Source organism: Deinococcus metallilatus (assembly GCF_004758605.1).
Classification (GTDB): Bacteria; Deinococcota; Deinococci; order Deinococcales; family Deinococcaceae; genus Deinococcus; species Deinococcus metallilatus.
Genome location: NZ_CP038512.1, coordinates 2,350,001 through 2,407,671 on the forward strand (window position 1 = coordinate 2,350,001; position 57,671 = coordinate 2,407,671).

Genomic DNA, 57,671 nt, shown 5'->3' on the forward strand with positions numbered 1-57,671 from the left:
GCGCACGCGGGGCTGAGCGTGACCGACTTCGTGCGGGCCATGTGCGAAGCAAATCTCACGGTCGCCTTCCTGGGCTTCACGCCGGGATTCGCCTTCCTGACCGGGTTGCCGAAGCCACTCAGGATGCCCCGGCTGGACGCCCCCCGTGAACGGGTTCCGGCGGGGAGTGTGGCACTGGGAGGACCCTGGGCGGGCGTCTATCCGCGCGAGACACCCGGCGGGTGGCGCATCGTGGGGCGGACGGAGGCCGTGCTGTTCAACCTCCAGCGCCCCGAGCCGCTGCTGTGGCGGGCAGGCGACCGGGTGCGCTTCGAGGTGCAGCGGTGATCGAGGTGCGGCGCCCCGGCCTGCAAAGCACGGTGCAGGATACCGGGCGGCGGGCGAGGGCGCTGGGCGTGCCCGGGGGCGGCGCGGCGGACCTGACGGCGTTGCGGCTGGCGAATGCCCTGGTCGGCAACCCGCCCCGGGCGGCGGCACTGGAGATCACGTTGGCCGGGCCTACCCTGCTTTTTCAGGCGGACGCCCTCGTCGCCCTCTGCGGCGCCCCCTTCGAGGCCACGCTCGATGGTCAGCCCTTCCCCCTCTGGCGGGCGGTCCCCGTCCGGAAGGGCCAGGTCCTCCGCGTCGGGGGAACGGCGCGGGGGGCGCGGGCGGTGCTGGCCGTGCGCGGGGGGCTGAAGGGTCAGGCGGCGTTCGGGAGCCTCAGCACCGATCTGCGCTCGGGGTTCGGCGGCATGGAGGGGCGGGCTTTACGGGTCGGGGACCGCCTGACCTGGTCTTTCCTGCCGCCCGCCGCGCCGCCGCGCGCTTTCCTTTCCCCCGACCTCCAGACCCCCACCGGGCCGCAGGTCACCCTGCGCGTCCTCCTCACGCCGGAGGCCACGCCCGACCTGCTGGCGGTACTGACGCGCCCCTTCACGGTCAGCGGGCAGGCCGACCGGATGGGCGTGCGCCTGAGTGAAACGCTGCCGACCCGCCACGATCCCGGGCGCGTGAGCCTGCCCAACGTCCCCGGCGCGGTGCAACTGCCGCCGGACGGGCGCCCCATCCTGCTGCTGCCGGACGCGGGGACGCACGGCGGCTATCCCACGCCGCTGGTCGTGACGAGCGCCGACCTGCCCATCCTGGGGCAACTGCGCCCCGGCGACCGCGTGAGGTGGCAGGCCGTATCCGGCGAGGCGGCGCGGGCCGCGCTGGGGCAACAGGAAGGAAGGCTGCGGCAGGCGGAGGCCGCCCTGCGCTGGTGGTATGCCGGGCCGGGCAGCAGGGCACGCCTTCCTCACGACGGGCCGGGGCAAAGTGTGGAACAGTGGGCCTCAGCGGGCCGGGACCCCCGTCCCGGCCAAGGAGGAAGTCATGAACCTGCGGAACCTGATGCGTCCCCCCCGCCCGCCTGAAACCCCCGAGCAGGAACCGGGGGGGCTGCGGGCCGCCGCGCGGCGGGCGGCGGAGGCGGTGTGGCAGGCCCCCCGGGTGCAGGACGCGCGGGCAGGCTTGCGGGAACGGGCGCAGGCGTGGAGCGGCGCGGCCCGCACCCGGGCCGACCTGCACCTCGAACAGCTTCTGGAGCGCCGCTACGGGGAGCAGCCGCCCGAGGCGGTGACTGCGCTTCTCGCGCAGCGGCGCCGGGAACGGGAGGCCCGGGCCGAACAGTTCCGCGCGCGGCAGGCCCTCCTCGCGCGGGCCGAGGGGCCGGAGCAGCGGCGGGTGCTGACGCGCGTGGCGCAGGCGACACCCTGGGCAGGCGGACAGGAGGCGGAGGTGCGCTACACGGCGCTGCTGGACCAGCTCGCCCCGTCCGGTCAGGCCGACGCGGAGATGGCCGTTCACCGCGCAATCTGGACACTGGCGGAGCGGCAGGTGCTGGCCGTGTCCCCGCACGGCGTGATCACCGCCTGTCCCCTGCCGGACCCCGCACCGCCGCGCGTTCTGCCGGAGCGCGCAGGCGGGCCGTAACGTCTTCCTCCAGGGAGGCCTATCCTGCCTCCATGAGCCGCCGGATGGACCTGAACGCCGACCTCGGGGAAGGCAGCCCGCACGAGGCTGCCATCATGCCCCACGTTACCAGCGCGAACATCGCCTGCGGGGGCCATGTGGGCGACGCCGAAACCATGCGGGACAGCCTGCGCCTCGCTGCAAAATACGGCGTGGCGGCGGGTGCCCACCCCGGCTTCCCCGACCGCAAGGGCTTCGGCCGCCGCGAACTGCACTTCCCGCCCGACGAGGTGACGGCCTTCGTGCGCGAGCAGATCGAGGCGCTCAAGTCAGCGGCGACCCGCGAGGGCGTCCGGCTGCGGCACGTCAAGCCCCACGGGATGCTCTACAACATGGCCGTGAAAGACGCGGCGCTGGCCGGGGCCATTGCACGGGCCGCCGCCGCTTCCGGCCTCCCCCTCTACTTCGGCCTGGCGGGCGAGATGTCCGTGATGCTGCGCGAGGCGGAGGCGCTGGGCCTGGAGGCGGTGGGCGAGGGCTTCGCGGACCGGGGGTACGCGCCGGACGGTTCCCTCTGGCCGCGCGGACAGGCGGGCGCGCTCCTCCCCCACGCCGAAGCGGTCCGGCAGGGCGTCCGCCTCGCGCTGGAGGGGACGGTCACGGCGGTCTCTGGAGAAACCGTCCCCGTCCCTGCCCGGACCCTCTGCCTGCACGGCGACGGGGCCGAGGCCGCAGAACTGGCGCGGGACCTGCGGGCGGCCCTGGAGGAAGCAGGGATCAGGGTGGCGGCGCCAGGGTAAGCGCCTCTTCGGAAAGTGCCTGTGGAAAACGGGTTGAGGGAGGCGGAACTTGGTCGAGGGCAAGCTGGGCTTGCCACCCCCCTCCCAGCCTCCCCCGCAAGGGGGGAGGAGCGAAAAGCGCCGTGTTTACCGGTGTTGCTTCTTTTATCAGAGAGATACGTGCATCACTCAGCCGCCCCATCAGGAACCCCCACCAGTTGCTCAGAACCTCTCCGCCGAGCCGAACCGGGCTGGAGGCGACAGCCGCACCGTCCCCAATGCCCGGGCATAGGCAGCGCGCAGAGCCGGAACCTGGTGCTCCCAGGCGAGCTGCTCGCGCATCCGCTGCAACCCGGCATCCCCCATCGCCGCCCGCCGCTCAGGGTCGTCGAGCAGAGCCAGCAGTTCGTCGGCCAGCGCCCGCGCGTCGTTGGGCCGGGCGTACACCGAGGCTTCCCCGGCCGAGGCGCGGCCTTCCTTGAGGTCGAACTGCACGATGGGCTTGCCCAGGGCCATGTACTCCACGATCTTGTTCATCGAGGAAACATCGTTGAGCGGGTTGAGGGGGTCGGGGTTCACGCACACGTCGCAGGCGCTGAGACGCTCCAGCAACTCCTCGTCCGGCACACGCCCGGTGAACTCCACGTACGCGCCGATGCCCAGTTCCTCCGCCAGCGCGCGCAGGTCCGCCAGGCTGGAGCCGCCGCCGATCAGCATCACCTTCACGTCGCGCCGTCCCCGGTCCACCATGTGGCGCACGGCGTGCAGGAGGTAATCGACGCCCTCCTGCGGCCCCATCACGCCCAGGTAACCCACCAGATACCGGAAGCCTTCCCGGTGGCGCTCGCCGCCCGGACGCGGCCGGAAGCGTTCCAGGCTGGGGGCACTGCGGACCACGAACACCTGATCCGGCCGCTTGTGCCCGCGCGTCAGGGCGATCTTGCGGTAGGACTCGTTGGTGGAGATCACCACGTCGGCCAGGGCGTAGGTGAGCCGTTCGGCCAGGACCAGCGCGCGGTAGGGCAGGTCCCTGCGCCCGAACTTGGTGAGGTAGAGTTCGGGGTTCACGTCGTGCTGGTCGAACACGAAGCGGGTGCCGTACAGCAGCTTGAAGGGGGCGGTCACCAGGAAGATCAGGTCCGGCGGGTTGCAGGCGTGCAGCACGTCGAAACCGCGTTCGCGCCGCACCCGCCAGGCCAGGCGCGTCTCGTGCCACAGCGCGGCGAGGTACTCGCGCACGAAGCCCAGGCCCGCGTTGCTCTCGGGCGGCAGGGGGTGGCGGTACACCGCGATGTCCTCGATCATCTCGCGGCGGGCCTCATAGCCCTTGCCGGTGGGGCAGATCACCGAGACGAGGTAGCCCGCATCGCGCAGGGCGGTGGCCTCCATCCAGACCCGGCGGTCGAAGGGCACCGGGAGGTTTTCGACCACGATCAGGACGCCGCGCTTGAGGGCCTGGCCGGGGGGGGCGGCGCGGCTCCTCACCAGGCGACCCCGTGCAGGTGCAGGTGGGCGGGCGGGGCCTTCAGGCTCGCCACGTCGAACACCGGCACGCCGGGCTGGACCGTTTCGAGCATCCGCGTGAACTCGGGCAGATTCTGCGTGACCACGATGGCCTGGGCGTCGTGGATCAGGGCTTCGGGGTCGTCGGTCAGCAGGCGCGAGACGTGGGGCAGGCGGCGCTCGATGTACTCCTTGTTCGCGCCCAGCAGCTTGGCGGTCTGCACCGCCCGGTCGAGGATGCGGACCTCGCAGCCCTTGCCGATCAGCCGCTCGACCAGCTCGACCGCCGGACTCTCGCGCAGGTCGTCGGTGCCCGCCTTGAAGGCCAGGCCCAGCACTGTGACCCGCCGCGCGCCGGTCGCCAGCACCTGATCCACCACGCGCTCGATCTGGGCGCGGTTGCTCTGGGGCAGGGCGGAGAGCAGCGGCACCGGCACCTCCTCGCGGCGGGCCAGGTGCAGCAGGGCGCTCACGTCCTTGGGCAGGCAGGAGCCGCCGTAGGCGAAGCCGGGGCGCAGGTAGGCGGGCGAGACGTTGAGCTTGGTGTCCTGCACGATCAGCCCCATCACCTCACGGCCGTCCACGCCCATCGCCTTGGCGAGCAGGCCGATCTCGTTGGCGAAGGTGATCTTCAGCGCGTGGAAGGCGTTGGCGGTGTACTTGACCATCTCGGCCACGCGCGGGGCCACCACCAGCAGGGGCGCGGGCACGTCGGCGTACAGCTCGCGCAGCGCCGCCTCGGCCACCGGGTCGTCGCTGCCGACGATGGTGTAGGCGGGGGCGTCGAAGTCGCGGATGGAGCTGCCCTCGCGCAGGAACTCGGGGTTAAAGGCCACGTGGACCTCGGTCCCCTGGGCGGCCTCCCGCAGAATGCCCAGGCAGGTCTCGGTGGTGCCGGGCAGCGCGGTGGAGCGCAGCACGACCACGTGGGGCCGCCGGGTCTGGGCCAGCGCCTCCCCGATCTCCTGGCAGACGCGGTAGACGTACGAGAGGTCGAGCGCCCCGTTGGGCTGGCTGGGCGTGCCCACCGACACGATGCTGAGGTCGGCTTCCCGCACCGCGCCCAGCACGTCGGTGGTGGTCCGCAGCCGCCCCGACTGCACGCCCTGGAGCAGCAGGTCGTCCAGCCCCTCCTCCACGATGGGCGAGCGGCCCGAGGCGATCATCTCGCACTTCTGGGGGTTGACGTCCACCCCGATCAAGGTGTGACCGCGCTGGGCGAGGCAGGCGGCCGTGACCGCGCCGACGTATCCAAGACCGAAAACGGCAACTTTCATAGAACCTCCAGGGTGGTGTGCAGGGTGACGGGCAACGTGGCCGTGAGGGCCGCGCGGAACGAGGGGCTGGCCTGTTTGACGCCGTAGCGCGGGGAGTACCAGCCCAGCGGGGTCGCGCCGGAAGCCGGGTCGTACTCGCCGCGGCCCCAGCGCACCTGCACCTGGGGGTCGAACTTCACGCGCATCGCCCCGCCGGGCCAGATCACCCACCAGGCGTTCGACGCCTCGGGCTGGACCTCGCAGTCCGGGTGCAGGTGCAGGTGCAGGCGCAGATGGTGGCGGCCCTGGCCCTCCAGGTGATCGGTGACGTGCAGGACGCGGCCCTGGAGGTCCAGTTCGCGGCGGTGGCGCGGCGCCCCCGGCAGGCGCTCGTAGCCGTCATGGGAGGCGACCAGCAGACCGCCCGCCTCGCGGGGTTCCCAGGTCTGGGTGATGGCCCCGGCCTTCTGCGACCACGAGAAGGCGGCCGGGGTGCTCTGGTCCTGCAAGTCCACCTCCAGGGTGTTGTGCGCGGCGGTGGACCGGAAATACCCCCGCCACTCCGGGTCGGCGTGGGAGGTGTAGGCCCCGGGGTCCACCACCACCTCCTGGGAACCGACCGAGAGCGTGAAGGCCAGCGTGTCCGCGTGTCCGTGCTCGGCCAGCGTGAGGCCCCCCAGCGGCCCGGCGTCCGCCAGGACCCGCATCTCGCGCCCACGGCCCGCCCCGGACGTGAGCACGTACAGGCCCGCGTCGGGGTAGGCGAAGCTGCCGCTGGTGGCCTCGGGTTCGGCGCGCAGCGGGAGGCGCCCGTCCCCCAGCAGCAGGGTCGCCCCGAGCTGTCCGCCCTGCGGCTCCGGCACGGGCACCCCCAGCCAGTCGCGGCCCACGCGCAGCAGCCAGTCCACCCGGGGCACGCTGCGGGCTTCGAGCTGCACGCTCAGGCTCCCCTGCTCGTCCCCGTAGCGGGGCAGCAGGCCGCCCGCGCCGCGCAGCCGACCGACCACGCCGACCGCCCGCGCGACCCGCGCCAGATAGGCCGGGTCGAAGGCGTCGCCGCAGCGTTCGCCCAGCAGGGCCGGGAGCAGCAGCAGCTCGGTGGCCGCGAGGTGGACGCCGAAGTCCATCTGGCGATTCACGCCGCTCTCGAAAAATTGCAGGTGGGCCTGCCGGGTCAGGGCTTCCTTGGCGCCCCGCTGCCACCCGGCCGACTCGGGAAAGACCGGCCAGGTCACGCTGGCGACGTACTGTCCGGCCAGTTCGCCCAGCAGGTCACCCGTGGGCGGCGCGCCGCGCGAACAGGCCTCTTCGAGGAAGACCTGATGCTGGTACACGCTGGGCCACAGCGGGGAGGCCGGGCCGAACCAGGTCCGCCACTCGGGATGGGGCCGCAGCAGTTCGTAACACCAGGCCCAGGCCATCAGGCGGAGGCCCAGTTCGAGGCCGCTCGACCAGTTCACGCCCCGCAGCGGCGGGTTGGCCAGAATCCAGTCCGCGATGCGCGCCGCCGCGCCCGCCGCGTAGCGGTGCTGGCCGGTCAGGGCGTAGGCGATGGCGAGGACCGTCGTGTGGTGGTGGCGGCTTTTTTCCCAGATGGTCTTCACGTCCCCCACCACCGTGGGGTCGCGGTAGTCCAGGGTGGGGCCGAAGGCGTCGGGGTCGGCGCGCTGCCCGGTCACCTCGCAGCGGTGCCAGTCGGTAACGCCGCCGGGCGTCGGGTCGGACGGCGCGTGCGCGAAGGCGAAAAAGCGCCAGCGCCCCTGCAAGACCTCCTCGGCCTCGCTCAGCAGGGCGGCACGGGTCGCCTCGTCCACGGCGCGCGCCAGCCGCTCGCGCGTCAGCGGCAGCCCGTAGAAATGCTGATGGTGCAGGCGGTCAAACAAGGGGCTCTCCGGTTCCGGCCCCGCCCACTGACGCCTCTGCCCTGGCCTGCCCTCCCAACCGACCCACCACATCCCCTCCTCCAGGGACCTCTTCCCCACATCCTTGTGCCGCCCACGTGTCCGCACGGAGAACCGCACCATCACACCGGCCGCCACCACACCGCCAGCCGGGGCTTCACGCCGCCACCCGCGCCTGCACGGCCTGCAACCACAGCTCCAGGCACACGGCGGTCCAGGCGAGCTTCGCGCCGCCGGTCTGCGCGAGGGCGGCCGGGGCCAGCAGCGCCTCCAGCTCGCCCGGCGACAGCCAGGCCCGCAGCCGCGCCCCGGACGAGAGCAGCAGGTCGCGGGTCATGCTGCGCAGCGCCGGGTCGCTGGTCATCCACTCCCCCAACGGAAGGCGGAAACCGCTCTTGGGCCGTTCGAGCACCGCCTTCGGGAGCCGGTCCCCGAACGCCTGGCGCAGCGGCATCTTGCCGCGCAGGCGCTGGATCTTGACCCGGCCGGGCAGCGCCACCGCCCAGGGCGTGAGGCACAGGTCGAGCAGGGGCACCCGCTGCTCGATGGACGCCTGCATGGTCGTGTAATCCCCCCGGTGCAGCAGGTTGTTGGGCAGCCAGGCTTCCAGGTCGAGCACCTGCATCCGCTGAAGGTCCGACCAGCCGGGCGGGTAGGCGCTCAGGCGGTCCTCCACCCAGCCCAGCGCCCGCTCGGGGCGTGCCCCGGCCCCCACCAGCGCCCCGACCAGGGCGCGCGGCGCGTCGTCGTTGGCGAACCAGCGCATCCAGCGGGCGGCGCGGTCGGGTTCGCTGAGGGCGTCGGCGGCGATGCCCAGCCTTCCGCGCCGCCCCAGCCAGCGGTGGCCCAGCCGCATCGCCGGTCCCAGCGGCCGCGCAAACCCGTCCACCGCGTATTTGGGGTAGCCGCCGAACGCCTCGTCGCCGCCCTCGCCGGAGAGGACCACCTTCACGTCCTGCGCGGCCCGCAGCGAGAGCTTGAGCATGGCGATGTCGGCGGGTTCCGAGAAGGGACCGTTCAGCGAGCCCGACAGACGCGGGGCCAGCGCGGCGAAGTCTGCCGCGCCCAGCGTCACCGGATGCAGCCGCACGCCCAGCGCGTCGGCCACCAGTCGCGCGTAGGGCAGCTCGCTCGCCTCCGAGGAGGCCCCCTCGAAGCCCACCGCGTAGGCGTTCAGCGGCTCCCCGCCGCGCGAGGCCAGCGCCTGCGCGACCACACTGGAGTCCAGGCCGCCGCTCAGGAAGCAGCCCAGCGGCACGTCCGCCAGGGTGTGATGCTCGACCGAGTCCAGCACCCGCTCGCGGACCTCGCCGGGGGTCACGTTCCCCACGCCCTCCAGGCGGCGGCGCTCGACCTCCTCGGCGACGCTGCCGAAGCGCACGTGGATCACGGCGTCGGCCTGGGGCGCGACCACCAGGGCCGTGCCGGGTTCCACCCGTTTGACGTGCTCGTACAGGGTGTTCAGCCCCGAGGGATGCCGCGAGGTGAGAGTTTCGAGGACCGAACTCAGGTCGAGGTCGGTGGGTACCCCCGACAGCTCCAGCAGCGCCCCCACCTCCGAGGCGAAGTACACCGAGCCGTCGCGCCCGCGCGTCCAGAAGAGCGGCTTGATGCCGAAGGGGTCGCGGGCGATGACGGTGTTGCCGTCCCGCCGGTCGTGCAGGGCGAAGGCGAACATCCCCCGCAGCCGCGCGAAGCCTGCCACCCCCCAGGCCAGGTAGGCCGCCAGGATCACCTCGGTGTCCGAGCGGGTCGCGAACACCTGCCCGCGCGCCTCCAGCTCGCGGCGCAGTTCCAGGTGGTTGTAGATCTCGCCGTTGAAGACGATGGTGGTGAGGCCATGCACGTCGCTCATGGGCTGCCCGCCGCTCGTCAGGTCGATGATGCTCAGCCGCGCGTGGCCCAGATGGGCGCCGCCCACCCACGCGCTCGTCTGCGCGTCCGGCCCCCGGTGACAGAGGGTGTCCAGCCCCAGCGCCTCGGTCGGCGCGGGCCGTCTACGCACGCTCCCAATAATTCCGCACATTCCGCTCACCCCCCCTGCCCGGTATCAGGCCCGCAGCCTGAAAAAACACCTCGGCAAACTGCGCCGTCATTCCCGCGACCGAGAACTGCTCCTCGGCGCGCGCCCGGCCCGCCGTCCCGAAGGCCCGGCGGCGCTCGGGGTCCGTGGCGAGGGCGGCCAGCGCGTCCGTCATGCCTGCCTGGTCGCCGTCGGGCACCAGCAGGCCGGTGTGGCCGGGGAGAATCAGCTCGTTGGGGCCGTAGGCGATGTCGTAGGCCACGGCGGGCAGCCCGCACGCCATCGCCTCGGCCAGCACGTTGGCGAACCCCTCGGAGCGCGAACTCAGCACGAACACGTCCTGTTCGAGCAAGAAGGCCAGCGGCGACGCGACGTACCCCACCAGCCGCACCCGGTCCCCCAGCCCCAGCGCCACGATCTGCCGCTCCAGGGCCGCGCGCTCCGGCCCCTCGCCCGCGATCTCCAGCGTGAAGGGCGCGCCCCGGTCCCGCAGGGCGGCGGCGGCGTCCAGCAGGCGGTCGAAGCCCTTGGCGGGGACCAGGCGGCCCATCGCGGCCAGACGCGGCACCCGGTCCACCCGCGCCGCCACCCGTTCCGGCAGAGGCGTGGCATTGTGGATGACCCGGCCCCGCGCCGCCCGCGCCCCGCCGCGCACCAGCTCGTCGTGCAGGCCCCGGGTGGGCGCGACCCAGCGGTCGGCCTGCGCCACCACCCAGCGCCGCAGCAGCCGCTTCACGCGGCCCCGGTCGTCCAGGTTGTCCAGCGCATTTTCCTCGTTGGCGACGTGGCGAAAGCCCAGGCGGCGGCGGTTGAGGCTGCCCACCACCACCCCGGCGTACCACAGCCGGGTGTACACCACGTCGGGCCGGGCAGCCCGGATATGGGCGGCCAGACGCGGCCGGGCGCGGCGCAGGTTGGTCAGCGCGTGGCGGAGGCCCTGGTTCCCGGGAAGGTGCTCGGCCACTGCCAGATCGGTGTGGCGCAGTTCGGACAGGTGCAGGCGGCGGGCCAGGTCCTCGTCCGGACGGCTCGACAGCAGGGTGACCAGCTCGCACTCGATGCCGTGATCCGGCAGGCCGCGCAGCAGTTCGGCCATCTGCACCTCGGCCCCGCCGGGGGCCAGGGTGGGCAGGACGGCCATCAGACGCAGGGGACGGCCCATCAGTGCGCTCCTTTGCGCCGCAGGACGACGTAGGTGGTCGCCGCCAGCAGGGTGAGGTCCAGCCAGGGACTCCAGCGCCGCACGTATTGCAGGTCCATCTGCACGCGCCCCTGGAAGCTGGTGCCGCTGCGTCCCGACACCTGCCACCACCCGGTCATGCCAGGACGGCAGCTCAGGATCACGTCGGCATGCGGCCCGAGGTCCGGCCGCTCCCGCACCAGGTACGGCCGGGGACCCACCAGGCTCATGTCGCCCCGCAGCACGTTGAGGAGCTGCGGCAGCTCGTCCAGGCTGGTCCGGCGCAGAAAGCGGCCCACCCGCGTGACCCGTGGATCGTTGGGCAGCTTGTGGTAGGTGGCGTAGTAGGCGCGGGCCTCGGGGTCCTGGGCGAGCAGTTCGACCAGGCGTTCCTCGGCGTTCTCGTGCATCGTGCGGAATTTCCAGCAGCAGAAGGCTCCCCCGCGCCAGCCCATGCGCGGCGCGCCGTACAGCACCGGACCGCGCGAGTCGAGCGCCACCGCCGCCGCCACCAGCAGCAGCATCGGCGTCAGCAGCGGAAAGAGCAGGGTGACCACCAGCAGGTCGAAGAAGCGTTTCTGCCGCAGGTCGCCCGGCTCCAGGTGCCGGCGCCGCGCTTCGAGCACGCTGAAGCTGCCCAGGTGGTGCGACCCCGCCCAGCGGCTGTCGGAGGCGGGCTGGCTCACCATCACCAGCACCCGCCGAAACAGCGCCAGCGGCCCGTCGAGCAGCCGGTCGCGCACCGCGTAGGGAATGTTGGGCACCGCCAGGATGGCGAGGTTCGCCTGGCCGTCCGCCACCGGCCGGTAGCCCAGGCTCCAGTCGTTCCGGAGAGTCTCCATCACGAGTGCGGCCACCTCGCCGTCACCGATCACGGCCACCTCCACGCCCCAGACCTTCGCCCAGCGCAGGACCCAGCGCGCGCCGATCCGCGCCAGCAGCGCGGCCGGAATACTCAGGCCCAGGCCCAGCAGCAGCAGCAGGGCGGCCGCGAGCAGCCCCAGGTGAGCGGCCAGCGCGGCCCCCAGCAGGCTCGGGAAGGCCGCCACCGCCGAGATCATGGTCCGCCGCAACCGTTCGCTGGCATCCAGCCCGTACCCCGGGTAGCTGCGCATCACCAGCGCCGCCGCCAGCCAGGTGGCCGTAAACCCCAGTTGCCAGGGGGCCGTGTCGAGGTGAGTGACCGTCAGGCGAAACACCAGCCCGGACGTGACCCACACGGCCGCCCCCTCGGCCAGGGCGAGCACCACCCCGTTCATCAGGGCCCGCCGGTCGAGGTCCCCGGTGGTGGGCACCTTCACCCGGACGGCAGGTGCCTCGCCGGACGGGGCGCTGGCCTCCGCCGGGGCCTCGGGGGTCCGCAGAAGTTCTTCCGAGATGGCCGAATGCGTCACGCGCGTTTCCCCCTGGGACTGTGGGCGGGATGATTTGCCAGCGCCCTGCAAAGCGGGTACCTGGGACCTGCCAGTTGCCTGCTTCGAAGGTAGGGGTTTTTCAGGATGATCAACGGACGCTCAGGCCAGCCCCCGGTGTGATCCGCCGCAGCGGGCAGGCCAGCTCCAGAGCATGGGTGCGGCAGAGGGCTCCCCGGACGTGGGCCGCCAGGCACCGCTCGGAAAGAAAGGCTGCTGAAAGCCTTGCCCGAACCGGAAAGGGACGGGACAGGCCCGCCTCGCTCGCCCTCCAAGCCTGACGGTGACCGCACCGCCCCCTCTCCAGGGCAACCGCAACGTCCGGTTTTGGAAGTGCTCACCCCGGTTCACCCCTCAGTCAGCTTCGCTGACAGCTCCCCGGGGAGGGAGCCAGGGACTTGCCCTCCAGGAAGCCAATGTCATTGCCTCCCCTGGACGGGAGGTGGCCCGCAGGGCCGGACTCGCAGAGCGGCGAAGCAGAGGGCTTCAACCGGGATTGCGCAACCTCGGCGACTTTGCGGTTGGCCTGGCCCCCTCCCCGGCCACCAGCAAGCAGGCCAAGCGTCCGCCCCGCTCTGGGGATGGCGCTTGGCCTGCCGCTCCCGGAAGCGCGCGGCGGTCAGGGGGTCAGGAAGGCCGACCAGGTCACGTCGCCTTGGACTTTCTGATAGAGCCGGTCGTCCGTCCCGCGGGCGATGGCCGTCAGGCGCCCCGTGGCGTCCGGCACCGCGCCGATCACGGTGGTAAAGGACCCTCCGAAGTCGGTCCAGGGCTGCCAGGCGCTGTTCGGACTGGTCTGCTTGATGCTCATCACGCTGCCGCTGACGCTGCGGACGAACACTTCCAGGGTCCCGTCCGTGTTGCTCGCCACGACGGGGGACTGGGTGAACTGCACGTCGTAGAGTCGGCCCCAGCCTCCCCAGCCCCCCGAGAAGGTCTGCCAACGCTGGTACAGCTTGCCGTCGGTGCCGCGCACAAACACTTCCAGGCGGCCATCCTGGTCCCGTCCGGGGACGGGCTGCGCGTCGTTGCCGAACGCCCCGCCCAGTGACTTCCAGCTCCCCCAGCCGCCGTTGGGCGCGGTCTGGGCCACCGTGTAGATCGCGCCATCCGCCCCACGGGCGAAGAGGACCAGGCAGCCGAAGCGGTCCAGCATGGCGGCCGGGTTGGAGGCGAACTTGGGTCCCCAGACCCCCGCCCAGCCTCCCCAGCTCCCGTTCGGCGTGAGCTGCGTCTTGACGTAGATCTGGCCGTCGTTGCCGCGCACAAAGACGCTGAGCTTGCCGTCGGCTTGCCGGGCCGCAGCGGGCGTGGAGGAAACGACGCCCCCCAGACTCACCCAGTTGTTCCAGGCTCCCCCGCTGCTCACCTCGGTCGTGACCGCCACCGTGCCGTCGTTGCGGCGGACAAAGGCCGCCAGGCGACCGTCGGCCATGCTGGCCACCGTGGGCAGGGCCGCAAAGTTGCCCTTCAGATCGTCCCAGGCATTCCAGGAGGAACTGCCCGGTGCCGCCTGCACGGTCTTACGCAGGCTGCTGCTGCGGTCACCGACCACGAAGGTCGCCAGGCGGCCGTCCGGGAGACGGACGACCGAGCCGCCCTGGGTGGGGTCGATATGAAAGTACTGCCGCATCGACCAGTCGTAGTGGAAGTTCCCCGGCGCGATACAGTCCGTGCCCGTCTGCGGATAGCAGATGAAGGGATCGAAGGCCGCGTACGTCTTGAAGGTCGCCACCTTGTCGGCCGTCTGGTCCGAGGACAGGTTGTTCGGCTCGTCGTTGCTGTTGTAATCCCGGTGCTGGATCAGGACGTGCGGGGCCGTGTAGGTCTTGTCGGCCGCCTGACCGAAGAGGGCCGCGGCCGTGTGGTCGGCATGATCGCTCGCGCCGCTGTAAGAGATGGGATTGGTGTCCTGAATGTGGACGTACTTGGCCTCCGAGACGGTCAGCACGTTGTTCAGGACGTTGAGGACTTCCTGGCGGGTGAACGTGTTGGAATTGTCGAGGGCGGTGCCGACCTGTCCGTCGGGACCCTCCCAGAGCTTCCGCATCGTGACGCCGCTGCTGTTGCTCTCGCGCAGACGCAGGAACATCAGGCGAACTCTGGGGTTGGCCTGCAAGACCGACGTGCGGATTGCTTTTCCGGCAAAGGTGTAGATCTGCTCGGTCCAGGTGTTCGCCACCCCCGCCATCCGGGCATAGGCCGCCCGCTCGCCGCTCTCGCGGTCCCGCCAGTACTGCTGATAGTCGATGCCCACCTGCTGCGTCCCGTACTCGTTGTCCCCGGCCGTCAGAAACACCGTGACGACGCAGTGGTTCTGCCGGACGACGTTGCTGATGTCCGGGTTCATGAACAGCAGGTCGTCGTCCTCGTGCGCCACCACATACACGTCCTGCGCGTCGTTGCAGAGGTCGGGCGCAAAGCTGAGCGACTGGATCAGGGGGAGCGAGGTGATCTCGAAATTGGAGGTGGAGTCCGGCGGCATGTAGGGGGCCAGACTGTCCGTCGAGGTGCCCTTGGACGCATCGGCAGGCACACTGGAAGACGGATTGTTGCAGGACCCCAGCAGCAGGGCAACGGCAAGCGGCGCGGCGAGCAGGCGCAGTCGCGACATAGGCGAACGACCTCCGAGAGGAGAGAGAGCTGCCGGGTCCGGTCTCACCACTCGCTCTTCCGCCTCCACTGGTGACCGCGCGGAGGAGACGGCCTCATTGCTACCCGATGCCTTAGCTTACACTAACCGGGCTAATAGCAGGCTCACTTGAGTCCTTCATGAGTCGGGGGGACCGGTGGGCCAGTCCTGTTCTCAAAGGCAGAGTGAAGGCCCCAGTTTCACGCTTTCACCCGGCGTCAATGCTGGCCTGGCAGGACCGTATCCATAGTCGGGTAGGCCGCCCCCGAAGGTGAGCCTCTCCTGTCGCTCCCTCTCTCACAATGAGTAAAGACACCGGCCCCTCACGAAAAAAGCTGGGAGCTTCTCCCGCCTCTCCCCCATTGAGACGGACACAACGAAGGCAGAACACCATAGAGGCGAACCCCTGGCCCACCGGTCCAGTTGGGCGAGGGAAGCCCGGTCCAGACAGCGTGACCGGGCTTCTTCGCCAGAAAGCGAGGAGGTCACACTGAGCGCGCCCTCGCCCCGCCCGGAAACGAATGGGATGGCAGCTCTATGAGAGGCCGCTTCAGGCTCGCCTTTTCCATGATGAGCCCATCATAGACATCATCTGACTCAAACCCGGCAGGACATGTCTTCCGGTGGCCGGGCAGGTCAGGCATCTTCCCCGCGGGCCATCGCCTCCAGATGCGGCACCATCCGGCCGACCACCTGGTCCCACAGGAACGTCTGGCGCACCCGGTCGTAGGCGCTCCGGCCCAGCCGCTCGGCCAGCGCGGGATCACTGAGGAGCTGGAGCATGGCCGCCGCCAGCGCCTCCGGCGACTGCGGATCGACCAGCAGGCCGCTGCGGCCTTCCTCCACGATCTCGGGCGTGGAGCCGACATTCAGCGCGACGCAGGGCAGGCCGTGCCCCATCGCCTCGCAGAAGACGTGGCCCCACGGTTCGAAGGAGGGCATCACGAAGAGGCGGGCCTGGGCATAGAGGTCGGCCAGCACCTGACGGTCACGGACCCGCCCGATCCAGCGCACGCCGGGCTGGGGGGGCGCCTCGGGCAAGCGGGGACCCACGATCCAGAGTTCCGCCTCCGGCCACTGCGCGCGCACCTCCCGGAACGCCTGGAGCAGCTCCATGCCCCCCTTGCGTTTGAACTGGGTGCCGACGAACAGGGCCACGGGCGCGTCGTACCGCTTGTTCTCCAGGGACGGGGCCAGCAGATTGGTGCCCGCGCCGACGCGCACGACCCGCCGGGGATCACACCCGTAATCCTCGATCAGCGAACGGGCCGCGAAGTCGCTCCAGGGAAACAGCCGCGCCGCGCCCTGGTACACCTGCCGCTCCAGGCCGAGCCACTCGGCCATCGCCCTGCGGGAAAGGGGGTGATCGATGGGGTAATACTTGCGCGACATCTCGAACGTGGCGTCCAGGTACACGGCGTAGGGCTTGCGCCCCGGCCCGGTTCCCGGCGCGAATTGCAGATAGGTCTGGAGGATGACGTCGTAGTCCCCGCGCCGGTTGTCGAGATACTGCTGGGCCGCCTGCGTCCGCTTGCGGAACAGGTAGGGATTGAAATGCGCGTTGCGCCGCCAGTCGGTCAGGTTGAGCCGGAACTGCAACAGCTTGTTGAGCAGGTCGGTTCCCCGCGACAGGGTCGGGGAGGTCCGCCCCACCAGCCGCACCCGCTGATCGAGCGCCCGGTAGAGAGCCGCGTTGCGCGAGAACTCCGTCTGGTGGTCCGTGATGAATTCGAGATCAAGCCCCAGCACACGCAGGTCACTCACCCGCTCCCGGCCCACCTGGCCGACTCCAGCCCCATCCGCCAGCCTCTCACTCGTCATTCGGAGCAACCGGGCCAGCGAGCAGGAAAGGAGCGAAGACCAGCGACCAACCGAACGGATTCTCTACGGCCAGGACCGGCGGCCTTTCCAACCATGCGGCACTCCTCCTTGGCAGACTGACTCGGCAGACGGAGCAAAACTTCTCCAGCCCAGACTGTAGCGCAAGGCTGCCCCGCGCGGCGCCGCAGATGCCCGCCCGCGTTCCCCCGTTCCCCGGCGGTCCCTGGCCACCGGCGCGGCCTTCACTGGCAGCCGCCGCCCTTGTTCGCCTCGCACACGATCACCTTGCCCGCGATGGGCTGCGGCACGTTCACGCCGAATTCGTTGCCGACGATGGTCGTATCGGGATTGTGGTTGTCCGCGTAGATGCCCGAAGTGGAGTTGTTCGAGAACCGGTTTTCCTCCAACCGGGTCCGCGCGGCGTTGGTGTCGAGGAGCACCGCGATCACGGGGCCGTCGAAGGTGTTCTTCGAAACGGTCACGCCGTTGCTCGACACGATCAGGCCGCTGCGCGCCCAGGGCTCGGTCCCCCGCACGGTGTTGCCCCGGAAGATGGTCCCGTCGGCTTCGAGGCGGACGCCGCGGCGGGTGTTGTCGATCTCGTTGCCCTCGATCACGATGTCGCGCGAAGGCGGTCCCCCGGTGAACGTGTTCACGCGGATGGCGTCTTCCTCGTAGAAGGTCCCGGGGCGGTAGGTGCTCTCGATCTTGTTGCCCGCGATCCGGCCGCCCAGCACCGAGTGGAACAGGATGTACGAGGTGCCGTCCGCGACCCAGGGGTGACGGTTGCGGATGACGTTGTTCTCGACCACGGCGTGCGACACCGACGTGCCGTAGCCGGGACGCGGCATGATCTTGATGCCGTCCTTGCCGAAGGCGTCGACGGTGTTGCCCCGGTAGGTCGTGTTGTCGACGCCCTCGGTCTTGGTGGCGGTGTTGGAGATGTTCTTGAGGACGTTGCCCTCGGCCAGCCAGGTGTTGCCGCCCCAGCCGAAGATGCCCAGGCCCGGCGGCACCTTGGACTTCAGGCCGCTGGGGTCCCCGAAGCCGATCACGGTGTTCCGCAGGATCTTGACGTTGTTGCTGTTCCCGGTGCCGATCCCGGTGTCGTATGCCTGAGACACGGTGTTCGCCTCGATGGTCACGTCGTCGCTGTCGTCGGCGGTGATGCCCACGGTATGGGCGTTCTGGACATTGAGGCCCTGGATGTGGACGCCCCGGCTGTCCGAGACGTACAGGCCGTCGGCCCGCTGGTCGAAGGGGGCGAGCTGGTGATTGGGATTGCCGATGATGGTGAGGTCGCGGACGGTCAGGCCCTGGGTGTTCGTGAACGTGAGCACCCCCAGAGCGTCCCCGGCCTTGAAGTCGTCGCTGGCCCGGATGGTGGCCCCCGAGCCCGAGACGGTCTGGTTCTTCAGCCCGTCAAAGCGCACCGGACGCCGCACCAGATACGTGCCGGGCGGAAAGTAGATGTCCTTGCCACCCGCATTGCCGATCCGGGCGAGGGCCGCCGTATCGTCGGTCGTCCCGTCCCCCTTGGCCCCGGCCGTCTTCACGTTCAGCACGTTTCCGGCAGGCGTCTGGGGGGCGGCCGCCGCGCTCGCCACCGAGGCGGAGCGGACGGGGGGCTTGGCAGCCGCGAGCAGCTTGAGGTCGAAGCGGTCCACCACCGCGTTGCGGTCCTTGTCGGGGCTGCCGTCATAGGCATCGTTCACGAACACCACCTCCAGCCGCTGCCCGGGGCGCAGCTCGACCTTGGCAAAGGTCTGGGTCGCGTAGGCGCGGCTCTGCAAGGTAGCGGCAGCGACCCGTTTCCCGTCGAGGCGCAATTCCACCGTCGGCCAGCCCTGGTACGCCTGGCCCCGGGCACGAATCTGCACCGTGTAGGTGCCTGGCTTGAAGGACGCAGGGAGCACCTGGCGCACCGTCGCGCCGTTCACAGCCAGCATCACGGCACGCCCGTCGGTCGCGGCGCGGTCAGAGACGATCCAGACGCCCGCATCGTTCGCGGCTGCAGGCAGCGACTGGTCGTCCTGCCCCCGCGCGCGATCCGCCTCGAACTGCAACACGGTGGGGTTGGAGGCCGTCTTGGCGGCCAGGGCCAGGACGGCGCTGCACGTCACCATCCCCAGCAGGACGGCGGCGGGGCGAACACGGAGCGGACGGGAGCGCGGGGCGCGGGATTCGTCGGAGTATGGCATGGGTGTGAAGCCTCCAGAGTCAGACTCGGGCGCAACGCGGCAGCCGGACAGAGCGGGATGAGCAGACATCACCCGGCGTGACGACACTCCAGAGGAGTTTTGTCGATCTGAAGATGAGGAAAACGCAATAGCCGAATGCACAACTGTTGATCAGTACCCAATTTGCGCCGCGTTGCCATAGTGGGACGTGTTACGTTCGGTATACGCCTCACTGTTCCCCCAGTTCTGGAGCCTTTGAGGCCATCTGTCTTCGCCAGAGCGTGATTCCGGCAGCATTTATTTTCATTTGGACAAGGAGGAGAGCCGATGAGAGAAGCAAAACGGGGTTTAACAAGATGGTTCGGCAGTTTTTTTGCACTGACTATCGGCCTGATGGTGAGCGGTTGTAGCGCCACAGAGCCTATTGCAGACAACCCCAAGCCCCCCCCTCCGGCACCGGTTGCACCAGCTGCACCGGTTGCGGTGCGGATCATGCCGCTGGGGGACTCGATCACGGACGGGTACAACATCCCGGGGGGCTACCGCACCGGACTCTTCCAGAAACTCAGCGCCGCAGGCCTCCCCTTCGACTTCGTCGGCTCCCTCCTCAACGGCCCCGCCGCCCTCCCCGACCGCGACCACGAGGGCCACTCCGGCTGGCGCATCGACGAGCTCGCCGCCCAGGTCAACACCTGGCTCGACCAGCAGCAACCCGCCACCACCCTGCTGATGATCGGCACCAACGACATCATCCAGAACCGTGACCCCGCCAACGCCCCCAAACGCCTCGGCGCCCTGCTCGATCAGATGAGTGCCCGCCGTCCCGGGATGCTGATTCTGGTGGCGACGCTGCCGCCGCTGGCGGAGGCGGGGCAGAACCGCTGGGTGGGGCAGTACAACGCGGCCTTGCCGGAGGTGGTACGCAGCCGGGCGGCACAGGGGCAGAAGGTGACGCTGGTGGACGTGAATGCGGCGCTGAGTGTGGCGGATTTGGCCGATGGGGTACATCCCAACAGCACGGGCTACAGCAAGCTGGCCAATGTCTGGTACCAGGCCCTGCGCTCCACCCCGGGCGCCCTCTCCCCCTGATCCCTGCGGCATCCCGGCAGGCGCCGAGAAGGTTCTTCCATGAGCCGCTCGGCGCCTGCCCCTTCTCTGCCCGACCCACCATCAACCGCACAGTTCAAGCCGCCCCACCGGAAGGCAGGGCGGCTTGACAGGTATAGCCCGCGCTCAGAGCTTGAAGAGCGGAGAGGTGCTGAACGTCACGTCGAATGGGCCGCTGAGGTGCGTGGTGACAGGCGCCGTCACGTCCAAGCTCAGGGAGTGAAGGCCGACGTAGTAATCGTTTCCGGCGGTGAGGGTCAGGTTGTTGAAGGTGGCGGTCGTCGCCTTCTGGATCAGGATGCCGGAACCCGTGGAGACGTTCCCCTTCACTTCGACCTGATAGCTCCCGTTCGGGACAATGTTGTTCCAGGAGGCCGTCACGGAGGAGGCACTCTTGGCGGTGACGGTGACCTGGGGATTGGTCATGATCGAATTGATGAGCGAGGAAATATGGGTGGTCGAGGACCAGACCTGATCGGCAACGGCAAAGGTGACCTTGTAATCCCCGACCACCGGCACCACGGCCTTGCCCAGCACGTCGAATTCGAACCAGTGGCTCCCTGAGCCGTCTTTGTTCCAGAAGTACCCTTGTTTGTTGATCACGTAGGGCTGATCACTGTTCCAGCCCTTGGGGCCGGTGATCGTAAGGGTGACCGGCAGGTTCCCCGGCATCTGACCATCCGCCGTGCGGTAGCGCAGGAAGAGCGCGGTGTCGATGCCGTTTTCACGCACACCCGCGAACGCTTCCAGGCCGTAGGTTCTCAGGGCCTTGCTGCTCTTGGCCGTCACGCCGTCCACACTGGCGCTGATGGTAACCTCACCAAAAGCCTTGGCGGTCACGACCCCGTTGGCATCCACGGTCGCCACGGCGGGATCGCTGGAAGTCCAGGTCACCTTCTTGTCCGTCAGCACCGTGCCGTTCGCGGCCTTGACCACCGCCGTGAACGTCGCCGTGTCGTTCAGCTTGAGGTTGGCGCTACTCGGTTCCGTCAGGGTGATGGAGGAGGCCGTCGTGTTGTTGGGAGGGGTAACGCCGTTACAGGCGGCCAGCAGGAGCGAAGCGGTGGTCAGCAGGGCAAGGGTACGGGCGTTCTTCATAGGGAACCTCGGGGGGAGAAGAGGGCTTGGAAACCGGAGGGGGGCTGAAGCGAATCAAAGGATCAGGCCTCGCCTCTCGCTGGACATACTCTTGACCGTACTCTTTACCGTGACACTGAAGAGGTCGAGGGAACCGGCACTGCTCTGGGAAGAACCTCTCCGCTCTCCCTGCTTCACTCAACCTCCCGACTGCTGGCTCTAGAAAGTCAAAGGCGGTACCCGGCAGCGTAAGGATCGGCAAAAGGAGGAATGCACTCTGCCTCCTCGTTCTCAGCCCGGCCTCACGTATCTGAAGTCTAAGTGGCGTTCCAAGTGAGCGACGGTAGCTCAGTGCTGACGTGGTTTGTGCCCTCCCACCGCCCTTTCTGAACCATTCGGGCCAGGGGAAAGGAAAACCGCGCCCTCTTGTTGTCAGCAAAGTGAGCCGGAGCCAACCCGCTCTGCCCAGAATGAAAAATGGCCTCTCCACCAGAGGAGGGCCATTTTGGGAAGTGGGCAACGAGGGCGCGCGGGGCTGCCCATTCAGGACAGGTGGGGCCAGGCTTCAGAACTGGTAGTAGAGGAAGGTGCTGTCTGAGCCATTCATAAACACGTAGGCCAGCACCAGGCTGAGGGCGTACACGGGTGCCCAGCGCACCGTCTTGGGGAAGCGGATATCCCACGTCTCGGGCAGGGTATTGACGGCGACGAAGCACAGCAGGCACATCACCATCAGCGTCCGCGGGATGTCGCCCGTTCCGGTGCCGATGCCGACCATCTTGCCCAGCCACTCGGTGGCCATCGGCAGGCTCTCCGACCGGAAGAAGACCCAGCCCACGATGACGAGCAGGAAGGTGGACCAGCGCAGCAGGAGCGGGGGCCAGCGTTTGGTCCAGGGTTCCAGGGTGCGGTCGATCACCAGCAGCAGCCCCTGGTAGGCCCCCCAGATCACGAAGGTCCAGTTCGCGCCGTGCCACAGCCCCCCGAGGAGCATCACGATCATCAGGTTGACGTTGGTGCGAATGGGTCCCCGGCGGCTGCCGCCCAGCGGGATGTAGAGGTAGTCGCGCAGCCAGCTCGACAGGCTGATGTGCCAGCGCCGCCAGAAATCCCCGATGCCCAGCGCCCGGTACGGGGCGTTGAAGTTCTGGGGAATCCGGATGCCGAAGAGGTACCCCAGGCCCACCGCCATATCCGAGTACCCGCTGAAGTCGTAATAGAGCTGGAAGGTATACCCCAGCGCCGCGAACCACGCGCCCGCCATCGAGAGATCATGGTAGTTGGCCAGCATGGGGTCGACCAGCCCCGCGATGGTATCGGCCACCACCACCTTCTTGATCAGGCCGACGGCGAAGAACCCGATCCCCAGCGCCATCTCGTCCGTCTGCGGCGGCTTGTCGATGCGCTCCAGGTCGTCCTCGATCTGCCGGAAGCGCACGATGGGACCGGCCACGAGTTGCGAGAAGAGGCTGACGTAGGTGAGGTACTCGAACAGGTTGTTCGTGGCGCGGACCCGCCCGGCGGCCACGTCCACCACATAGGAAATCGTGTGGAAGGTATAGAAGCTGATCCCGATGGGCAAGATGATGTGGAGCAGCGGCGGCGCAAAGGCCGGGGCGACCGCGTGGACACTCTCGGCAAAGAAGTTGTAGTACTTGAAAAACCCCAGGAGCGACAGGTCCACCATGATCGTGCCGATCATCCAGGCGCGTTTGACCCGCTGTTCCCGTGCCCGCTGGATCATCAGCCCCGAGGTGAAGCTGACCAGGCTGGAAAACAGCATCAGGAAGCAGAAGCGCCAGTCCCAGTACCCGTAGAAGACGTATCCGCTAATGGTTAGCAGCAGGTAACGGGCCTTTTTGTCCCGCAGCCACCAGAACAGCACGAACACGACCGGCAGGAACGCGAACAGGAAGATGTCCGAATTAAAGACCATGGCCGTTTCCCTTCCCGCTGCGTGACAGGCGCGCAGGCAGCGCGGCCCGGGGCGTTCCCTGCGCGGCGCCGTCCTCACTCAGCAGTCGGCTGCTCAGCAGCGCCGCGCCCTGGTTGTCGATATGCGCGCAGTCGTACCAGTTCTGGGCGTTGCTGCCGAAGCGGTCCGGGCTGGCGTAATCACGGACCCTGACCCCGGTGCGGCGGCTGAGGTCTTGCAGGGCCGCCCGCGTCTGTTCGAGCAGGCGCGTGTAGCGGGTCTGGCTGGCCAGCAGGTCGGTGGTGGTGGGGTGCAGCGGGGAAATCCAGATCTCGATCTGCCCCCCATCCGCCTGGACCTCGCGCACCAGCGTCTCCAGGTCCTGCCAGCGTTGAGGGGACAGGCTGCGCATCGTCCCGAAGGTGCTGAGATACCCCGGAAGGCAGGCACTCACCTCCCGCGTCAGGTTGAAGGTTCCGGCCGCACGCGCCTGCTCGCGCCCGGGGTAATGCAGGTAGCCGTTGGCCGTGAACTCCATGAAGGGCACCCGGTTCTCGGAACGTGCCCGGGCCATCACCACCTTGGCGGCGTCGCGCAGGAAATTGAGCGTGAACATGTCCTTTATGCGGCTGACATTGGCCGAGAGCGTCACCAGCGGCGCTTCCTGCCCCGGGGACAGCATCCGGCGCAGGTCGGCGTTGTGCTTGAGGTTGGAAAAGAGCACGTTGTCGTCGTGGAGGGCCTCGACATCCAGGCCCAGCATGACCTGGCGGATCGGCGCGCCCTGCGCCCTGGCCCAGCGGTAGATCGCCAGGTAATCCTCGGCCTTGGCCGCATCCACCGTGAAGTTGAAATAGCGCAGGCCGGTCTTCTTGCTGAAGACCTGGGGGTCGAGTTTCATGCTGCGGCTGGAGCCGAGGATCAGGCCCTGGACCGGCGCCTGCCGCTCATAGGCCCGGAACAGGCTCATCTTCTGGCGGCGGGCATCCAGGGTGACCGTAGGAAAGCGGCCCCCGCCAAACTGCCCGTGGGGGTCGATATACCAGAGGACGCCGCCCAAAAGGACCGCAAAGACCAGAATCCAGCCGAGCACCACCTTCAGAAAATGCATGTCGGCTGCTCCCGTGACCCCAGCCCGGGGCCGCCCTCCAAAATGGCCTGCCGGGAATTCCGCGTCAGGGCGTCCTCCCTCCCTGCCCCACGGTCTGCACGGGGGCCTCTGAGCCGTGTCTGTCTGCCCTGCTGCACATTCATGTTCACCTCGGGGATGCCGTGACCACCTCAACCGGCGAGTCGCAGGTGGGCAGCAGGAAGGGGCCGCCTGAATGCTCCAGGTTCGGTGATCGTCGCGGAGGCCACGCCCTGAAACCCTGCACCCACGGCTCAGTCAGTATTCATCCGCAGCCACCTGAGCCACGGTTGCTCAAGGCAATGGAGAGGGCCCCCGCCCATCACCTCCGCTCCCCTGCCAGACACACGTTCACTGATCCCTTCCGGGCCGAGTCTTCCCACAAGTTCACGAATCTTGGCCGAGTCGAACGCTGACCGAAAATATTCGGCCCGAACAGAGTGGGGAAGAAAGAACGACCCCGATAGAAGAGGCCAGCAAAACATTCCGCCTCTTCCCCGCCGTATGGACGCTACACGGCAGAGACTGGCCAGAATCAAGAACAGTGGGAGCAATCCCTGAAGAACCAGTCTAAACAAGTCAATTTATGCCAAATAGGTATAAAGCATCCCGTCCCATAGCAAGGAACACTTCATTCCGTTTAGATATCAATAAGAAGACTCCGACTGTCATTACGGGGACAACTCGGGCAGGACTCCCAGAACAACACGGCCCGCATGATCTATGGAACCACTCATCGCCACAAGGTCTAGACAGAGTTTTCTCTTGATGAAGAGCATGCCGGGGCACATCTTTCAGTGCCGCATGTGGAAAAGTTCACGCCACACCCGAACTTCATGTTCTTCACAGTCCGCCCCCCTAAAGTCCTGAGCGGCCCAAGGCCCCAAGCGCGCTTCCCAGCTGCGCTGACCACATGTCATCAAATTCTGATGCACCCACCCTAGTGCATTCCCTCTGACAGTTTTATGACAACGTCAGAAGGAATGCAGGACTTTTTCACATCCGTAATGGGATGGGGCACATTTTAAGAGATGCGAGGTTTTTTATATACACTTGCTTAAGATACCGATAAGGTTCGCAGTGTGAAATCTCATCCGCGTGCTCTTTCCACCTCTGCCCTCCTCCTGACCGGCATGTTGCTGGCTGGCTGCGGTACCGGACAGCCGACCAAGACGGCGGATACCCAGCCGCTTCCAGGGGCGACCGCCACGCCCAGCCCCAGCCTGTCGCTGGAAGCCGAGACGGCCGAAACGGTCGTGCTGGCTGAAAGCGGCCTGCAACCGCAGGCTGTGGTCGAGCCGGGCGCGCCCACGGGGGGCAAGGTCATCAACGATTCCAACGCCAGCGGGGGCCAGGCCATCGCCCTGCTCTCCAACGGCAGCGCCGTGCGCTTCACGGTGCCTGCCGGAACGGCTGCCGGAAACTACACCGTCCGGCTGCGGGGCCGGGGGGAGAACTACAACGGCAATGCCATCGTGTCTGTGCGGCTCGGCAGCACCGAGAAGAGCCGCGTGGAACTCTCGACCGCCACCTATTCCACCTTTGACGCCAGCACCCTGGCCCTGAAAGCGGGCGACGTGCTCACGGTGGTGTTCATCAATGACGCCTACGGCGGCAGCGGCAAGGACCGCAACGCCATCGTCGATCACCTGATCCTCGATCCCGCGACGACCAGCACCGCCCCGGCGCCAACCCCCACTCCGACGCCTGGTGACACCCTCAAGGTCGAGGCCGAAACCGTGATGACCGGCGGTGCTGCGGCGCAGAACGACACTGCGGCCAGCGGCGGGAAGGTCGCGGCGATGACCTACAACGGCACCGGGGTCACCTGGACCGCCCCTGCCGCGGGCACCTACCGCCTCAGCCTGCAAGCGCGCGAGCAGGCTTACAACGGTGACGCCACCCTGGAAATTCGCCAGAACGGCACCGTGCTGGGCAGCAAGACCGTCGCCTCCAGCAGCCTCAGCGCCGTGGACGGCGGCAGCGTGACTCTCGCCAGCGGTGACAAGCTGGAAATCGTCTTCACCAACGACGCCTACGGCGGCTCGGCCACCACCGACCGCAACGCCTACCTCGACTACTTCACCCTGACCAAGACGGCGACTGCGGCACCCGCACCCACCCCCACGCCAACGCCTACCCCGACCCCGACGCCCACCCCCACGCCGACCCCGACTCCCACTCCGACGCCAATCCCCACGCCCACTCCCGCCCCGACCAATGCCATTGACGTGAAGACGCTCGGCGTCAAGGGCGACGGCGTGACCGACGACACGGCGGCCCTGAACGCAGCCGTGACCAAAGCTGGGGGCAAGAGCCTCTACTTCCCGACGGGGACGTATCTGGTCAGCCGTCCGGTGGTCTGGAGGGGGCTCGCCGGGCAGACCATCACCGGCAGCGGCGCGACCATCAAGGCGGCATCGGGCTGGCAGAGCAACGGTGACGACGGGATGCTGGTGGTGTACAACGCCTCGAACGTTACGGTCAGGGGGCTGAAGCTCCAGGGCAACTTCAGTTGGAACGTCGATCCCTGGTCCAAGCGGATGGATGGCCTGGCCTTTTTGGGCGGCTCCGGCATCACGGTGGACAGCGTCGAGACGCAGGATATCCAGTCGGTGGCGATCAACGCTGAGGACGTGACCGGCTACACGGTCAAGAACAGTAAGGTGAACCGTTACCTGGCCCACGGCATCGGCTGCGCCCGCTGCAAGAACGCGACCTTCACCGGGAACACGGTGGACGGCGGCGCGGACCCGAAGGCCACCAGCGCCAACGACACGGCTGGCATCAGCATGTTCGCCCAGAACGGGGACACCCTGCTCTTCGAGAACAACACCATCCTCAACTCCTGGGACACCGCCACCAAGACCGAGGGCGCGAGCAACGTGACCTACCGGGGCAACACGATTGACACCTTCGGCAAGGACGGCATCAAGATCATGTTCCTGCCCCCGGACCAGGGCGGCAGCGGGCAGACGGTGAAGAACGGCGTGATCGAGAACAACACCGTCCGCAACTTCAAGCACTGGAAGAGTGACGGCTCGGGCGGGCTGCTCCTGCAAGGCGTGGCCGGAGGCCGGGTGAGCGGGAACAACGTGTACGGCAACCCCAGCTCCGGCGGCACCGGGATCGTGCTGAGCAGCTACTCCACCAGCGTGCCGCAGACCGGCGGCGTGACGGTCGAGAACAACACCGTCAGCGACTACCCGACCGCCCTGCTGGTGGGCACCACCGACGCCACCATGGTGCGCGGGAACAAGTTCCTCAGCAGCAGCGGCCAGCGCAACATGCAGCGGTGCGTGAACATCGAGCGGGGGAACGGCACTGTGCTGGAGAACAACTCCTTCGAGGCCTTCAGCGACATCTGCGTGCTGACCTATGGCAGCACCGACAACGTGACCATGCAGGGCAACGCCTTCCGCAACGGGAAGGCCGGGGCGTGGCTGAACCCCTCCGACAGCACGGGCGTCAAGATTCTCAGCAACAACTTCGACACCGTGGCCGAGCCGCTGCCCTATCAGGGCACGGTGGCCCAGTGCTCGGGCAACACCGGCACCGGTGTCCGCAACGACTGCCGCTGACCTCCAGCGAACTCCGTCGAATCCCGGCCCTGGCGCCGGGGTTCGACGCTTTGTTTCAGAGCTTCAGGCGCCCTGGCCAGGCGGGGTCAGCCCCTCGATGATGCGGCGCAGCGCCTGACCCGCCGCGTGCCAGTTGAGGCGCCGGGTGTATTCCTGATACGCCGAACGGCACAGCGCCGCGTAGGCCGCCGGGTGACGCCACAGGTCGAGCAGTGCCTGGGCAATCTCGGCGGGGGGCGTGCCCGGGTCGAACAGCAGGCCGTTCACGCCGGGGGTGACAGCGCTGGGAATCCCGCCCACCCGCGTCCCCACCGAGGGCAGCGCGTACGCACTGGCCTCCGCGAACACGATGCCAAAGCATTCCGCCTGCGATGGCATCAGGAAAAAGTGGCTCTCCCGCAGCAGCGTGCTCAGCCGCTCTATGCCCTCCGGCGTGTTTTTGTTCAGGAAGCCGTGGAGCTTCACGAAGGCCGGGAGGGGACCGGGCGGCGTGACCCCGGCCACATGCAGTTCGCAGGGCACCCCCGCCTCCTGAAGGAGACGCGCCACCTCCAGCACCACCGGGCCGCCCTTGCGGTCCCACTCCACCCCGATAAACAGCAGCTTCACCGCCCCGTCCGCGAGCCGTTGGGCGATCAGCCCCTCCAGCTCCGCGTCCGACCACTGCACATCGACGTTGGCGCCGAACGGCACCACATGGACCTTGGCCGGGTCAATGCCGTAGAGGGTGACGGCGGACTGCGCCGCCCACTCGGACGCATAGATCACGGCCGCCGCCCGGCGCAGCGCCAGGGCTTCCAGGCGGTGGCCCAGCGCCTCGGATTCGCGGCTGAGGCCGCTGAGGCCCTCATAGAAGTTCAGCAAGGCCCCGAAGGTGGCGTCGCCCCAGCAGACGATGGGCTTGCGCTCCCGCAGCAGCGCGATGGGCATGCTCCCCGAACTGAACACGAAATCGTACTGGAGCGAGGCGGCCCGCCGCTCGATCTGCCGGGCATACCGCCGCAGGGTGAAGGGAGTGCGGTCCCGCACGTACTTCTTGCCGACCATCCGGCTCCAGATCGCCTTGGCCCGCGTGGCAGGCGACGTGAAGGTCGTCAGGGCGTCCACACACTCCACCGTGTAGCCCGCTTCCTTCAGGCACTCGCGCATCCGGAAGGACGTCCCCGACCAGCTCCGCCTGTCGCTGCTGTCCTGGATACTGACGTAGAGCGCCCGCCGCATGCGGCTGGGTCCAGGGTTCGGCCCCGGCCGGGCGGGCGCCGTCATGTCAGGCGCGGTCACGTCGGCGCTCCCGAGCGGCGCAGCCCCAGCCAGGCTCCGCGCGCCACCGCCCTGGCCCGCGCCCACTGGCCGCGCAGCACCCGCTTGACCAGATAAAAGCCCGGCCCGGCCAGCAACGGCACCAGCGGCACCGGCGCGTGTTTGCGGAAAAAGCGCACCGCACTCTTGGTGAACTGCAACTCGAACGTCTCGCTCTTGTGGGTGCGGGAGTTGTTGTCGCCCATGCTGGCGCTGCCCACGTGCCACACCCGCGACCCGTCCGCGACCGCCAGACGCCACCCGGCGGCCCGCAGGCGAAAGCAGAAGTCGGCGTCCTCCCAGTACATGAAAAAGCGTTCGTCGAGCAGCCCCACCGCCTCGATGGCCGCGCGGCGAACCAGGCAACTGGTGCCGATCAGAAAGTGCAGCCGCTCCTCGGGCACCGGGCCGAAGTGGCCGTCCGCGTCCCCGTGCCACAGGCGCACGAACCCGCCCCCCCAGGCCTGCACCCGCTCGGGGGCCTGCATGTCGTAGAGCACCGAGGCGGCGGCCCCCCGGCGCGCGTCCGCCTCCAGGGTGGTCACCAGTTCGCTCAGCGCGTGGGGATCGACGACCGTATCGTTGTTGAGGAACCACAGGAACTCGGCCTCACCTTGCAGCGCCCGCCGCGCGCCGACGTTGTTGGCGGCCGTGAAGCCCACGTTGTGCGCGATCTCGATCAGTTCGAGGTCCGGCCAGCGTTCCCGCAGGCGGGCCAGCGAGTCGTCGGTGGAGCCGTTGTCGACCACCAGCACCCGGGCATTCGGGTACGCCAGGTCGCGCAGCGAGGTCAGGCAGGCGTCGGTGAGGCGCCAGCCGTTGTAATTGATCACGATGATGGCGACGCGCGGACTTGGAGGAGAACTGTTCATACCCTGCCTTTCTGGGGAGATCACGTCTTGCGGGAGGTCACGTCAGTTGGAGTTCCGGCGACCGGGGGAAGGAGGCCCGCTGGAAGCCCCAGGCGCGCGCGTTCAGGTACGCCGCACACAGGCCCAGCATGAAGTTCCAGTCGGGGGAGGTGAAGACGATGGTGTAGGCCCCCACGAGCGCGATGAACAGGGTCGTGAAGGCGAACGGCAGCACCCAGCGCCCCCGGGCCCACACGGCGCTCAGCAGCGGCTGCACGATGCCGAAGACCACCAGCAGCGCCAGGCCGAGGTAGCCGAAGGTCCACAGGATCGAGTGGTACGAATAGTGCAGATCGTTCGTGGACCCGGTGAGCAGGTCGGGATTGCTCGGAATGAGAGTATGCGTGCCCACCCCGAAGAGCCGCTCCTCCTCGGTGTCCACCAGGGTAAAGGCGAGATTGACCTGCCGCTCGCGCCAGTCGATGTTGTGGCGGTCGAGGCTGAGGCGGTCGGAGTGTTCCAGGCCCGTCAGGGACGTGTCCAGGGACGCGCCGAGCGACGAGAAGGAGAACGCCAGGGCGAGGGCGTTGATGGCGATCAGGCCGCCCACCGCCAGCCGGGCCAGACGCCACCCCGCCGCGCGCACCTGCAAGAGCCGCACCAGGACGTACAGCGTGATCAGGAGCGCCGCAAAGATCACGGTGCCGCGCGACAGCGTGACGAGCAGCGCCGCCACGAACAGCAGGATCTTGCCCACCTCGGGCCACACCCAGCGGCTCCGGCCGGAGAGGAGATTTTCGAGCGCCATCAGCAGCCCCAGAAAGATCAGCGCGATCCCGGGATAGAACACCCGCGCCAGCCCGCCGATCCGCTCGTAGATGCCGAAGTCGTCCGCGAACGCGGCCGCGTGCGTGCCCCCCGCGCCGGGGTGCAGGCCCGGCAGGGCGAAGGCGAGCAGCGCCCGCAGCGCGGTGATCAGCGCCAGCAGCGTCAGGACCCGCCCGACCTGCCCGTCGTCGTGGGTGCGTGCCCACAACCACAAGAAGGGCGCGAGCAGGAATCCACTGAACTTGTACAGGTAGATGTACGCCCCGTCCGTGGAAGAACCGGTGACGAGAAAGACCAGGTAATGCAGGTAGGGCAGCAGCCCCAGCAGCACCAGGCCGAACAGCGGCACCCGCCGCGTCCGCAGCGCGGTGTAGGCCAGGAGCACGGCGGTCAGCACCAGCAGGCCGAACAGCGCGGCGTTGCCCACGCTGCTGTCCAGACGCCGGGCCATCCCGAACACGGACAGCGTACCGAGATACAGGCCGAAAAGGCCCACGTGCAGCCAGAAGTCAACTTTACGGCGTGACAGATGCACGCTCCACCTCCTTTTCCGGCCTACCGCGCAGGGTGGGACGGCAGACCACCAGCAGGCCCACAAAGACGGCGCTTTCCCCCAGCACGACCGCGCTCGCCATCCCCAGCAGGCCGTGCGTGGGCACCAGCAGCACGATCAGGAGCGCGTTCAGCAGCGTCCCGCCGATCACCACGGTGTTAAAGGCGCGGTCGAGCCCGAGCGGCAGCAACCACAGGATGCCCAGCACCAGATTGATCGAAACCACCAGCGGCAGCAGCGCCAGGACCCGCAGGATGGGCACGGCGGGGGCGAATTCCGGCCCCAGCAGCACCCTGACCCACAGCGGCGCGCCCAACGCGACCATCAGGCACAGCAGCAGGCCAATGCCGCCCAGCAGGCGCAGTCCGGTCGGCAGGAGCGCGCGCACCTCGGCCAGGCTGCTGTGCGCGGCGCGGTTGAAGCGCGGGTACAGCGCGCGGTTGAGCGGTTGCAGCACGCCCTGGAAAGCCCGCGCGATGCGGTCGGCCCCGTTGTAGTAGCCCAGCAGGCGCGGCTCCACGAAGAGGCCCAGCAAAAAGGCACTGCCGGTGGCCGAGATGCTCGTCGCCGCCGAGAACAGGAACATGCTCCATCCCGACTTCAGCGCCGCGAAGGCGCGGCCCGGGCTGGGTCGCAGCATCGGCACGTCCCGGTGCGCGATCCTGAGGGCCAGCGCGCTCGACAGCAGCGCCGCGCCGCCGTTCAGAACGGGCACCCACCAGGCGTCGGCGGGGCCACGCACCAGGGCAAAGATTCCGACCGTCGCGAGCGCCTTGGTGGCCACGTCCAGCGTGGAGGCGACGGCGGCGCGCTCCATCCCCACGAAGTACCACATCATGTTCGACGCCTGCGCGAGCGCCCAGAACACGCTGGCCCACAGCAGGGCGGGGTGGGCGTGCAGCATCGGCACGAACGCCGAGGCGATCAGGGCGAGACACGCGGCCAGCACCGCCAGCAGCAGCCGGGCACTCAGCACGTCCGCCAGCACGTCCGCCAGCCGCGCCGGGTCGTCGCGGACACGGGCGACCTCGCGGTTGGCGGAGAAGTCGAAGCCGTACTGCACCAGCATGCCCAGCAGGCCGCCGAACGCCTGCGCGAAGACCAGCAGGCCCAGCGCCGCCGGACCCAGCATGCGGGCCAGGAAGGGCGTGGTGAGGAGGGGCAGCACGTACGTCGCCGCGTGGACCCCGTACAGGGCCACCAGATTGCTCAAAAAGGTGCGGCGGCCCGCCCCACGCCCGACCATGCGGCCTACCCTCCCGCGCCGAGGGAGGCGCGCGGGCAGGTGGGCCTGCCGGTCCCCGGCTCAGCGGCCAGGGGCCAGCGCGGCGGGCGGAGGGCGAGGCTCACACCGCCCTCGACTCGGGCCGGGGGACGGCGGTGGGGACAGTGTTGCGGCCGTACCCGTAGCCGTAGCGCGCCACCTGTTCGCGGGGGTTGACCTTGTTCAGCGCCACGCCCAGCACGTTCGCGTTGACCAGCAGCAGGGCGTCGAGCAGGCGCTGCACGCTGCCCACCGAGGCGCGTCCGGCTTCCAGCACCAGCAACACACCGGCCGCGTGGGGGGCGAGGACGATGGGGTCCGCCACCGCCAGGGCGGGCGGGCAGTCCACCACGATCAGGTCGTACCCGGCGCCCCACTGGGCCACGGCCTGGCGGAACTGCTCCGCCGGGACGTGCGGCTGCGACTGGGAATGCAGGTTGGGCACGGAGGAGAGCAGGTGCAGGTTGTCGCGCAGCCTGCGGGCCTGCGCGGTGACCGGCCGTGCCAGGGCCGCCATCAGGTCGCGGCTTTCTTCCCCCGGGAATGGCACGGCCCCCGGCAGGTCCACCCACTCGATGGGGGCGGTGGTCTGCCAGATGGTGCCCTGGGTGGGACGGCGCAGGTCGGCCTCGATCAGGAGGACCCGGTCGCCACTGGCCGCACTCGCGTCGGCCAGGGCGGCGCTGATGTTCGACTTGCCGTCGCCGCCGAAGAGCGAGGTGACGAGCAGGACCGGCGGGCGCTTGTCGCCCCGGGGCAGGACACTCTTGACCCCGGCGGCCAGGAAGGAGACGCTGTCGGCCCAGCGGCCCTGGCGCAGCGCCACCAGCAGCGACTGCCCCTGGCGCAGCCGGATGCGCGGCACCTCGCCCAGCAGGCGCAGGTTCAGCAGCTTCAGGTCGGCGTCGGAGGTCACCATGCGGTTGACCGAGGCCCAGATCACCAGCAGCGTGCTCAGCAGCAGCAGGACGAAGGCGCCGACCAGCACGGCGTCACGCAGCGGCTTGGGCGAAACCGGCTTGAGCGGCACCGGCGCGGGGGCCACGTTGGTGAGCGAACCCACCACCGCCTGTTGCAGCGCGAGCAGGTTGTTCAGGTCGTCCAGGCGGGCCGCGCGCTGGGTCAGCAGCGTCTGTTGCAGCCTGGACGGCGTGCCGACCACCGGACCCGTCTGCTCCAGGCGCCGCTCCAGGTCCGCCAACTGGGTGCGGAGCGAGTCGCGGGCGGCGTTCACCTTGACCAGGCCGCGCTGGGTGTCCCAGTCGATCAGCGCCTGGGCGGCCAGGTTCGCCAGCCGCGCGGCGACCACCGGGTTCTGGTCAAAGGCGCTGAGCACATAGGTGCCGTTGCCGTACACGTCCGTCTGGCCGGAGATCTTCAGGATGCCGCCCTTGCCGCTGGCGATGGCCTGGGCCATCCGGTCGGAGAGGGCGCTGCGCTCCGCCGCGCTCAGCTCGGGGATCTCGCCCAGGCGCCGCCGCACCGCGCCCTGCACGTTCGCGCTTTGCAGCGCCCCCTCGACCGCCCCGGTGGGGAGCGGCGGGGCGCTCACCAGCGTGTCGTTGACCTTCGAGTTGCCGGTCTGGCTGCCCGACGACAGGATCATGGTGTCGGCCCGGTACACCGGCGTCTGCCGACTGAACAGCAGATAGGTCACGGCCCCGGCAGCCACGGCCAGCAGCAGCACCAACCACGCGAAACGCTTCAGGGCGCGCAGCGGGCGCGAGAGATCGATGTCATCGTTCATCGGGGGCATGGAGGTCCTCCTGGGAGCGGTGAGAGGGCGCTGGGGCGGGCCGCAGGGACCGCGCGGCGGGGCGGAAGACATCGGGGCGGCGGGGCGGGAGACGGCAGGGGGTCACGGTGCCGGGGCACAGCCGCCTGCCGTCCACCTTGCCCGGCAGGGCCGCCGCTGTGAAGCCCACCCCCCCGGTATCCCGAGGGACCGCAAACATGACCATCCGGGTTCTCGACATGCAGGCTCCTTCCCCCGCGTGGGGTGCTCCCATGATGCTCAGGAGCGCCAAGTGATCAGCCGTTGCTCAGAAATGCGGTGAGGCAAGATGCGGCCATGAGAGACGGATGACCTGGCCGCGCTTCAGGTCCGGGGAGGCGAGCCCTCCGGCCCTCGGCGGCGCGTCAGCGTCGGTGACCGCCCTTCACTTTCCGCCGATACCACAGAACAAAGGAGCCAGACGATGTCCCGATCTCCGTTTGACCGCCAGCCGGGGGGCCCGGCATGAAAGCCGTCATTCTCGCCGGGGGCCTGGGCACCCGCATCAGCGAAGAGAGCACCATTCGTCCCAAACCGATGATCGAGATCGGGGGGCGGCCGGTGCTGTGGCACATCATGAAGATCTACTCCGCCCACGGCATCAACGAGTTCGTGATCCTGTGCGGCTACAAGCAGTACATGATCAAGGAGTACTTCGCCAACTACTTCCTGCACATGTCCGACGTGACCTTCGACATGCGCACGCGCGACGCGGCCTACCTGTGCAACCACGCCGAACCCTGGCGCGTCACGCTGGTCGACACCGGCGAGGACACCCTGACCGGCGGGCGGCTCAAGCGGGTGCGGCAGTATCTCGGGGACGAAACCTTCTGCTTTACCTACGGTGACGGCGTCGGCAACGTGGACATCACCCGGACCATCGACTTCCACCGCCAGCACGGCAAGCTCGCTACCATGACGGTGATGCAGCCCCCGGGGCGATTCGGGGCCGTGAGCATGGAGGACGGCGGGACCGTCACCGCCTTTCAGGAGAAGCCCGACGGCGACGGCGGCTGGATCAACGGCGGCTTTTTCGTGCTGGAACCGGCCGTGATCGACTACATCGAGGGCGACCACACGACCTGGGAGGCCGAGCCGCTGCGGGGCCTGGCCCACGACGGGCAGCTCGCCGCCTTCCGTCACCCCGGCTTCTGGCAGCCGATGGACACCCTGCGCGACAAGCACCTCCTCGAAGACCTCTGGCGCAGCGGCAAGGCGCCCTGGAAGGCGTGGTAGCGCGTGAGACACGACTTCGCGATCATCGGCGGCGGCATCGTGGGCCTCGCCACCGCCTCTGCGCTCGGTGAGCGTTATCCGGACGCCCTGATCCTGCTGCTGGAAAAGGAAGAAGCCCTGGCGCAGCACCAGACCGGCCGCAACTCCGGCGTGATCCACAGCGGCATCTACTACGCGCCCGGCAGCCTCAAGGCGCGGCTCTGTCAAGCCGGGAACGTCAGCATGGCCGAATTCTGCGAGGAACACGGCCTGCCCTACGAACGCTGCGGCAAGGTGATCGTGGCGACCCGCCCGGAGGAACTGCCCGGCCTGGAGCGGCTGCGGCAGCGTGCCGGGGAACACGGCCTGCCGGTGCGCGCCCTCGCGGCCGAGGAGGTGCGCGAGATCGAGCCGCACGTCGCGGCGCTGGCGGGCCTGCACGTGCCGAGCACCGGGATTGCCGACTATACCCAGGTCTGCCTCACCCTGGCCCGGCTGGTGCAGGAGCGCGGCGGGGAGATTCGCCTGGGGACGCGGGTGGAGTCCTTCCAGCCCGACGCGCGGGGCTACCGCATCGAGACGAGCGCCGGACCCTTCGCCGCCCACTACGTGATCAACTGCGCGGGGCTGTACAGTGACCGGCTGGCCCGGCAGGCGGGATCGGACCCCGGCAGCCAGATCGTGCCCTTCCGCGGCGAGTATTACGAACTGCGCCCCGAGCGCCGCTCGCTCGTCAAGAACCTGATCTACCCGGTGCCCAACCCGGATTTCCCCTTCCTGGGCGTGCACTTCACCCGGATGATCGACGGCTCGGTCCACGCCGGGCCGAACGCCGTGCTGGCCTTTGCGCGCGAGGGCTACCACAAGTGGGACGTGAACCTGCGCGACCTGGGCGAGGCGCTGACCTATTCGGGCTTCCTGAACCTCGCCCGGCGCAATCTGGGGGAGGGCGCGCGGGAGATGTGGCGCTCGCTGTCCAAGGCCGCCTTTGTCCGCAGCCTCCAGACCCTGATTCCCGAGGTCACGGCCGAGGACGTGATCCCCAGCGAGGCCGGGGTGCGGGCACAGGCCCTGACACCCGATGGCCGCCTGGTGGACGACTTCCTGCTGATCGACGCCCCCGCCGCCCTGCACGTCTGTAACGCCCCCTCGCCCGCCGCCACCTCGTCCCTGGAGATCGGACGCACCATCGCGGCGCGGGTGCAGGCCCCCGCCCACCTGACGCCCGCCCCCTCCCGCGGCCCCGGTCCCGCCCCACAAGGAGTCCTGGCATGAAGATTCTCGTCACCGGCACCGAGGGCTATCTCGGCTCCCTGCTCGCCCCCGAACTGCTGCGCCGGGGCCACACCGTCCTGGCGGTCGATACCGGCTACTACAAGGCGGGCTGGCTGTACGCGGGCACCGACACCACCGCGCTGACGCTCAACAAGGACCTGCGGCACATCACCGCCGCCGACCTGGAAGGCGTGGAGGCCGTGGTCCACATGGCCGAGCTGTCGAACGATCCCCTGGGGCAACTGCTCCCCAACATCACCTACGACATCAACCACGCGGGGTCGGTGCGGCTGGCGCAGCTCGCCAGGGCGGCGGGCGTCTCCCGCTTCGTCTACATGTCGTCGTGCAGCGTGTACGGGGTGGGCGGGGCCGACTTCGTGGACGAAACCTCGCCGGTCAATCCCCAGACCGCCTACGCGGAGTGCAAGGTGCTGGTCGAGCGGGATCTGCGGGAGATGGCGGATGGCCGCTTCTCCCCCACCTACCTCCGCAACGCCACGGCCTTCGGGGCCTCGCCGCGCATGCGCTTCGACATCGTGCTCAACAACCTCAGCGGGCTGGCACGCACGACCGGCGAGATTCGCATGACCTCCGACGGCACCCCCTGGCGGCCGCTGGTCCACGCGCTGGACATCGGGCAGGCGATCATCGAGGTGCTGGAGGCGCCGCGCGAGGCGGTCCACAACCAGGCCTTCAACGTGGGCAGCACCGCGCAGAACTACCGGGTGCGCGAGATCGCGGAGATCGTGGCCGAGGCCTTCCCCGGCTGCCGCCTGTCCTTCGGGGAGAATGGCGCGGACAACCGCAGTTACCGGGTGAACTTCGACAAGATTCATGCGGCGCTGCCGAACTTCCGCTGCGCCTGGGACGCGCGCCGGGGGGCGCAGCAGCTCGCCGCCCTGTTCGAGCGGATCGACCTCCGGGCTTCCGACTTCGAGTGGCGGGGCTACACCCGGCTCAAGCAACTGGAATACCTGCTGCACACCGGGCAGATCGACCGCGACTTCTACTGGCAGGCCCCGGCGGCGTCGGCGCCCGTTCTGGAAGGGGAGCCCGCATGATCTTCACCGAGACGAAGCTGCCGGGGGCCTTCATCCTCGACCTGGAGGTCCGCGAGGACGACCGGGGGGGCTTCGCGCGCACCTTCTGCCGGGAGGAATTCGCCGCGCACGGGCTGAAGCCGGACGTGGTGCAGGCGAATCTCAGTTACAACCACCGGGCCGGAACGCTGCGCGGGATGCACTACCAGCTCCCGCCCGCCGCCGAAACCAAACTGGTGCGCTGCACGCGCGGGGCGATCCTCGACGTGATCGTGGACCTGCGGGAGGACTCGCCCACGTACCTGCAACACGTGGCGGTCGAACTCACCGCCGAGAACCGCCGGGCGCTGTACGTGCCGGAGCTGTTCGCACACGGCTACCAGGCCCTCACCGACGGGGCGGAGGTGGTCTACCAGGTGGGCGAGGCGTACACGCCCGGCTTCGAGCGCGGCCTGCGCCACGACGACCCCCGGCTGGGCCTCACCTGGCCGCTGCCCGTCACGGTGATCTCGCCCAAGGACGCGGCCTGGCCGCTGCTGGAACCGCTGGAGGTGACGCGATGATCATGGTCGATACGGCCCTGCGCCGCCGCGAGGCGGAAGGGCGGCCGGTGCGGGTGGCGATGATCGGGGCCGGGTTCATGGGCCGGGGCGTCGCCAACCAGATCATCAACTCGGTGCCCGGGATGGAACTGGTGGCGATCTCCAACCGCAACATCGCCAACGCCGAACGGGCCTACAGCGAGGCGGGCCGCACGGATTTCGTGCGGGTGGAGACGCAAGCGCAGCTTGAGGACGCCATCCGCCGGGGCCAGCCCGCCGTGACGGACGATGCGCTGCTGCTGTGCCGCTCGGAGCAGGTGGACTGCCTGCTCGACGTGACGGGCGACGTGGAGTTCGGGGCGCAGGTGACGCTGGAGGCCATCGCGCATGGGCGGCACATGGTCACCATGAACGCCGAACTCGACGCGACGGTGGGACCGCTGCTCAAGCGCCGGGCGGACGCGGCGGGCGTGATCCTGACGGCGGCGGACGGCGACCAGCCGGGCGTGCAGATGAACCTCTACCGCTTCGTGCGCAGCATCGGGCTGACGCCGCTGGTGTGCGGGAACATCAAGGGCCTGCAAGACCCCTACCGCACGCCGACCACCCAGAAAGCCTTTGCCGAACGCTGGGGCCAGAACGTGAACATGGTGACCAGTTTCGCGGACGGCACCAAGATCTCCTTCGAGCAGGCCATCGTGGCGAACGGCACCGGGATGCGGGTCGAGCGGCGCGGGATGCGCGGCACCGAGTTCAGCGGCCACGTGGACGAACTGACCAAAATGTACGACGTGGACGAACTGCGGCGGCTGGGCGGGGTGGTGGACTACACCGTGGGCAGCAAGCCCGGCCCCGGCGTCTTCGTGCTCGCTGCCCACGACGACCCCAAGCAGCGCCACTACCTCAACCTCTACAAGCTGGGCGAGGGGCCACTCTACAGCTTCTACGTGCCCTACCACCTGTGCCACTTCGAGGTTCCGCTCTCGGCGGCGCGGGTGGTCCTGTTCGGGGACGCCATCTTGCAGCCGCTCGGTGCGCCCCAGGTGGACGTGATCGCGACCGCCAAGACCGATCTGCCCGCCGGAACCGTCCTCGACGGCCTGGGCGGCTACCACACCTACGGCCAGTGCGAGAACGCGGACGTGGTGCAGGCCCAGCGCCTCCTGCCGATGGGCCTGGCGGTCGGCTGCCGCCTGCGCCGCCCTGTTCCCCGCGACCAGGTGCTGACCTACGACGACGTGGAGTTGCCCGCGGGCTCGCTGGCCGCCGCCCTGCGCGCCGAGCAGGACCGGCTGTTCGCCCCGGCGCCCACCACCGGATGAAATCCTCCACAGTTCTCCAGAAAGGGGTGGCGTGTCAGCGTCACCCTTTTCCCTGTGGGCTGCCCAGGTCCGCCGCATCACTCTGATGAAGCCCTCGTGAAGCTGACTGAGCCGATCAGACCTGATCGTTGATGAGGATTTCATAATTCACATTTGAGAAAGGATGAAGTACCCTGAAGGCTGAGCTGCTTTTCCTGCGCCCGACTGGCCGGGCAGGAGTTCATATCGCACCGACCGCCGTTCTGCGGCGTCTGAACTGGGATCACGTTCCTCTCTTCACACAGGTGTGCTCTGCACTGGCGGGGGCAGGTTTGAAAAAGTCCATCTCCAATCGGGACGTGGAACGAATCGCAAAACATGCGGGGTTGTCGTCCGAACAGGTGCGGGCCGCCCTGGCCATGCGCGGCGACGTGTATCCCGAGGTGCAGGACCGGGTTACGGCCAGCGCGAGCGAGCTGCGGTACACCATCACCGTGCGCGACCGGGTGGCGATGGCGGCCGGAACCTCGGTCGCCACCGTCAACCGGGCCTACCGGCCGGACGCCCGGCATCTGGTGCGGCCCGAGGTGCTTCAGGCCATCGAGCGGGAGGCGGCCCGCATGGGCTACACCCCCGATCCGGTCGCGCAGGCCCGCCGCACCCAGCAGAGCACCATCGTGGCGATCTGCCCCGAGATGACCCACCTGTCGAGTCCCTATCACACGGCGCTGATCCGCGCGCTGACCGAGGTGGTGACTGAGCGGGGCCTGTATCCGGTGATCACGCCCATCCCGCAAGACCGCCTCCTGCCCGACATCGCGCAGTCGAGCATCACCAGCCTGGTCGTGCTCTGGGAAGACCCGCGCACCGAGCAGCAGGCGGCGGCCCTGCGCGCGGCCGGGCGGCAGGCGGTGCTGATCGGGCACCACGGGCGCCTCCCCAGCGTGGCCCCCGACTGGACCGACGCCTACGAGCGGCTGACCCACCGCGCCCTGGAGCAGGCCTACGACGTGCTGCACCTGGGGTATTTCAGCGAACACCGCTGGGCGGCGAGCGCCCGCCTGGAGGGGGTGGCGCGCGCACTGGCCAGCAGCCGCCACCAGCCCCGGCTGAGGCTCTGGCTGCACCCGGAGCTGGATCTCCCCTGCGCGGTGGAAACCCTGCACGCGCAGGGCATGTTCGCCGCGGCGGGGTTGCTGGAGGCCCTGGCCCAGACGCCCGGCGCCCTGGAACGTCGCCCGCGCCTGGGGCTGGACGGCATCATTCAGGAGCTGATGTCGGAGCTGCGGACCCTCCAGAAGAGCGGCCGTCAGCGCGTGGCGCTCCTGGGCTACTCCGACATGACGGTGCGGCAACTGATGTGGCACCTCACCGCCGACGATTCCGGCGTGCGGCTGGGCGATCAGCTCGGCCTGGCCGGGCACGACAACCTCGAACCGATCATGCGGTATCTCAATCCGGTGCTCACCACGGTCGCCTACGACTTCGGGGACTTCGCCCGGCAGCTCATCGATCAGATGGGGCCGGAGAAGGAGGGCGGCTTCACCGGCCTGCCCACGGAGCTGATCCTGCGCGAGTCGCTCTGACCTCCCGGCCAACCCCCTTCACAGCGCCTCCCCGGGGGCGAGGCGGGCGGCCTGCGGCGCGATCTCACGGTAGAGGGCGTCCAGGCGCCGCCAGGTGTGTTCGATGTTGAAGTCCTGCCGGGCACGCTCATAGGCCGCGTTGCCCAGCCGCGTCCGCAATTCGCCGTCCCTCAGCACCGCGCCCAGCGCGGCGGCCAGGGCCGCGTCGTCGCCGGGCGGTACCAGGCGGCCACTCACCCCGTCCTCGATCAGGTCTGGAATCCCGCCCACCGCCGTGGACACCAGGGCGACGCCGCGCGCCATCCCCTCGATCAGCGCGAGCGGCTGCCCCTCGAAAAAGGAGGGCAGCACCAGCACGTCCGCCTCCTCCAGCAGCCGGGCGCTCCGGGCGGCGTCCACCCAGCCGAGCAGGTCCACGCTCTCTGCCAGCCCCAGTTCGCTGACGAGGGCCTCCACCGCGGGCCGCAGCGGGCCGTCCCCCGCCAGGAGCAGCCGCGCGCCGGGGGGCCGGTCAATCTGCGCCCAGGCACGCAGCAGGCCCAGAGGGTTCTTGCGCTCGATCAGCAGGCCCAGGAAGAGGACCCGGGGCGGCCCCTCCGGGCGGTGCGGCGCCGGGGCCACGGCGACGCCGTTCGGCACGGACGTGACCCGCGCGGCGGGCGCGATGGCCGTCACCGCGCGGGCGAGGTGGGGCGACAGGGTCACCACCCGGTCGGCACGGGTCAGGGTGGCGCGCACGAGGGGCCGCAGGGGACGCGGACAGCGGGTATAGAAGTCCGCGAACTCCCCGGCGTGCAGGTGCAACACCGTGGGAATGCGGAAGACGAGGCCAGCCGTCCAGAGCAGCAGCGCCTTGCGGGCAAAACTGCCGTAGGCCGCCGAGTGCAGGTGAACGATCTGCGGGCGGGCCGTCAGACAACGCCACACGAAGCGGGCCGTGCCGGAAGCAAAGAGGGTCAGGCGACGCCGCGCCGGGCCGTCGTCATGGGTGACGAGCCGCTCGACCCGCCAGCGCGTGAAGAGCGGGGTGGCCGCCAATGCCTCGACGTACCCGGCGATGCCGCCCCGCGCGGCGGTCGCCACCCACAGCACCCGGGGCCGGGTCACGGCCTCACCGCCACTCCGGCGGAGGCAGCGCAGGCCGTCAGGGAACAGCACCCGGCGCGGCGCACGCCTGCCCCGACGACCGTTGACCCACTCCCGGCGGCTGTCGGTAGACCCATCACTTCACCCCTCCAGGCAAGGCCGGTGAGCGCGGCGGGAGGAAACGGACGCTGAATGCTGCACCTCCATTGCCCTGAGCGGGCGGTTGACGGACGCGCCCCGGGCACCCCGGCTCGGGAGGGGACGCCAGGCGCGACCAGGCTCAGGAGCAGTCTTGTGCTTTTGAAGCCGGATGAACAGGTGCCCTCCGAATGCACAACCGCTGTCCAGACCCTGATCAACCGTTGTGCAGATGAGGCCGGGGGTCAGAGTGTCGGCGCGGGCGGCACCAGTGCCGCGTACATCTCCCCGGCGTAACGGTCGGTCATCCCGGCGATGAAGTCGCAGACGGCGCGGGGCAGGCCGTCCACCTCGGCGCGGGCGCGCACGGCGGGGGGCAGCATGGAGGGCCGGGCCAGAAAGGCCGTGAACAGGGTGTTCAGCAGGCGGGTGCCCTGCTCCACCTGCATCTCCACGCGCCAGTGCCGGTAAAGGTTCTCGCGCAGGAAGACGCCCGTTTCCGCCAGCAGCTCGCGCATGGGGGCGCTGTAGGTGATCAGGCGCTCCGGCTGCGCGCGGACCTGCGCCGCACAGGTCACGCCGCTCGCGCGAATGGCGCTATCGCTGGCGGCGGTCAGGTCCTGAATCAGCCAGCCCAGCAGCTCGCGGTGCAGCACGCGCCGGTCGCGTTCGGTCAGGTGCGGCGACTGCACCGGCACCCTTGAGAGCAATTCCTGCCACAGCGGCAACGCCTCCAGCCCCTCCGGCGTCAGCAGCCCGCTCCGCAGCCCGTCGTCGAGGTCGTGGGCGGTGTAGGCCAGCGCGTCGGCGGCGTCCACGAGTTGCGCTTCCAGGCCGGGTGGCCCCAGCCCCGCGCGGTCGTGCTTGTTCAGCCCGTCGAGGGTGTCGAGCGTAAGGTTCAGGCCGGGAAAGCCCGGATAGCGGTCCTCCAGCCGGGTCACGATGCGCCGCGCCTGGGTGTTGTGGTTGAAGCCACCGTATTCCGCCATCAGCGCGTCCAGCACCCGCTCGCCCGCGTGGCCGAAGGGCGGGTGCCCGAGATCGTGCGCGAGGGCAATCGCCTCGGCCAGCGTCTCGTTCAGGCCCAGCATCAGCGCGACCGAGCGGGCGACCTGCTGCACCTCCAGCGTGTGGGTCAGGCGGGTGCGGTAGTGGTCCCCCTGCCCCCGGCCGAAGGGCACGTTCAGGAACACCTGCGTCTTGCTCTCCAGCCGCCGGAACGCGGTGGTGTGCAGGATGCGGTCGCGGTCCTTCTGGAAAGCGGTGCGCGTCTCGCTCTCGGGTTCCGGGTACTCCCGCCCGCGCGAGTCGCGGCTCAGGGTCGCGTAGGGCGCGAGCGTGGCGGCCTCGCGCGCCTCCAGATCGGCGCGGGTGAACATGGGGGGATTGTAGGGCGGCCAGGGCCGCCGTCTAAAGGTCTAACGGTCAGACCGTCTAACCGCCCTGACCGTTAGACGGTCCGACCACAACACAGCAGCCCTCTGCGCCGCGCTACCCCGCCCGCTTCAGCTTCCCAGTGCGTTTGGCCCAGGTTTCGGCCCGCCCGAACACGAACAGGCCCAGCGGAATGGTGACCAGGCCGAACAGCAACAGGATGCCCAGTTCGGGCAGCACGCCCGCCAGCGTCACGCCGGGCTGGATGACCGTCCCGGTCCCGTTTACGCCCAGAATCTTGCGGCAGGCGTTCAGGGCGTAGGTGGCGGGCGACAGGGCGCTGATGGGCTGGAGCCAGGCGGGCAGCACGCTGACCGGGTAGTACACGCCGGAGATCAGCAGGAACACCGCCTGGATGATGTTGGTGGCCTGCGCGCCGTTCTCGGTGCTCATCACGGGCAGCACCGCCGCCATCAGGCCGATGCCCATGAAGCCCAGGCTGGCGACCACGAACACCACCAGACACTCCAGCACCTGCACGAAGCTGGCCCCGATGTCCACGAACAGGCTCATGAACAGGAACACCAGCACGCCGCGCAGCAGGGCGTAGGCGCCCGCAAAGAGGCTCACGCCGACCAGATGCGTCAGGCGGCTGACCGGGGCCATGAAGGTGTACTCGATGGTGCCTTCCCAGCGTTCGTAGCTGATGCTGTTGGCGATCTCCCCGAAGAGGCGGCCCAGGAAGGACCACATCACCGCCCCCAGCAGCAGCGTGAGGGTCAGGCGGGGGTTGTGCGCCGCCACGCCGATCAGCATGATGCTGGCCGCCGTTACCATGTCGTAGAAGGTAAAGACCAGCACCCACGACCAGTAGCGCCGGGTGAGGTGGAAATCGCGGAACACGAAGGCCCAGGCGGCGCGAATCTGGTGCGCGAACGTGCCGGGCGTCGTGCGCGCCGGGTCGGGCGCGGGAGTGGGGGGCGTGACGGGGGCGCTCATGTCTCCTCCTCGCCTTTCTCGGCCAGGTCCTCGCCGGTCAGTTCGATAAAGGCGTCTTCCAGGCTCTTGCCCGGCCCGGCGAGGGCGCGCAGCTCGTCCGGGGTGCCCTCGGCCACGAATTTGCCGCCGGAGATAAAGGCGATGCGGTCGCACAGCCGCTCGGCTTCCGGCATGTCGTGGGTGGTCAGGATGATGGTGGCGTCGTGAACGTCGCGGAGTTCCAGCACGAATTCCTGCACGTCGCGGCGGCTCTTGGGGTCGAGGCCGGTGGTGGGTTCGTCCAGCAGCACGACGACCGGACTGGTCAGGAAGGCGCGGGCGATGGCGACTTTCTGCTGCATCCCCCGGCTCATCTCCTCCAGTGGCTCGTAAAAGGCTTTCTCCTTCAGACCGAGGCGCTTCAGCGTGCTCAGGGCGCGTTCTTCCGCGACGTGCCGGTCGAGGCCGTAGAGCTGCGCGGAATAGAGCAGGTTCTCGCGCGGCGAGAGCTTCTTGTAGAAGGCGGCGTCCACCGACACGCGGTTGAGGAGCCGCCGCACCTGCGCCTCGTCACACACCACGTCCAGCCCGAAGATGGTCACACGGCCCGCGTCAGGGATCAGGAGGGTACTCATCGCGCGGATCAGGGTGCTCTTGCCGCTGCCGTTGGGACCGAGGACGCCGTAAATCTCGCCCCGGCGCACCTGGAAGGTCACGCCATCCACGGCGCGGCTCTCGGTGAAGCGGGGGCGCAGCAGCGTGCCGCCGGACTTCTTGCGGAAGCCCTTGACGAGCTGCTGCACGTCGATGGCGACCTCCCGCCCGGTCAGGTCGCGGGGCACGGAGGACAGGGCGGCGGACGCCTCGGGTGGGGCGTTCAGGGTCACGGGAACCTCCGGGGGGGGCAGTTCAGAGGGGCAGGCGAGAAAGCGGGCCGCCCGCCGCACGTTCGGGGGCGCGTCACGGACGGACAGGCTCAGCGCAGCTTCGTCATGGCCCCGGTTCCTCGCATCACCCTCACCCTACCCCCGCGTGGCCGCAGGCGCGATACGCCGAACGGCGGATATCCGGCAACGGGCCTCTGCTCCCTTCTGCCCCCTCTGCTTTACAGTGCCCCCATGAGCGACGAAGGCAAGGGCAACACGGATACCCGGGTCATCTACGACGGGCGCATGGTGCGGCTGGAGGTGCAGGATGGCAAATGGGAAATCGTGCGGCACGCGGACGCGGTGGCGATCCTGGCGCTGAATGACCAGGGCGAGATGCTGCTGGTCCGGCAGCGGCGCCCGGCCATCGGGACCACGACGCTGGAAGCCCCGGCGGGCCTGATCGACGAGGGCGAGACGCCCGAGGCCGCCGCGCGGCGCGAGCTTCAGGAGGAGGTGGGCCAGGACGGCGACATGACGCTGCTGACCCGCTTCTACTCCAGCCCCGGCTTCTGTGACGAGGAGCTGTACGTGTACCGGGCCACCAACCTGCGCGAGAGCAAGTTGCCCCAGGACGCGGACGAGGACATCGAGGTCGTCTGGCTGCCGCCGCAACAGGTGCTGGACGGGTTGCGGGACGGCACGCTGGTGGGCAGCGCCAGCACGGTGACGGCAGCCCTGTACGGCATGCAGGCCCTCGCGCGGGAAGGGTGATGAAAACCTACGTCTCCCCCACCCAGCGGCCCGACACGGAGACGGTGGTCGCCATCGGCTCCTTCGACGGCGTGCATCTGGGGCATCAGGCCCTGCTCGCGCAACTCAAGGCGAAGGGCCGCGAGCACCGTGTCCCCACCGTCGTGTACACCTTCGACCCCCCCACGCGTGTGCTGACGCAGGGGGTGGAATTCCTGTCCACCCTGCCCGAGAAGCTCGAACTGCTGGCCCGCTACGGCATCGACGAGACGGTGGCGGTGCCCTTCACGGCCGAGTTTGCCTCCCGGCCCAAGGAAGCGTTTCTGGACGACCTGCGCGCCCTGCACCCCCGCGCCATCGTGGTCGGTGAGGACTTCCACTTCGGCAAGGGCCGGGCGGGGGGGCTGGGCGATCTGCGCGAGGTGACGCGTGAGGTGGTGTCCCTCCCCATGCACCAGCTCGGCGGCGAGGACATCAAGAGTACCCGCATCCGTGAGTACCTGGCGGCTGGCGACGTGGAGGGCGCTGCCCGGCTCCTGGGCCGCCACTACGACGCGCAGGGCGTGGTGGTGCAGGGTGACCGGCTGGGGCGGACCATCGGCTGGCCCACCGCCAATATCCGTGTCCCCGAGGGGAAGGCGCTCCCGCTGGGTGTGTTCGCGGTGGTCGCCCTCACCGAGCGGGGGCCGAACAATGTCCAGCGCTGGCACGGCATGGCGAACGTCGGCTTTCGTCCCACCGTGAACGGCACGGAGCGCCGCTTCGAGGTCCACCTCTTCGACTTTGACGGCGATCTCTACGGGGAGGAGCTGGACGTGAAGTTCTTCGCGCATCTGCGCGGTGAGCAGAAGTTCAGCGGGCTGGACGAACTGAAGGCCCAGCTTGGGCGGGACGCCGAGGCGGCGCGGGCGGCGCTGAGGGACGTGCGGTAGAGGCAGCGGCCAGTCGCCAGCAGGGGAAGAGCGCTCACGCTTTTGCCACGTCCGCCCGGTTTCGTCAGGGCCGGGTGAAGTTCGTGATCTTCCACTCGCCCCAGCCGTCCGCGATGTCGGCTTCCCGGGAGCCGCTGTAGAAGCGGGTGGGGTGACCGTCGCGGGGGTCGTACTCAGCCTGGGCGGCGGGGCAGGGCCGGTCTTTCTGGGCGGCGAGGGCCTGCGCGATGCTGGCGAAACGGTCCTCGATGGTCGCGCGGGCCTGGGCGCTCGGCTGACCGGTCTGCCCGGCGACGAGGCGGACACCCTGGACCGTCCCGCCGCGCACCGTCACGCGGGTGGTGGGCAGCAGGACGGGCGCGGCGATCTGGGCAAAGTCGTAGCTGTAGTCGCGGACGTTCGCGGCCTTCCACTTCGCCCGGGCGGCGGCGAGGTCACGTTCCAGTGCGGCGAAATCGGGGCGGGTGTAGCCGGACACGCACCCGGTGGCAAGCGGGACCGCCGTTTCCCTCGCTGCGCTGGTCAGGTGCTGCGCGGGAACACAGGCCGTCAGCACGAAGGCGAGCAGGGTGGGAGGCAACAGCCGGGAAAGGGGGAGCATGGGTCAGCGTAGGGCCTGACCCTGATGGTTTCATGACGGCTGCCTCCCTCGATCTACGCTTCCGTGGGGCACGGGAAGCGCCCGAAGACATGCCGCAGGGGAGTACACTCAAAGGCATGGGTGACCCCGACAGGTTGGATTCCGTCAAGCCTATCAAGTCGGTGGAGGAACTCCGGGAGGAGACGGACGACGCGGAGCCGCCACGCATTCCCGCGCAGGAGGAGCACCGTTCCTTCCTCGGGGCGCTCCTCGACCCCCTCGTCGAGGACGAGGAGGGCAGGCGGCAGGACGGGACGACGGCGGTTTCTCCCAGCGAAACGACCGAGAACTCGGAAGGCTGAGCTTCTTCCTGGCGGCGAGAGATCGCCGGGGCCATGTGCCGGGGCAGCGCGGGCTACCCTGGGCGCATGATCACGGCCCCCTCCCCCCTCGACACGGCCGCCCTCGATCTGGGCTATTCCTTCTGTCCGAACGACACCTTCATCTTCTACGCGCTCCAGGCGGGCCGCGTCCCGGCGCCGCTCCCCGTGCGCGAGGTGCTGGAGGACGTGCAGACGCTGAACGACTGGGCGGTGGCGGGCCGTCTCCCCATCACCAAAATCAGCTACCGCGCCTATTTCGAGGTGATGGATCGCTACGTGGCCCTGCGCTCGGGCGGGGCGCTGGGGCGCGGGGTGGGGCCGCTGGTGGTCGCGCGGGAGAAGCTGGGCGACCTGAACGGACGCCGGGTGGCCTCGCCGGGCGCGCTCACCACCGCCGAACTGCTGCTGCGCCTCGCCTACCCCGACGTACGCCTGACACGGCTGCGCTACGACGAGGTGATGCCCGCCGTCGCGCGCGGAGAGGTGGACGCCGGGCTGATCATCCACGAGTCGCGTTTCACGTACCCGCAGCACGGGCTGGTGAAGCTGCTGGACCTGGGCGCCTGGTGGGAGAGGGAAACGGGCCTGCCGCTCCCGCTGGGCGCGATCCTGGTCCGCCGCGACCTGCCGCTGGAGGTCCAGTGCGGCCTGAACGCCGCCGTCCGCGCCAGCCTGGAGTACGCCCACGCGCACCCGCAGGAGCCGATGGCCTACATTCGCCAGCACGCGCTGGAGATGAGCGACGAGGTGATGCGCGCCCACATTGACCTGTACGTGAATGATTTCAGCCTGGATGTGGGTGCAGAGGGCGAGCGGGCCGTGCGCGAACTGCACCGCCGGGCGGTGGCGGTGGGTGCGGCCCCTTCCTGTAACCTCCCGTTGTTTGTTGCAGAGGGCTGATGGGCCACCTCGCCCATCCTTGAGAAAGACCTGAGAAGTGTCTCAGAAGGTGAGCGGAGCTAAGTTTGTGGATTTTGTCCCCATGTGATGCTGCCCACTGGAGGAACTCCCCGATGCGAAAGACTCTGCTCGCCGTCCTGACGGTGACCCTTGCCAGTGCGGGGGCCGTGCTGGCCCAGACCGCCTTCCCGCTCACCGGGCCGTATCCCGGCCAGCAGAGTGCACCCACCCCGCACCCCCTGCCCGTCCCCACGCCACCCGCCACCGTCACCGCGACCCGCAACGAGCCGACGGCCCTGGGCTTCACGCCGGACAAGCTCGCGCGGATCAAGGTTCCGGCGGGCTTCACCGTGAGCGTGATGGCGACGGAGATGGGCAATGCCCGGGCACTGTACGTGATGCCCGACGGCGGGGTGTACCTCTCGCGCACCAAGCAGAACGACATCTGGTACCTCAAGGATGTCAACAAGGACGGCCGGTTCGACGCGGGCGAGCGCCGCCAGGTCGCCTCGAACCTCAGCCTCATTCACGGGATGGACGTGAAGGACGGCAAACTGTACACCATCGGTGAGCACGACATCTGGGTCATGGACATCGCCCGGGACGGCACGCTGGGGGTGCCGCGCGTGTTCGCCAGCCACCTGCCCGACGTGGGGCAGCACTCGGCGCGCGGCGTGAAGTGGGGACCGGACGGCTTCCTGTACGCCAGCATCGGCTCCACCAACAACGACGGCCGCACCGAGAACCCCGAGGAGGCGACCATCCTGCGCTTCAGCCCCGACGGTAAGTGGCGCGAGGTGTACGCGCACGGCCTGCGCCACACCATCGGCTTCGGGTGGCACCCGGTGACGGGGGTGATGTACGGGATGGACCAGGGGTCGGACTGGCACGGCGACAACATCCCGCCCGAGGAACTGAACGTGCTCCAGCGCGGCGGAATCTACGGCTGGCCCTTCTGCTACGGCGACCGGAACCCCGACCCCTACGTCAACACCGGCAACCTCCCCGGCTTCGTCAGCAAGCAGGACTACTGCAACCGGACGCTGGGCAGCGTGCTGAACTACACCGCGCACGCCGCCGCCATCGAGATGACCTTCTACACCGGCACCTCCTTCCCCGCCGAATACCGCAATGACGCCTTCGTGGCCTTCCGGGGCTCGTGGAACCGCAGCGAGCCGAGCGGGTACGAGATCGCCCGGGTGGACTTCGACGCGCAGAACAAGCCGGTGGCGATCACGCCCTTCGTGAGCGGCTTCGTGTACCAGGAAAACGGCGAGTGGAAGCAGTTCGGGCGCCTGGCGGGCGTGGCCGTCTACACCGACGGCAGCCTGCTCTTTACCGACGACCAGAGCGGCGTGATCTACCGCGTGCGCTACACGGGAGGCCAGTGATGAACCGTCTCAAGATGCTCGGCCTGCTCGCCCTGGCGGGAGCGTTCGGGAACAGCGCCTCGGCGGGCGGCATGGAACCGGTGCCAGGGATGGCCCCGGCCAGCACGCCCCTGGCGGCCACCGCCGCGATCCGTGACGCGGCAGGCGAGGTGCGCGGCACCGCCACCTTTCAGCAGATGGGCCTGGGCGTGCAGGTCACGGTGGAGGTCAGCGGCCTGACGCCCGGGGGTCACGGGATGCACGTCCACGAGTACGGGCGCTGCACCCCCGGCGTGGACCCGGCCACCAACACGGTCGTGCCCTTCGGCGGGGCGGGAGGCCACTTCGACCCCGGCATGAGCCACAACCATGACGACCCGGTGGCGCCCGACAAGTACGGCCACGGCGGCGACCTCCCCATGCTGATGGTCGGCGCGGACGGCATGGCCCGCATGACCTTCACGACGAACAAGATCAGCCTGACCGGCATGAACGGCGTCCTGAACCGCGCGCTGGTGATCCACGCAATGCCCGACGACTACAAGACCGACCCGGCGGGCAAATCGGGGATGCGTGAACGCTGCGGCATCATCACGCGCAACAACTTCAGCGTGCGGAACTACCCGCTGCCCGGCCCGACCGATTTCCCCGAGGGCATCGCCTACGACGCGAAGAAAGGCATGATCTACACCGGCAGCGCCGCCAACGGCACCATCTACGCGATCAACGCGGCAAGCGGCACCGTCAGCAAGTTCAGCGAGGGCGGGGCGTATGGGCGCCGCATCGCGCTGGGCCTGAAGGTGGACGCGCAGGGCCGCCTGTGGGTCGCGGGCGGCGCACAGGGGACCGTCAGCGTCCTGTCGCCCGACGGCATGATCCTGAACGTGCTGGAGACGCCGATGAGTCCGGCCCCGTACCTCAACGACCTGACCGTCGCCCCGGACGGCAACGTGTACGTGACCGACAGCCGCCGCCCGGTCATCTTCCGGGTGGACCGCAACATGAACCTGACGGCGTGGCTGGACCTGACGGGGACGCCGATCAAGTACGGCCTCGGCGTCAACCTGAACGGCATCGCCGCGACCCCGGACGGACGCTTCCTGCTGGCGATCCAGCTCAACACCGGCGACCTGTGGCGCATTGACCTGCGGACAAAGGCGGTGCGGAAGGTGATGGGCGGGCTGAAGAACGGCGACGGCATCCTGCTCGACGGGCACACGCTGTACGTGGGGCGCAACAAGGATCAGGTGGTCAGCAAGGTCAGCCTCAGCGCCGACTACGGCAGCGGCACCCTGGTCAGCGAGGAACCCCTGATGGGCCTGCGCTACCCCACCACGCTCGCCATGATCGGCGGCGACCTCGTCGTGCCGCAGAGCCAGCTCGACAAGCTGATGGGCGGCACACCCGAGACGCCCTTCAAGCTCACACGGTTCAGGAAGTTCTGAGCGGGAATCAATCAGGGGGGGGAGCGGCGCGAGTGCCCTCCTCTCCTTCCTTTGCGTACCGAGGGGCTGACGGCGGCTCCCTGCGCCCAATGGCAGATGTGCAGTCCGCTTCCTGCGGGGACAATCCACACATGAACGGCGAACTGACGAATTACCAGTCCCGTGCCATTCGCGCCCTGGTCCTCCTGCACGAGCGGCATCTGCGTGACTTCGTGCAGGTCTGGCGACAGGCAAAAAAGGGCGGTGTGGTGCTTCCCGTGACCGGCGAGGACCAGTACCGGTCACTGGAAAACCTGCTTCTGCACGTCTTCCAGTCGGGCCGTCAGTACCTGGCGCGAATGTGCGAACATCTCGGGCGGCCTGATCCTGAACTTGCCGAGCCGCCCAGTCCCGGGGACATTGAGGCGCAGGCTGGCCCCTACTGCGAGTATCTGCTGGGACGCTGGCGCACTGTCCTGACCGACGTTCAGGACAGCGAACTGGAGCCGGAAGTCTACACCCCCGGCATGCATTACTGGATCGACGCGATGCTGGAGCATGCCGTCATGCACCCGATCCGTCACGAGTTCCAACTGAGAGAATTGCAAGAGGCGCAAGGACGGGCGTAAGGAGCGCAAAAGTCAACCGGGGGAGGAGGGCACCCGTGCCGCGCCTCCCCCGCTTCTGTAAGAATCCGGTACGGCGGCTCATCTTAGCCTGCTCACGTGACCACACCCGCCGCCCCTGCGGCCCCCGCCATCGAGGTGCGCGGCCTGCACAAGAAGTACGGGCCGCATCCTGTCCTCCACGACATCGACCTGACCGTCCAGCCCGGCGAGGTGTACGCCCTGACCGGTCCCAACGGGGCGGGCAAGACCACGCTGATCCGCACCGTGACCGGCCTCGCCTTTCCCACCAGCGGGGAGGTGCGGCTGCTGGGTCAGGACGTGCATCACCACGGGGCGCGTGCCCGGGCACACCTGGGGGCGGTGGTGGAGGCCCCGGCGCGGTTCTATCCGCAGTTCACGGGGACGCAGAACCTCGCCCTGCACGCGAACCTGGCGGCGATGGCGCCGGGGGGGCGGCGGGTGGGCCGTGACCGCATCCGCGAGGTGCTGGCGCTGCTGGAACTCACCCGCATGGCCGACCGCAAGGTGGCCGAGTATTCGCTGGGGCAGCGGCAACGGCTTGGGGTGGCGAGCGCGATCCTGGCCGACCCCCGGGTGCTGATTCTGGACGAGCCGACGAGCGGCCTCGACGCCCTGGGCATCGGCCTGATCCACCGGATCGTGACCGATCTGGCGGCGGGCGGTTGCGCCGTCGTGCTGAGTACGCACCACCTGCGCGAGATCGCCACCTACGCGCACACGGTCGGCATCCTGACGGGCGGGCGGCTGGTGGACACGGTGGACCTGCGCGCCCGGCAGGCCGCGTACCGCTTCCGGGTGGACGACCCGGTCGGTGCGGCGGGGCTGCTGGACCGCCTGCCCTTCGTGAACCGGGTCAGCACCCGCACGCCCTACGCCGTCGCCCACCTGGGCGGCGAGGCCCAGGTGCCCGACGCGCTGGCCCGGCTCAGCGCCGGGGGCTTCCGCGTCTACGAGGCCAGCCCCGATCACTTCGACCTGTACGAGTACTACCGCGCCCGCGTGGAGCAAGCCTGATGAACCTCCTCCTCCTTCCTTGTCGTTACGGGGTGGCCGCATGTTGACCCTGGTCCTGCTGGAGTTTCGCAAGCTGCTGGGGATGCGGAGCGCCCGCCTCGCGCTGCTGGTGTGCCTGCTGCTGCCGCTGCTGTGGCTGATCGCGCCGCGCCTGAGCGCCCTGCTGCAAATCTCACTCGTCAGCGGCTGGCAACTGCCCGCCGTCAGCCTGGGTGTGCTGGTGCAGTTCCTGCTGCCGCTCTTTCTCGCCGTCACCTGCGCGGAGATGATCGGCGCGGAAGTCAGCCAGGGGACCCTGGCGCCGCTGCTGCTGCGTCCGGTGGACCGCACCCGCGTGATCGCCAGCAAGCTGATCGTGGCCCTGCTGTACCCGGCCCTGCTGATCGCCGTGCTGGTCGCCGGATCGCTGCTGGCCGGGCTGGGCCTGGGCCTGGGGAGCTTCACGGGCGGCACCGGCCTGGGACCGGGCTTTTTCGTGGGGGTCGGTTCCCTCAGCGGCGGGGAAGCCTTCCTCCAGGTGTTGCGCGGCAGCCTTCTGGCCGCCGTGATGCTGATGCCGGTCGCGGCCCTGTCGCTGCTGTTCGGCGTGCTGTACCTGAATACCGCCGCCGCCGCCCTCGCCACGCTCGCCACCCTGAACGTCCTGCGGCTGCTGGTCGTGTTTCCGGAAAGCGTGCAGCGCCTGCTGCTGACCAGTCACCTCGACCTGTACGCGCGGCAGGGAAACGTCCTCCAGCCCCTCGTCCTGCTGCTGATCTACACGGCGGGGTTCGGGTTTCTGGCGGTGTACGCTTTCGAGCGGCGGGACGTGTAGGAGGGGTTAGGCGTTAGGAAACAGAAGAAAAGCGTGGGTGGGAAGCCCGTTACTGAGATTCCCACCCACGCTCTCCCCTAAAACTTAATCCCTCACGCCTACTTGTTCTGCGACAGGCGGTCCAGCACCAGCTTGCTGACGCTCTTCAGCGTCTCGAACACGCCGCCGCCGTTGTGGGCGGTCGCCTCAAACAGGGTCAGCTCCTTTTTGGGGTCGATCACGGCGCGGATCATCTCGACGGGGAGGGCGCCTTCGATGTCGCGCTTGTTGACTTGCAGGACGATGGGCACGTCACGCACGTCGATGCCGTGTTCGGCCAGGTTCTCGCGCAGGTTGCGCATGCTCTCGGCGTTGGCGCGCAGGCGGTTGGGCGCGGAGTCGGCCACGAAGACGATGCCGTCCACGCCGCGCAGGATCAGCTTGCGGCTGGCGTTGTAGAAGACCTGGCCGGGCACGGTGTAGAGGTGAAAGCGGGTCTTGAAGCCCTGCACGCTGCCGAGGTCGAGCGGCAGGAAGTCGAAGAACAGGGTGCGCTCGTCCTCGGTGGCGAGGGATACCATCTCGCCGCGCAGGTGGCCGGGCACCTTGCTGAACACATGCTTGAGGTTGGTGGTCTTGCCGGACATGCCGGGGCCGTAGTAGACGATCTTGCAGTTAATTTCGCGCGCCGCGAAGTTGATGGTGCTCATGGATTCCCTCCGTCCTTTTGACTGTTAACCGAGCAGGTCGTCCAGCAGGGCGCTGGCACCCTTCGAGAAGTCCTCGCTGAACTGCACGGGCGGCGCGTCCTGAAGTTCCCCCAGGATTGCGGCAACCTGCGCGATGGTCTTCTTGGTATGGACCTTCACGCGCCCCAGCGGCACCGAAACGTCGAAAATCAGGGTGAGGAGCGCCGAGTCGCCCACCGACTCCACGTACAGGGTGCCCTGCTCGCCCTGGTGAATCTGCTCGCTGAAGGTGCGCTCGCCCAGCATATTGGCCAGCGCGGCGGTCGCGGCGGCGTTGCTGGCGACCAGCGTGGCGACGCTGTCGAGCGCGGGCGGACGCGGCGCCCAGAGGGCTTCTTTGTGGGACAGCACGAAGCCCTTGCGGTCCACCAGCAGGCAGTAGCGCACGCCGGTCGCGCCGAGCAGGTCCTCCAGGTGGCGGTCCACCCGGTCAAAGGCGTCGCCATACAGGGCGAGGGAAGGTTCAATCATGTCTCTGGAAGTATAGGAGCGGCCTTCAAACGGCAATCTGACAACGGGGGTCCCCGGGCGGCCCTCACCCGCCGCACGGCGCGGGCAGGGTAAACTCCCGCCCGTGAAACCCGGACGGCTGGTGTGGACGGCAGTGCTGGCGCTGCTCGCGGGGGCGGGCGCGCGTCCGGTGGCAATCGGCGGCGTGGTGCAGGCGGCGGCGGTGGAGTCGAAGGTGCTGGCGGGAGGTGAAGCGCTGGCCGTCTGGACGCTCCCCCGGCTGGGCGTGGCGGTGCGAAATGACCCGCAGGACGTGCGGCTGCTGTACGGCGCGCGCGAACTGCGCTTCACGCCGGGGCGGGGCTGGCGCGCGGTGGGCTTCACTCTGGCGCCCGGCCAGAAACTCGGCGTTCCGGAACTGACGGGCGGCAGCCTGTACGTGCCGCTCACGGCCGTGCGGGCGCTGGGCGTGCGGGTGATCGTGGACGCGCCCGACCTGCTGGACTTTGCCGCCCCCGGGGCGGTCCCGGCGGCCACGCTGCCGCCCTCACCGGATGTGGGAGACACGGCGGCCCTTCCGGCCCCGCCCCAGCCCGCGCCGACACCCCCTCCCCCGGCTCCCGCGCCGACACCGCCCACGCCGCCCTCTCCGCCTGTGCCTCCGGTCGTGACGGCACATCTGGACACCGTCCGGGTCAGCCGCACACTGCACCGGACGGTGGAGGTGCAGCGCGTGGTGCTGGAACTCAGCGGCCAGGCCCCGCATCAGGTCGTGCGCGAGAGCGCGGGCCTGAGCGTGGTGCTGCCGGGGGTGAGCGCCACCCCTTCGGCCCAGACGCTCGCGAGCGGCGACACGCTGAGCATCGAGCCGGGGGTACAGGGCAACGCCGCCCAGCCCACCGCGCAGACGACGGTGCGCCTCAGGACGGGCGGCGGCACCAGTGAGATCTTTACGCTGGAAGACCCCTACCGGGTGGTGATCGACACGACCACGCAGCTCGACCGGACCGTGCCGCCGCCCATCGACCCCGACGCGCTGCCGGACGGCGTGACCTACCGGGTGCGGGGCAACCTTCACCTGCTGAGCTTCGATCCGGCCCGCTTCCAGCCGCGCGTGGTGACGGCTCCGCTCGGCGCGGCGCGCGACGTGGCGAGCCTGGTGCAGAGCGTGGGCGGTGTGGCGGGCGTGAACGGCGGGTACTTCGATCCGGCCAGCAGCCTGCCGGTGGACCTGGTGGCGGTCGGCGGGCTGATGACGGCCCCCAGCCTGGAAAAACGCGCCACCATCGGCTTTACCGCGCAGGGCGATCCCCTGTTCGGCTATCCCCGGCCCCGCTACGTGCTCCAGGGTCCCTTCGGCAGCGTAACGGTCAATACGGTGGGGACGAAGGTGCGCCCGGAGTTGCTGACCGCCTTCGTGGGGGACGGCCGCAGCGCGGTGGGGACCGAGGGGCTGACCACACTGTATCTCGCGCCGGGCGGCTCGACCATCGCCCGCGTCAGCAGTGGGCGCAATGTGCCGCCTGCCGGAACGCTGGCCGTGACCTTCGACCCGGCCCGTTTTCCGGCCCTGCCGCGCACCGCCGGGCAACCCCTGACCGCCAGCCTGAACTGGCAGGCGCAGGACGCGCCCTGGGAAACGGCCCTCGACGCCCTGAGCGCCGGGCCGCTGCTGGTGCAGGGGGGGCGGGTCGCCCTCAACCCGGGCCGCGAGGTGTTCGACACGTCCGCCAACATCTGGCGGCCCACCCGGCAGGTCGCCTTCGGCGTGCTGGGGGGCCAACCCACCATCGCCTACCTGGAAAACGGCACGCCCGAGGCCTTCGCCGCCGCCCTCGCCGCCGCCGGAGTCCGCGACGCGGTGCGGCTGGACAGCGGGAGCAGCGCCACCGCCTACGTCACGGGCGGGTACGCCAACCTGGGCGGGTACCTCAACACCGTCTGGAGCCGCCCGGTGCCCAACGCGATTGTGCTGGTGCCGAAGGGGCAGAACGCGCGGAAGTGAGGGGGCACGTCAGCCCCGCACCTGCAACCGCTCCATCAGCCGCACGAACGCTTCCGCCGTCACCTGCACGTCGCCCAGCGAGCGGTGCCGTCCACCCGGCGCGAAGGTGAGGTCGAGGCGCTGGGCCAGCACGTCGAGGTTGTGCGACCGCTCGTGGGGAAAGGCGCGGCGGGAGAGCTGCACCGTGCAGTATTCGGCGGGCGGCGACCAGACCAGGCCGTGCCGCCGGGCCGCAGCGCGCATGAATCCGCCGTCGAAGCCGACGTT

The 57,671-nt window shown here is 69.2% G+C and carries 47 protein-coding genes (2 of these 47 running past the window's edge); 22 read left to right on the forward strand and 25 right to left on the reverse strand.

Features of this window, described 5'->3' with window-relative positions; all coding sequences use genetic code 11:
* The 4 genes in view from E5F05_RS17335 to pxpA are tightly spaced (at most 32 nt apart) and all read left to right on the forward strand, a layout consistent with a single transcriptional unit that may run on beyond the window.
* Positions 1 to 327: the 3' portion of a 5-oxoprolinase subunit B family protein gene (locus E5F05_RS17335; protein ID WP_129119901.1), read on the forward strand. It extends 291 nt beyond the left edge of the window; the window shows 327 of its 618 coding nt (coding positions 292-618); the start codon falls outside the window, past its left edge; its stop codon occupies positions 325 to 327.
* Positions 324 to 1,397: a 5-oxoprolinase subunit C family protein gene (locus E5F05_RS17340; RefSeq protein ID WP_164973538.1), complete on the forward strand. Its 1,074-nt coding sequence runs from the start codon at positions 324 to 326 to the stop codon at positions 1,395 to 1,397. Before E5F05_RS17335 ends, E5F05_RS17340 begins: the two co-directional genes overlap by 4 nt.
* On the forward strand, positions 1,357 to 1,956 hold the full coding sequence (locus tag E5F05_RS17345) for a hypothetical protein (protein WP_129119902.1): 600 nt from the start codon (positions 1,357 to 1,359) through the stop codon (positions 1,954 to 1,956). Before E5F05_RS17340 ends, E5F05_RS17345 begins: the two co-directional genes overlap by 41 nt.
* Positions 1,957 to 1,988: 32 nt before the next feature.
* Positions 1,989 to 2,735, forward strand: a complete 747-nt coding sequence (pxpA, locus tag E5F05_RS17350) for a 5-oxoprolinase subunit PxpA (RefSeq protein ID WP_129119903.1) — start codon at positions 1,989 to 1,991, stop codon at positions 2,733 to 2,735.
* A 201-nt stretch (positions 2,736 to 2,936) separates the two neighbouring features.
* Here the strand turns inward: pxpA and E5F05_RS17355 are convergent, their stop codons facing one another.
* The 9 genes from E5F05_RS17355 to E5F05_RS17395 all read right to left on the reverse strand — a co-directional run bounded on the left by E5F05_RS17355 (position 2,937) and on the right by E5F05_RS17395 (position 18,643).
* A complete protein-coding gene (locus tag E5F05_RS17355) occupies positions 2,937 to 4,199 on the reverse strand; it encodes a glycosyltransferase family 4 protein (RefSeq protein ID WP_241687219.1) in 1,263 nt (420 codons plus the stop codon).
* Complete coding sequence (locus E5F05_RS17360; RefSeq protein WP_129119904.1) at positions 4,196 to 5,494, reverse strand: UDP-glucose dehydrogenase family protein; 1,299 nt, start codon at positions 5,492 to 5,494, stop codon at positions 4,196 to 4,198. Before E5F05_RS17360 ends, E5F05_RS17355 begins: the two co-directional genes overlap by 4 nt.
* On the reverse strand, positions 5,491 to 7,356 hold the full coding sequence (locus E5F05_RS17365) for a heparinase II/III family protein (protein ID WP_129119905.1): 1,866 nt from the start codon (positions 7,354 to 7,356) through the stop codon (positions 5,491 to 5,493). Before E5F05_RS17365 ends, E5F05_RS17360 begins: the two co-directional genes overlap by 4 nt.
* A 175-nt stretch (positions 7,357 to 7,531) precedes the next feature.
* Entirely contained in the window at positions 7,532 to 9,379 is a 1,848-nt protein-coding gene (gene asnB / locus E5F05_RS17370) for an asparagine synthase (glutamine-hydrolyzing) (protein ID WP_164973539.1), read from the reverse strand.
* On the reverse strand, positions 9,372 to 10,559 hold the full coding sequence (locus E5F05_RS17375; protein ID WP_129119907.1) for a glycosyltransferase: 1,188 nt from the start codon (positions 10,557 to 10,559) through the stop codon (positions 9,372 to 9,374). The genes asnB and E5F05_RS17375 overlap by 8 nt, the downstream gene beginning before the upstream one ends.
* A complete protein-coding gene (locus E5F05_RS17380) occupies positions 10,559 to 11,971 on the reverse strand; it encodes a sugar transferase (RefSeq protein ID WP_129119908.1) in 1,413 nt (470 codons plus the stop codon). The genes E5F05_RS17375 and E5F05_RS17380 overlap by 1 nt, the downstream gene beginning before the upstream one ends.
* A gap of 637 nt (positions 11,972 to 12,608) precedes the next feature.
* Entirely contained in the window at positions 12,609 to 14,603 is a 1,995-nt protein-coding gene (locus E5F05_RS17385; RefSeq protein WP_129119909.1) for a DUF8189 domain-containing protein, read from the reverse strand.
* Positions 14,604 to 15,257: 654 nt separating this feature from the next.
* Positions 15,258 to 16,442: a glycosyltransferase family 4 protein gene (locus tag E5F05_RS17390; RefSeq protein WP_129119910.1), complete on the reverse strand. Its 1,185-nt coding sequence runs from the start codon at positions 16,440 to 16,442 to the stop codon at positions 15,258 to 15,260.
* Positions 16,443 to 16,684: 242 nt separating this feature from the next.
* Entirely contained in the window at positions 16,685 to 18,643 is a 1,959-nt protein-coding gene (locus tag E5F05_RS17395; protein WP_164973540.1) for a right-handed parallel beta-helix repeat-containing protein, read from the reverse strand.
* A 471-nt stretch (positions 18,644 to 19,114) separates the two neighbouring features.
* On the opposite strand from E5F05_RS17395, the gene E5F05_RS17400 reads away from it, so the two are divergent.
* A complete protein-coding gene (locus E5F05_RS17400; RefSeq protein WP_206733030.1) occupies positions 19,115 to 19,711 on the forward strand; it encodes an SGNH/GDSL hydrolase family protein in 597 nt (198 codons plus the stop codon).
* A gap of 144 nt (positions 19,712 to 19,855) precedes the next feature.
* On the opposite strand, the gene E5F05_RS17405 is transcribed toward E5F05_RS17400, so the two are convergent.
* From E5F05_RS17405 to E5F05_RS17415, 3 genes are all read right to left on the reverse strand, one after another.
* Positions 19,856 to 20,827, reverse strand: coding sequence for an Ig-like domain-containing protein (locus E5F05_RS17405; protein WP_129119912.1), 972 nt, complete (start codon positions 20,825 to 20,827; stop codon positions 19,856 to 19,858).
* Between the two features lie 544 nt (positions 20,828 to 21,371).
* Complete coding sequence (locus tag E5F05_RS17410; protein WP_129119913.1) at positions 21,372 to 22,742, reverse strand: MBOAT family O-acyltransferase; 1,371 nt, start codon at positions 22,740 to 22,742, stop codon at positions 21,372 to 21,374.
* Positions 22,732 to 23,832 (reverse strand): hypothetical protein, encoded by a 1,101-nt coding sequence (locus tag E5F05_RS17415; RefSeq protein ID WP_129119914.1) that lies wholly within the window; start codon positions 23,830 to 23,832, stop codon positions 22,732 to 22,734. Before E5F05_RS17415 ends, E5F05_RS17410 begins: the two co-directional genes overlap by 11 nt.
* Positions 23,833 to 24,983: 1,151 nt before the next feature.
* On the opposite strand from E5F05_RS17415, the gene E5F05_RS17420 reads away from it, so the two are divergent.
* Positions 24,984 to 27,431 (forward strand): right-handed parallel beta-helix repeat-containing protein, encoded by a 2,448-nt coding sequence (locus E5F05_RS17420; RefSeq protein WP_129119915.1) that lies wholly within the window; start codon positions 24,984 to 24,986, stop codon positions 27,429 to 27,431.
* Between the two features lie 63 nt (positions 27,432 to 27,494).
* Here E5F05_RS17420 and E5F05_RS17425 read toward each other — a convergent pair whose 3' ends face one another.
* From E5F05_RS17425 to E5F05_RS17445, 5 genes are all read right to left on the reverse strand, one after another.
* The gene (locus tag E5F05_RS17425; RefSeq protein WP_129119916.1) at positions 27,495 to 28,712 is read right to left on the reverse strand and encodes a glycosyltransferase family 4 protein; all 1,218 of its coding nucleotides are present in this window, start codon (positions 28,710 to 28,712) and stop codon (positions 27,495 to 27,497) included.
* Positions 28,709 to 29,602 carry a glycosyltransferase family 2 protein gene (locus E5F05_RS17430; protein ID WP_129119917.1) on the reverse strand — a complete coding sequence of 298 codons (894 nt, stop codon included), beginning with the start codon at positions 29,600 to 29,602 and terminating at the stop codon, positions 28,709 to 28,711. Before E5F05_RS17430 ends, E5F05_RS17425 begins: the two co-directional genes overlap by 4 nt.
* Positions 29,603 to 29,639: 37 nt before the next feature.
* Positions 29,640 to 30,944: a hypothetical protein gene (locus E5F05_RS17435; protein WP_129119918.1), complete on the reverse strand. Its 1,305-nt coding sequence runs from the start codon at positions 30,942 to 30,944 to the stop codon at positions 29,640 to 29,642.
* The gene (locus tag E5F05_RS17440) at positions 30,925 to 32,208 is read right to left on the reverse strand and encodes a lipopolysaccharide biosynthesis protein (protein WP_129119919.1); all 1,284 of its coding nucleotides are present in this window, start codon (positions 32,206 to 32,208) and stop codon (positions 30,925 to 30,927) included. The genes E5F05_RS17435 and E5F05_RS17440 overlap by 20 nt, the downstream gene beginning before the upstream one ends.
* A 100-nt stretch (positions 32,209 to 32,308) precedes the next feature.
* Positions 32,309 to 33,982, reverse strand: a complete 1,674-nt coding sequence (locus E5F05_RS17445; RefSeq protein WP_164973541.1) for a nucleotide-binding protein — start codon at positions 33,980 to 33,982, stop codon at positions 32,309 to 32,311.
* Positions 33,983 to 34,465: 483 nt separating this feature from the next.
* Here E5F05_RS17445 and rfbF point away from each other — a divergent pair, with 483 nt between their 5' ends.
* The 6 genes from rfbF (at position 34,466) to E5F05_RS17475 (ending at position 40,959) form a co-directional block, all read left to right on the forward strand.
* Complete coding sequence (rfbF, locus tag E5F05_RS17450) at positions 34,466 to 35,236, forward strand: glucose-1-phosphate cytidylyltransferase (RefSeq protein WP_129119921.1); 771 nt, start codon at positions 34,466 to 34,468, stop codon at positions 35,234 to 35,236.
* Between the two features lie 3 nt (positions 35,237 to 35,239).
* Positions 35,240 to 36,490, forward strand: coding sequence for an L-2-hydroxyglutarate oxidase (gene lhgO / locus E5F05_RS17455; RefSeq protein ID WP_129119922.1), 1,251 nt, complete (start codon positions 35,240 to 35,242; stop codon positions 36,488 to 36,490).
* Complete coding sequence (locus E5F05_RS17460; RefSeq protein ID WP_129119923.1) at positions 36,487 to 37,551, forward strand: NAD-dependent epimerase/dehydratase family protein; 1,065 nt, start codon at positions 36,487 to 36,489, stop codon at positions 37,549 to 37,551. Before lhgO ends, E5F05_RS17460 begins: the two co-directional genes overlap by 4 nt.
* Positions 37,548 to 38,093: a dTDP-4-dehydrorhamnose 3,5-epimerase gene (gene rfbC, locus E5F05_RS17465; RefSeq protein WP_129119924.1), complete on the forward strand. Its 546-nt coding sequence runs from the start codon at positions 37,548 to 37,550 to the stop codon at positions 38,091 to 38,093. The genes E5F05_RS17460 and rfbC overlap by 4 nt, the downstream gene beginning before the upstream one ends.
* Positions 38,090 to 39,394 (forward strand): NAD(P)H-dependent oxidoreductase, encoded by a 1,305-nt coding sequence (locus E5F05_RS17470; RefSeq protein ID WP_129119925.1) that lies wholly within the window; start codon positions 38,090 to 38,092, stop codon positions 39,392 to 39,394. The genes rfbC and E5F05_RS17470 overlap by 4 nt, the downstream gene beginning before the upstream one ends.
* Positions 39,395 to 39,732: 338 nt before the next feature.
* The gene (locus tag E5F05_RS17475) at positions 39,733 to 40,959 is read left to right on the forward strand and encodes a LacI family DNA-binding transcriptional regulator (RefSeq protein WP_129119926.1); all 1,227 of its coding nucleotides are present in this window, start codon (positions 39,733 to 39,735) and stop codon (positions 40,957 to 40,959) included.
* An 18-nt stretch (positions 40,960 to 40,977) separates the two neighbouring features.
* Here E5F05_RS17475 and E5F05_RS17480 read toward each other — a convergent pair whose 3' ends face one another.
* From E5F05_RS17480 to E5F05_RS17495, 4 genes are all read right to left on the reverse strand, one after another.
* Positions 40,978 to 42,066, reverse strand: coding sequence for a glycosyltransferase (locus E5F05_RS17480; RefSeq protein WP_164973542.1), 1,089 nt, complete (start codon positions 42,064 to 42,066; stop codon positions 40,978 to 40,980).
* A 362-nt stretch (positions 42,067 to 42,428) separates the two neighbouring features.
* Positions 42,429 to 43,562 (reverse strand): deoxyguanosinetriphosphate triphosphohydrolase, encoded by a 1,134-nt coding sequence (locus tag E5F05_RS17485; protein ID WP_129119928.1) that lies wholly within the window; start codon positions 43,560 to 43,562, stop codon positions 42,429 to 42,431.
* 112 nt (positions 43,563 to 43,674) lie between these two features.
* On the reverse strand, positions 43,675 to 44,556 hold the full coding sequence (locus E5F05_RS17490; protein WP_206733031.1) for an ABC transporter permease: 882 nt from the start codon (positions 44,554 to 44,556) through the stop codon (positions 43,675 to 43,677).
* The gene (locus tag E5F05_RS17495) at positions 44,553 to 45,422 is read right to left on the reverse strand and encodes an ABC transporter ATP-binding protein (RefSeq protein WP_206733032.1); all 870 of its coding nucleotides are present in this window, start codon (positions 45,420 to 45,422) and stop codon (positions 44,553 to 44,555) included. The genes E5F05_RS17490 and E5F05_RS17495 overlap by 4 nt, the downstream gene beginning before the upstream one ends.
* Positions 45,423 to 45,653: 231 nt before the next feature.
* On the opposite strand from E5F05_RS17495, the gene E5F05_RS17500 reads away from it, so the two are divergent.
* Positions 45,654 to 46,175, forward strand: coding sequence for an NUDIX domain-containing protein (locus E5F05_RS17500; protein WP_129119929.1), 522 nt, complete (start codon positions 45,654 to 45,656; stop codon positions 46,173 to 46,175).
* The gene (locus tag E5F05_RS17505) at positions 46,175 to 47,086 is read left to right on the forward strand and encodes a bifunctional riboflavin kinase/FAD synthetase (RefSeq protein ID WP_129119930.1); all 912 of its coding nucleotides are present in this window, start codon (positions 46,175 to 46,177) and stop codon (positions 47,084 to 47,086) included. The genes E5F05_RS17500 and E5F05_RS17505 overlap by 1 nt, the downstream gene beginning before the upstream one ends.
* Positions 47,087 to 47,150: 64 nt before the next feature.
* On the opposite strand, the gene E5F05_RS17510 is transcribed toward E5F05_RS17505, so the two are convergent.
* The gene (locus E5F05_RS17510) at positions 47,151 to 47,687 is read right to left on the reverse strand and encodes a DUF6174 domain-containing protein (protein ID WP_129119931.1); all 537 of its coding nucleotides are present in this window, start codon (positions 47,685 to 47,687) and stop codon (positions 47,151 to 47,153) included.
* Between the two features lie 116 nt (positions 47,688 to 47,803).
* Between E5F05_RS17510 and E5F05_RS17515 the strand changes: the two genes are divergently transcribed.
* From E5F05_RS17515 to E5F05_RS17545, 7 genes are all read left to right on the forward strand, one after another.
* On the forward strand, positions 47,804 to 48,028 hold the full coding sequence (locus tag E5F05_RS17515; protein ID WP_129119932.1) for a hypothetical protein: 225 nt from the start codon (positions 47,804 to 47,806) through the stop codon (positions 48,026 to 48,028).
* Between the two features lie 66 nt (positions 48,029 to 48,094).
* A complete protein-coding gene (locus E5F05_RS17520) occupies positions 48,095 to 48,949 on the forward strand; it encodes a menaquinone biosynthesis family protein (RefSeq protein WP_164973543.1) in 855 nt (284 codons plus the stop codon).
* Between the two features lie 113 nt (positions 48,950 to 49,062).
* Positions 49,063 to 50,340 (forward strand): PQQ-dependent sugar dehydrogenase, encoded by a 1,278-nt coding sequence (locus tag E5F05_RS17525; RefSeq protein ID WP_129119933.1) that lies wholly within the window; start codon positions 49,063 to 49,065, stop codon positions 50,338 to 50,340.
* Complete coding sequence (locus E5F05_RS17530; protein ID WP_129119934.1) at positions 50,340 to 51,764, forward strand: superoxide dismutase family protein; 1,425 nt, start codon at positions 50,340 to 50,342, stop codon at positions 51,762 to 51,764. Before E5F05_RS17525 ends, E5F05_RS17530 begins: the two co-directional genes overlap by 1 nt.
* A 131-nt stretch (positions 51,765 to 51,895) precedes the next feature.
* Complete coding sequence (locus tag E5F05_RS17535; RefSeq protein WP_129119935.1) at positions 51,896 to 52,372, forward strand: hypothetical protein; 477 nt, start codon at positions 51,896 to 51,898, stop codon at positions 52,370 to 52,372.
* Between the two features lie 96 nt (positions 52,373 to 52,468).
* Positions 52,469 to 53,407 carry an ABC transporter ATP-binding protein gene (locus tag E5F05_RS17540; RefSeq protein ID WP_129119936.1) on the forward strand — a complete coding sequence of 313 codons (939 nt, stop codon included), beginning with the start codon at positions 52,469 to 52,471 and terminating at the stop codon, positions 53,405 to 53,407.
* A gap of 40 nt (positions 53,408 to 53,447) precedes the next feature.
* On the forward strand, positions 53,448 to 54,221 hold the full coding sequence (locus tag E5F05_RS17545; protein ID WP_129119937.1) for an ABC transporter permease: 774 nt from the start codon (positions 53,448 to 53,450) through the stop codon (positions 54,219 to 54,221).
* A 98-nt stretch (positions 54,222 to 54,319) separates the two neighbouring features.
* Here E5F05_RS17545 and mglA read toward each other — a convergent pair whose 3' ends face one another.
* Together mglA and mglB are read right to left on the reverse strand one after the other, a co-directional pair.
* Positions 54,320 to 54,910, reverse strand: a complete 591-nt coding sequence (mglA, locus tag E5F05_RS17550; protein WP_129119938.1) for a GTPase MglA — start codon at positions 54,908 to 54,910, stop codon at positions 54,320 to 54,322.
* Positions 54,911 to 54,934: 24 nt separating this feature from the next.
* Positions 54,935 to 55,420 (reverse strand): GTPase-activating protein MglB, encoded by a 486-nt coding sequence (mglB, locus tag E5F05_RS17555; protein WP_129119939.1) that lies wholly within the window; start codon positions 55,418 to 55,420, stop codon positions 54,935 to 54,937.
* A gap of 103 nt (positions 55,421 to 55,523) precedes the next feature.
* Between mglB and E5F05_RS17560 the strand changes: the two genes are divergently transcribed.
* Positions 55,524 to 57,404: a phosphodiester glycosidase family protein gene (locus tag E5F05_RS17560; protein ID WP_241687220.1), complete on the forward strand. Its 1,881-nt coding sequence runs from the start codon at positions 55,524 to 55,526 to the stop codon at positions 57,402 to 57,404.
* Positions 57,405 to 57,413: 9 nt separating this feature from the next.
* Here E5F05_RS17560 and E5F05_RS17565 read toward each other — a convergent pair whose 3' ends face one another.
* Positions 57,414 to 57,671, reverse strand: the 3' end of a protein-coding gene (locus E5F05_RS17565; protein WP_129119940.1) for a 3'-5' exonuclease. 285 nt of this gene lie beyond the right edge of the window; only the last 258 of its 543 coding nucleotides appear in the window; the start codon falls outside the window, past its right edge; its stop codon occupies positions 57,414 to 57,416.

Bases quoted from the DNA above. Each gene is read 5' to 3' on its own strand.
- rfbF (WP_129119921.1), top strand. From the start codon at position 34,466: ATGAAAGCCGTCATTCTCGCCGGGGGCCTGGGCACCCGCATCAGCGAA.
- E5F05_RS17460 (WP_129119923.1), top strand. From the start codon at position 36,487: ATGAAGATTCTCGTCACCGGCACCGAGGGCTATCTCGGCTCCCTGCTC.
- mglA (WP_129119938.1), bottom strand. From the start codon at position 54,910: ATGAGCACCATCAACTTCGCGGCGCGCGAAATTAACTGCAAGATCGTC.
- E5F05_RS17530 (WP_129119934.1), top strand. From the start codon at position 50,340: ATGAACCGTCTCAAGATGCTCGGCCTGCTCGCCCTGGCGGGAGCGTTC.
- E5F05_RS17500 (WP_129119929.1), top strand. From the start codon at position 45,654: ATGAGCGACGAAGGCAAGGGCAACACGGATACCCGGGTCATCTACGAC.
- E5F05_RS17405 (WP_129119912.1), bottom strand. From the start codon at position 20,827: ATGAAGAACGCCCGTACCCTTGCCCTGCTGACCACCGCTTCGCTCCTG.
- E5F05_RS17410 (WP_129119913.1), bottom strand. From the start codon at position 22,742: ATGGTCTTTAATTCGGACATCTTCCTGTTCGCGTTCCTGCCGGTCGTG.
- E5F05_RS17525 (WP_129119933.1), top strand. From the start codon at position 49,063: ATGCGAAAGACTCTGCTCGCCGTCCTGACGGTGACCCTTGCCAGTGCG.
- E5F05_RS17345 (WP_129119902.1), top strand. From the start codon at position 1,357: ATGAACCTGCGGAACCTGATGCGTCCCCCCCGCCCGCCTGAAACCCCC.
- rfbC (WP_129119924.1), top strand. From the start codon at position 37,548: ATGATCTTCACCGAGACGAAGCTGCCGGGGGCCTTCATCCTCGACCTG.
- E5F05_RS17535 (WP_129119935.1), top strand. From the start codon at position 51,896: ATGAACGGCGAACTGACGAATTACCAGTCCCGTGCCATTCGCGCCCTG.
- E5F05_RS17385 (WP_129119909.1), bottom strand. From the start codon at position 14,603: ATGTCGCGACTGCGCCTGCTCGCCGCGCCGCTTGCCGTTGCCCTGCTG.
- E5F05_RS17485 (WP_129119928.1), bottom strand. From the start codon at position 43,562: ATGTTCACCCGCGCCGATCTGGAGGCGCGCGAGGCCGCCACGCTCGCG.
- E5F05_RS17510 (WP_129119931.1), bottom strand. From the start codon at position 47,687: ATGCTCCCCCTTTCCCGGCTGTTGCCTCCCACCCTGCTCGCCTTCGTG.
- mglB (WP_129119939.1), bottom strand. From the start codon at position 55,420: ATGATTGAACCTTCCCTCGCCCTGTATGGCGACGCCTTTGACCGGGTG.
- E5F05_RS17390 (WP_129119910.1), bottom strand. From the start codon at position 16,442: ATGACGAGTGAGAGGCTGGCGGATGGGGCTGGAGTCGGCCAGGTGGGC.
- E5F05_RS17490 (WP_206733031.1), bottom strand. From the start codon at position 44,556: ATGAGCGCCCCCGTCACGCCCCCCACTCCCGCGCCCGACCCGGCGCGC.
- E5F05_RS17420 (WP_129119915.1), top strand. From the start codon at position 24,984: ATGTTGCTGGCTGGCTGCGGTACCGGACAGCCGACCAAGACGGCGGAT.
- E5F05_RS17375 (WP_129119907.1), bottom strand. From the start codon at position 10,559: ATGGGCCGTCCCCTGCGTCTGATGGCCGTCCTGCCCACCCTGGCCCCC.
- E5F05_RS17470 (WP_129119925.1), top strand. From the start codon at position 38,090: ATGATCATGGTCGATACGGCCCTGCGCCGCCGCGAGGCGGAAGGGCGG.
- E5F05_RS17545 (WP_129119937.1), top strand. From the start codon at position 53,448: ATGTTGACCCTGGTCCTGCTGGAGTTTCGCAAGCTGCTGGGGATGCGG.
- E5F05_RS17415 (WP_129119914.1), bottom strand. From the start codon at position 23,832: ATGCATTTTCTGAAGGTGGTGCTCGGCTGGATTCTGGTCTTTGCGGTC.
- E5F05_RS17360 (WP_129119904.1), bottom strand. From the start codon at position 5,494: ATGAAAGTTGCCGTTTTCGGTCTTGGATACGTCGGCGCGGTCACGGCC.
- E5F05_RS17445 (WP_164973541.1), bottom strand. From the start codon at position 33,982: ATGCCCCCGATGAACGATGACATCGATCTCTCGCGCCCGCTGCGCGCC.
- E5F05_RS17505 (WP_129119930.1), top strand. From the start codon at position 46,175: ATGAAAACCTACGTCTCCCCCACCCAGCGGCCCGACACGGAGACGGTG.
- E5F05_RS17430 (WP_129119917.1), bottom strand. From the start codon at position 29,602: ATGAACAGTTCTCCTCCAAGTCCGCGCGTCGCCATCATCGTGATCAAT.
- E5F05_RS17440 (WP_129119919.1), bottom strand. From the start codon at position 32,208: ATGGTCGGGCGTGGGGCGGGCCGCCGCACCTTTTTGAGCAATCTGGTG.
- E5F05_RS17515 (WP_129119932.1), top strand. From the start codon at position 47,804: ATGGGTGACCCCGACAGGTTGGATTCCGTCAAGCCTATCAAGTCGGTG.
- E5F05_RS17400 (WP_206733030.1), top strand. From the start codon at position 19,115: ATGCCGCTGGGGGACTCGATCACGGACGGGTACAACATCCCGGGGGGC.
- E5F05_RS17395 (WP_164973540.1), bottom strand. From the start codon at position 18,643: ATGCCATACTCCGACGAATCCCGCGCCCCGCGCTCCCGTCCGCTCCGT.
- pxpA (WP_129119903.1), top strand. From the start codon at position 1,989: ATGAGCCGCCGGATGGACCTGAACGCCGACCTCGGGGAAGGCAGCCCG.
- E5F05_RS17520 (WP_164973543.1), top strand. From the start codon at position 48,095: ATGATCACGGCCCCCTCCCCCCTCGACACGGCCGCCCTCGATCTGGGC.